Annotated in this window: 53 protein-coding genes (2 of these 53 only partly in view); 43 read left to right on the top strand and 10 right to left on the bottom strand. The window is 69.0% G+C overall.

The window, feature by feature from the left end; genetic code table 11:
• The 13 genes from Ga0609869_RS02680 to Ga0609869_RS02620 all read left to right on the top strand — a co-directional run.
• A protein-coding gene (locus tag Ga0609869_RS02680) for a formate dehydrogenase accessory sulfurtransferase FdhD (protein WP_125408036.1) crosses the window boundary here: on the top strand, positions 1-853 show its 3' portion. 26 nt of this gene lie to the left of the window's left edge; 853 of the gene's 879 nt are visible here — the last part of the coding sequence; its start codon lies off the left edge, out of view; it ends in the stop codon at positions 851-853.
• Positions 846-1,463 (top strand): molybdenum cofactor guanylyltransferase MobA, encoded by a 618-nt coding sequence (gene mobA / locus Ga0609869_RS02675; protein ID WP_245972391.1) that lies wholly within the window; start codon positions 846-848, stop codon positions 1,461-1,463. The genes Ga0609869_RS02680 and mobA overlap by 8 nt, the downstream gene beginning before the upstream one ends.
• Positions 1,460-1,951 carry a molybdopterin-guanine dinucleotide biosynthesis protein B gene (mobB, locus tag Ga0609869_RS02670; RefSeq protein ID WP_125408040.1) on the top strand — a complete coding sequence of 164 codons (492 nt, stop codon included), beginning with the start codon at positions 1,460-1,462 and terminating at the stop codon, positions 1,949-1,951. Before mobA ends, mobB begins: the two co-directional genes overlap by 4 nt.
• Positions 1,948-4,059: a molybdopterin-binding protein gene (locus Ga0609869_RS02665; protein WP_125408042.1), complete on the top strand. Its 2,112-nt coding sequence runs from the start codon at positions 1,948-1,950 to the stop codon at positions 4,057-4,059. Before mobB ends, Ga0609869_RS02665 begins: the two co-directional genes overlap by 4 nt.
• A 448-nt stretch (positions 4,060-4,507) precedes the next feature.
• A complete protein-coding gene (locus tag Ga0609869_RS02660; protein ID WP_125408044.1) occupies positions 4,508-5,758 on the top strand; it encodes a hydroxymethylglutaryl-CoA reductase in 1,251 nt (416 codons plus the stop codon).
• Positions 5,755-6,672, top strand: a complete 918-nt coding sequence (locus Ga0609869_RS02655) for a UbiA family prenyltransferase (protein WP_125408046.1) — start codon at positions 5,755-5,757, stop codon at positions 6,670-6,672. Before Ga0609869_RS02660 ends, Ga0609869_RS02655 begins: the two co-directional genes overlap by 4 nt.
• On the top strand, positions 6,669-9,116 hold the full coding sequence (locus Ga0609869_RS02650) for a PEP/pyruvate-binding domain-containing protein (RefSeq protein WP_125408048.1): 2,448 nt from the start codon (positions 6,669-6,671) through the stop codon (positions 9,114-9,116). The genes Ga0609869_RS02655 and Ga0609869_RS02650 overlap by 4 nt, the downstream gene beginning before the upstream one ends.
• A complete protein-coding gene (locus tag Ga0609869_RS02645) occupies positions 9,109-10,215 on the top strand; it encodes a DUF3419 family protein (protein WP_125408050.1) in 1,107 nt (368 codons plus the stop codon). The genes Ga0609869_RS02650 and Ga0609869_RS02645 overlap by 8 nt, the downstream gene beginning before the upstream one ends.
• Complete coding sequence (locus Ga0609869_RS02640) at positions 10,212-11,534, top strand: diacylglycerol/polyprenol kinase family protein (protein ID WP_125408052.1); 1,323 nt, start codon at positions 10,212-10,214, stop codon at positions 11,532-11,534. The genes Ga0609869_RS02645 and Ga0609869_RS02640 overlap by 4 nt, the downstream gene beginning before the upstream one ends.
• Complete coding sequence (locus tag Ga0609869_RS02635) at positions 11,531-12,382, top strand: hypothetical protein (RefSeq protein WP_125408054.1); 852 nt, start codon at positions 11,531-11,533, stop codon at positions 12,380-12,382. The genes Ga0609869_RS02640 and Ga0609869_RS02635 overlap by 4 nt, the downstream gene beginning before the upstream one ends.
• Positions 12,375-13,796, top strand: a complete 1,422-nt coding sequence (locus Ga0609869_RS02630) for an AMP-binding protein (protein WP_125408056.1) — start codon at positions 12,375-12,377, stop codon at positions 13,794-13,796. The genes Ga0609869_RS02635 and Ga0609869_RS02630 overlap by 8 nt, the downstream gene beginning before the upstream one ends.
• A gap of 52 nt (positions 13,797-13,848) precedes the next feature.
• On the top strand, positions 13,849-14,577 hold the full coding sequence (locus tag Ga0609869_RS02625) for a hypothetical protein (RefSeq protein ID WP_125408058.1): 729 nt from the start codon (positions 13,849-13,851) through the stop codon (positions 14,575-14,577).
• A 3-nt stretch (positions 14,578-14,580) separates the two neighbouring features.
• A complete protein-coding gene (locus Ga0609869_RS02620; protein ID WP_125408060.1) occupies positions 14,581-15,711 on the top strand; it encodes a GSCFA domain-containing protein in 1,131 nt (376 codons plus the stop codon).
• On the opposite strand, the gene Ga0609869_RS02615 is transcribed toward Ga0609869_RS02620, so the two are convergent.
• Positions 15,706-17,034: an aspartate aminotransferase family protein gene (locus tag Ga0609869_RS02615; RefSeq protein ID WP_125408062.1), complete on the bottom strand. Its 1,329-nt coding sequence runs from the start codon at positions 17,032-17,034 to the stop codon at positions 15,706-15,708. The two genes, Ga0609869_RS02620 and Ga0609869_RS02615, sit on opposite strands and share 6 nt — an antisense overlap.
• Positions 17,035-17,167: 133 nt before the next feature.
• On the opposite strand from Ga0609869_RS02615, the gene Ga0609869_RS02610 reads away from it, so the two are divergent.
• From Ga0609869_RS02610 to Ga0609869_RS02595, 4 genes are all read left to right on the top strand, one after another.
• The gene (locus tag Ga0609869_RS02610) at positions 17,168-18,040 is read left to right on the top strand and encodes a MurR/RpiR family transcriptional regulator (RefSeq protein WP_245972392.1); all 873 of its coding nucleotides are present in this window, start codon (positions 17,168-17,170) and stop codon (positions 18,038-18,040) included.
• Between the two features lie 47 nt (positions 18,041-18,087).
• On the top strand, positions 18,088-19,053 hold the full coding sequence (locus Ga0609869_RS02605; RefSeq protein ID WP_125408064.1) for a TAXI family TRAP transporter solute-binding subunit: 966 nt from the start codon (positions 18,088-18,090) through the stop codon (positions 19,051-19,053).
• Between the two features lie 132 nt (positions 19,054-19,185).
• A complete protein-coding gene (locus Ga0609869_RS02600; protein WP_125408066.1) occupies positions 19,186-21,798 on the top strand; it encodes a TRAP transporter permease in 2,613 nt (870 codons plus the stop codon).
• Positions 21,795-22,235 (top strand): universal stress protein, encoded by a 441-nt coding sequence (locus Ga0609869_RS02595; protein WP_125408068.1) that lies wholly within the window; start codon positions 21,795-21,797, stop codon positions 22,233-22,235. The genes Ga0609869_RS02600 and Ga0609869_RS02595 overlap by 4 nt, the downstream gene beginning before the upstream one ends.
• Before the next feature lie 129 nt (positions 22,236-22,364).
• On the opposite strand, the gene Ga0609869_RS02590 is transcribed toward Ga0609869_RS02595, so the two are convergent.
• Positions 22,365-23,270, bottom strand: a complete 906-nt coding sequence (locus tag Ga0609869_RS02590; protein WP_125408070.1) for a DMT family transporter — start codon at positions 23,268-23,270, stop codon at positions 22,365-22,367.
• Positions 23,271-23,312: 42 nt separating this feature from the next.
• Positions 23,313-23,516, bottom strand: a complete 204-nt coding sequence (locus Ga0609869_RS02585; protein WP_125408072.1) for a DUF2061 domain-containing protein — start codon at positions 23,514-23,516, stop codon at positions 23,313-23,315.
• Positions 23,517-23,619: 103 nt separating this feature from the next.
• Between Ga0609869_RS02585 and Ga0609869_RS02580 the strand changes: the two genes are divergently transcribed.
• Entirely contained in the window at positions 23,620-24,480 is an 861-nt protein-coding gene (locus tag Ga0609869_RS02580) for a helix-turn-helix domain-containing protein (protein WP_125408074.1), read from the top strand.
• A 9-nt stretch (positions 24,481-24,489) separates the two neighbouring features.
• On the opposite strand, the gene Ga0609869_RS02575 is transcribed toward Ga0609869_RS02580, so the two are convergent.
• Both Ga0609869_RS02575 and Ga0609869_RS02570 read right to left on the bottom strand, forming a co-directional pair.
• On the bottom strand, positions 24,490-25,533 hold the full coding sequence (locus tag Ga0609869_RS02575; protein WP_125408076.1) for an aldo/keto reductase: 1,044 nt from the start codon (positions 25,531-25,533) through the stop codon (positions 24,490-24,492).
• A 137-nt stretch (positions 25,534-25,670) separates the two neighbouring features.
• Positions 25,671-26,099 (bottom strand): DsrE family protein, encoded by a 429-nt coding sequence (locus tag Ga0609869_RS02570; RefSeq protein ID WP_125408078.1) that lies wholly within the window; start codon positions 26,097-26,099, stop codon positions 25,671-25,673.
• 103 nt (positions 26,100-26,202) lie between these two features.
• Between Ga0609869_RS02570 and Ga0609869_RS02565 the strand changes: the two genes are divergently transcribed.
• The 3 genes from Ga0609869_RS02565 (at position 26,203) to metG (ending at position 29,936) form a co-directional block, all read left to right on the top strand.
• Positions 26,203-26,814 (top strand): ImuA family protein, encoded by a 612-nt coding sequence (locus Ga0609869_RS02565; protein ID WP_125408080.1) that lies wholly within the window; start codon positions 26,203-26,205, stop codon positions 26,812-26,814.
• A 96-nt stretch (positions 26,815-26,910) separates the two neighbouring features.
• Positions 26,911-28,140 carry an MFS transporter gene (locus Ga0609869_RS02560; RefSeq protein WP_125408082.1) on the top strand — a complete coding sequence of 410 codons (1,230 nt, stop codon included), beginning with the start codon at positions 26,911-26,913 and terminating at the stop codon, positions 28,138-28,140.
• Between the two features lie 77 nt (positions 28,141-28,217).
• A complete protein-coding gene (gene metG / locus Ga0609869_RS02555; protein WP_125408084.1) occupies positions 28,218-29,936 on the top strand; it encodes a methionine--tRNA ligase in 1,719 nt (572 codons plus the stop codon).
• A 138-nt stretch (positions 29,937-30,074) separates the two neighbouring features.
• Here the strand turns inward: metG and Ga0609869_RS02550 are convergent, their stop codons facing one another.
• Both Ga0609869_RS02550 and Ga0609869_RS02545 read right to left on the bottom strand, forming a co-directional pair.
• Positions 30,075-30,782, bottom strand: coding sequence for an NUDIX hydrolase (locus tag Ga0609869_RS02550; RefSeq protein ID WP_125408086.1), 708 nt, complete (start codon positions 30,780-30,782; stop codon positions 30,075-30,077).
• Positions 30,743-31,120, bottom strand: a complete 378-nt coding sequence (locus tag Ga0609869_RS02545; RefSeq protein WP_125408088.1) for a DUF983 domain-containing protein — start codon at positions 31,118-31,120, stop codon at positions 30,743-30,745. The genes Ga0609869_RS02550 and Ga0609869_RS02545 overlap by 40 nt, the downstream gene beginning before the upstream one ends.
• Positions 31,121-31,339: 219 nt before the next feature.
• Here Ga0609869_RS02545 and Ga0609869_RS02540 point away from each other — a divergent pair, with 219 nt between their 5' ends.
• From Ga0609869_RS02540 to Ga0609869_RS02525, 4 genes are all read left to right on the top strand, one after another.
• Entirely contained in the window at positions 31,340-32,269 is a 930-nt protein-coding gene (locus tag Ga0609869_RS02540; RefSeq protein ID WP_125408090.1) for an EF-hand domain-containing protein, read from the top strand.
• An 86-nt stretch (positions 32,270-32,355) separates the two neighbouring features.
• Positions 32,356-32,940, top strand: coding sequence for an RNA polymerase sigma factor (locus Ga0609869_RS02535; protein WP_125408092.1), 585 nt, complete (start codon positions 32,356-32,358; stop codon positions 32,938-32,940).
• A complete protein-coding gene (locus tag Ga0609869_RS02530; RefSeq protein ID WP_125408094.1) occupies positions 32,933-33,301 on the top strand; it encodes a dihydroorotate dehydrogenase in 369 nt (122 codons plus the stop codon). The genes Ga0609869_RS02535 and Ga0609869_RS02530 overlap by 8 nt, the downstream gene beginning before the upstream one ends.
• 2 nt (positions 33,302-33,303) lie before the next feature.
• Entirely contained in the window at positions 33,304-33,795 is a 492-nt protein-coding gene (locus Ga0609869_RS02525) for a periplasmic heavy metal sensor (protein WP_125408096.1), read from the top strand.
• Between the two features lie 7 nt (positions 33,796-33,802).
• Here Ga0609869_RS02525 and Ga0609869_RS02520 read toward each other — a convergent pair whose 3' ends face one another.
• Positions 33,803-35,173 (bottom strand): diguanylate cyclase, encoded by a 1,371-nt coding sequence (locus Ga0609869_RS02520; RefSeq protein ID WP_125408098.1) that lies wholly within the window; start codon positions 35,171-35,173, stop codon positions 33,803-33,805.
• A gap of 101 nt (positions 35,174-35,274) precedes the next feature.
• Here Ga0609869_RS02520 and Ga0609869_RS02515 point away from each other — a divergent pair, with 101 nt between their 5' ends.
• The 16 genes from Ga0609869_RS02515 to Ga0609869_RS02440 all read left to right on the top strand — a co-directional run bounded on the left by Ga0609869_RS02515 (position 35,275) and on the right by Ga0609869_RS02440 (position 53,300).
• Positions 35,275-35,553: a DUF3572 domain-containing protein gene (locus Ga0609869_RS02515; RefSeq protein ID WP_125408100.1), complete on the top strand. Its 279-nt coding sequence runs from the start codon at positions 35,275-35,277 to the stop codon at positions 35,551-35,553.
• 14 nt (positions 35,554-35,567) lie between these two features.
• The gene (locus tag Ga0609869_RS02510) at positions 35,568-36,269 is read left to right on the top strand and encodes an HAD family hydrolase (protein ID WP_125408102.1); all 702 of its coding nucleotides are present in this window, start codon (positions 35,568-35,570) and stop codon (positions 36,267-36,269) included.
• Between the two features lie 92 nt (positions 36,270-36,361).
• Positions 36,362-37,918, top strand: a complete 1,557-nt coding sequence (locus Ga0609869_RS02505) for a trimethylamine methyltransferase family protein (RefSeq protein ID WP_125408104.1) — start codon at positions 36,362-36,364, stop codon at positions 37,916-37,918.
• Positions 37,919-38,004: 86 nt separating this feature from the next.
• Complete coding sequence (locus Ga0609869_RS02500; protein ID WP_125408106.1) at positions 38,005-39,777, top strand: DUF4153 domain-containing protein; 1,773 nt, start codon at positions 38,005-38,007, stop codon at positions 39,775-39,777.
• Positions 39,778-39,845: 68 nt separating this feature from the next.
• Positions 39,846-40,421: a heme NO-binding domain-containing protein gene (locus tag Ga0609869_RS02495; RefSeq protein WP_125408108.1), complete on the top strand. Its 576-nt coding sequence runs from the start codon at positions 39,846-39,848 to the stop codon at positions 40,419-40,421.
• Positions 40,418-41,416: a GGDEF domain-containing protein gene (locus Ga0609869_RS02490; protein ID WP_245972394.1), complete on the top strand. Its 999-nt coding sequence runs from the start codon at positions 40,418-40,420 to the stop codon at positions 41,414-41,416. Before Ga0609869_RS02495 ends, Ga0609869_RS02490 begins: the two co-directional genes overlap by 4 nt.
• A gap of 385 nt (positions 41,417-41,801) precedes the next feature.
• Positions 41,802-43,100: a serine/threonine-protein kinase gene (locus tag Ga0609869_RS02485; RefSeq protein ID WP_245972397.1), complete on the top strand. Its 1,299-nt coding sequence runs from the start codon at positions 41,802-41,804 to the stop codon at positions 43,098-43,100.
• A 21-nt stretch (positions 43,101-43,121) separates the two neighbouring features.
• Positions 43,122-44,039 (top strand): FHA domain-containing protein, encoded by a 918-nt coding sequence (locus tag Ga0609869_RS02480; protein WP_125408110.1) that lies wholly within the window; start codon positions 43,122-43,124, stop codon positions 44,037-44,039.
• 61 nt (positions 44,040-44,100) lie between these two features.
• Entirely contained in the window at positions 44,101-44,967 is an 867-nt protein-coding gene (locus Ga0609869_RS02475) for a protein phosphatase 2C domain-containing protein (protein WP_170168863.1), read from the top strand.
• A complete protein-coding gene (locus Ga0609869_RS02470) occupies positions 44,964-46,352 on the top strand; it encodes a P-loop NTPase family protein (RefSeq protein ID WP_125408114.1) in 1,389 nt (462 codons plus the stop codon). The genes Ga0609869_RS02475 and Ga0609869_RS02470 overlap by 4 nt, the downstream gene beginning before the upstream one ends.
• A 305-nt stretch (positions 46,353-46,657) precedes the next feature.
• Entirely contained in the window at positions 46,658-48,622 is a 1,965-nt protein-coding gene (locus tag Ga0609869_RS02465) for a dynamin family protein (RefSeq protein ID WP_170168864.1), read from the top strand.
• Entirely contained in the window at positions 48,619-49,545 is a 927-nt protein-coding gene (locus Ga0609869_RS02460; protein ID WP_245972398.1) for a dynamin family protein, read from the top strand. The genes Ga0609869_RS02465 and Ga0609869_RS02460 overlap by 4 nt, the downstream gene beginning before the upstream one ends.
• Before the next feature lie 80 nt (positions 49,546-49,625).
• Entirely contained in the window at positions 49,626-49,997 is a 372-nt protein-coding gene (locus tag Ga0609869_RS02455) for a hypothetical protein (RefSeq protein ID WP_125408118.1), read from the top strand.
• Positions 49,998-50,028: 31 nt separating this feature from the next.
• Positions 50,029-50,823 carry a hypothetical protein gene (locus tag Ga0609869_RS02450; protein WP_125408120.1) on the top strand — a complete coding sequence of 265 codons (795 nt, stop codon included), beginning with the start codon at positions 50,029-50,031 and terminating at the stop codon, positions 50,821-50,823.
• Positions 50,824-51,004: 181 nt separating this feature from the next.
• Entirely contained in the window at positions 51,005-51,832 is an 828-nt protein-coding gene (locus Ga0609869_RS02445) for an MBL fold metallo-hydrolase (RefSeq protein WP_125408122.1), read from the top strand.
• 49 nt (positions 51,833-51,881) lie between these two features.
• Complete coding sequence (locus tag Ga0609869_RS02440; RefSeq protein ID WP_125408124.1) at positions 51,882-53,300, top strand: FAD-binding oxidoreductase; 1,419 nt, start codon at positions 51,882-51,884, stop codon at positions 53,298-53,300.
• 129 nt (positions 53,301-53,429) lie between these two features.
• Here Ga0609869_RS02440 and Ga0609869_RS02435 read toward each other — a convergent pair whose 3' ends face one another.
• Positions 53,430-53,969, bottom strand: a complete 540-nt coding sequence (locus Ga0609869_RS02435; protein ID WP_125408126.1) for an adenine phosphoribosyltransferase — start codon at positions 53,967-53,969, stop codon at positions 53,430-53,432.
• A 319-nt stretch (positions 53,970-54,288) separates the two neighbouring features.
• Between Ga0609869_RS02435 and Ga0609869_RS02430 the strand changes: the two genes are divergently transcribed.
• Positions 54,289-54,462 carry a hypothetical protein gene (locus tag Ga0609869_RS02430; RefSeq protein WP_170168865.1) on the top strand — a complete coding sequence of 58 codons (174 nt, stop codon included), beginning with the start codon at positions 54,289-54,291 and terminating at the stop codon, positions 54,460-54,462.
• A gap of 13 nt (positions 54,463-54,475) precedes the next feature.
• Here the strand turns inward: Ga0609869_RS02430 and Ga0609869_RS02425 are convergent, their stop codons facing one another.
• Entirely contained in the window at positions 54,476-55,348 is an 873-nt protein-coding gene (locus Ga0609869_RS02425) for an S-methyl-5'-thioadenosine phosphorylase (RefSeq protein ID WP_125408128.1), read from the bottom strand.
• Positions 55,349-55,539: 191 nt separating this feature from the next.
• Here Ga0609869_RS02425 and Ga0609869_RS02420 point away from each other — a divergent pair, with 191 nt between their 5' ends.
• On the top strand, positions 55,540-56,181 hold the beginning of the coding sequence (locus Ga0609869_RS02420; protein ID WP_125408130.1) for a SulP family inorganic anion transporter. 987 nt of this gene lie beyond the right edge of the window; only the first 642 of its 1,629 coding nucleotides appear in the window; it begins with the start codon at positions 55,540-55,542; its stop codon lies off the right edge, out of view.

Here is a 56,181-nt window from a genome sequence, read left to right as displayed (position 1 = left end):
CTTTCCTGACCCGGAGGGCGCGCGCCTGACCCGGGCGGTCACCGGCGTCAACCAGACCGGGGCGGAAACCGAACTTTCCGTCATCGAGGAACGCCCGCTGACCATCTTCCTCAATTCGCAGGAAATCGTTACCGCGATGACGATTGGCGACTACCCCGAATACCTGGCGCTCGGCTTTCTCAGAAACCAGGGGATGCTGCGCGACGATGACGAGGTCACCGGCATCGAGTTCGACGAAGAGGTCGAGGTCGTGGTGGTCCGCACCGCGCGCCAGACCCTCTACGAGGAAAAGATGAGGAAGAAGACCCGCACCTCGGGCTGCGCCGTGGGCACCGTTTTCGGCGACATGATGGAAGGGTTGGAGGGGCTGACCCTTCCCCCGGCCGAATTGCGGACAAGCTGGCTTTACGCGCTGGCGCGGCAGATCAACACCATGCCGTCGCTTTACCTCACGGCCGGGGCGATCCACGGCACGGTGTTGTGCCGCCGCGACGAGCCGCTGGTCTATATGGAGGATGTCGGACGCCACAACGCGGTCGACAAGATCGCGGGCTGGATGTTCCATCACGGCGTGCGGGCCGATGACAAGATCCTCTACACCACCGGGCGGCTCACCTCGGAAATGGTGATCAAGACCGCGTTGATGGGTATCCCGATCCTCGCCTCGCGCTCGGGCTTCACGGCCTGGGGCGTGGACATCGCCCGCCAGGTCGGGCTGACGCTGATCGGGCGGCTCAGGGGGCAGCGCTTCGTCTGCCTGTCGGGGGCGGAACGGGTGATCTACGATGCCGACCTCGCCGCCGTCCCGGCGGAAGAGGCGAAACACAGGCGCAAGGCGGCTGTCGGTGACTGAGCGGCTGCCGGCGGTGATCCTTGCGGGCGGGCGGGCCACCCGGATGGGCGGCGGGGACAAGCCGCTGCTGTCGCTCGGCGGCCAGTCGATCCTTTCGCACGTGATCGCGCGCCTCGCGCCGCAATGCGCGCCGATCGCGCTGAACGCCAATGGCGATGCCACGCGGTTCGCGCATCTCGGCCTGCCGGTGCTGGCCGACACGCTGCCGGACCATCCCGGTCCGCTGGCCGGGGTTCTCGCGGGCCTTGACTGGGCGGCGGCGCAAGGGGCGGCGCAGGTCGTGACCGTGGCGGGCGACACGCCGTTTTTCCCGCCCGACCTGGCCGTTCGGCTGCAGGCGGCGCAAAGCCGCGCAGGGCTGGCCCTTGCGGCGACCGAGGATGCAACCGGCACGCTTCGCCGCCATCCCACCTTCGGCCTCTGGCCCGTCGCGTTGCGTGATGACCTGCGCGCGGCGCTGAAGGGGGGGCTGCGCAAGGTCGTGCTTTGGACCGACGCGCATGGCGCGGGTACCGCCGCGTTCGACGCGCGAGAGGTCGACCCGTTTTTCAACATCAACCGGCCCGAGGATCTCGCCGCCGCCGAGCGCTTGCTGGAGATCGTCGGGTGAGGATCTTCGGCGTCACCGGCTGGAAGAATTCCGGTAAGACCGGGCTTGTGGAACGGTTGGTGACCGAGATCACCGGCCGGGGGCTGTCCGTCTCCACCGTCAAGCATGCCCATCACGCCACCGACATCGACCACCCCGGCCGCGACAGCTATCGCCACCGGCAAGCGGGCGCGGTGCAGGTGCTGGTGGCCTCGCCCGTCCGCTGGGCCCTGATGCACGAGCTGCGCGGCGCACCAGAGCCGCCGCTCGACGACCTTCTGGCCCGCCTCAGCCCGGTCGATCTGGTGCTGATCGAAGGCTACAAGACCGCAACCCACCCCAAGATCGAGGCGCACCGGGCCGAATCCGGCCAGCCGTTGCTGGCGCATGACAACCCCACGATCCGCGCCGTCGCATCGGACACCACCCCCGACGCCCCGGTGCCCGTCCTGCCGCTGGACGACACGGCGGCAATTGCGCAATTCATTCTGGCGGAGGTGGGGCTGTGACGTTCGATACCATCGTGGTGGTGGACTGGTCGGCCGCTGACGACCGAGGTCCGACACCGAAGAAGGACGCGATCTGGGCCGCAGTCCAGCGCAACGGTGCGGCCGCGCCACCGGTTTACCTCCGCAGCCGCACGGCGGCGGAGGACTGGCTGGCTGGGCTCTGCGAGGCCGAACTTGCTGCGGGCCGGCGCCTTCTCCTGGGGTTCGACTTCCCGTTCGGATACCCGGCGGGGTTTGCGGAAAGCGTCGTCAAGGCGACCGATCCCCTGGCCCTTTGGGACTGGTTTGCAGCGGCCCTGCCGCTGGAAGCCAAGGCCGCTGAGCGCTTTCATCTGGCGGCCCGCCTGAACGCCTTGTTTCCCGGCGTCGGGCCGTTCTGGTTCAATGGCCTGCAGGACGATATCCCCCACTTGCCGCGAACGGATATCAGGGAGGGGCATGGCATGGCGGAACGGCGGCTGTGCGAAGAGAGCGCTGCCGGGGCCTTTCCCCTCTGGCAGATGGGCGGCGCGGGGGCGGTCGGCGGGCAGGCGATGACCGGCATGGCGGCGCTGGCGCGGCTTCGGGCGCGATTTCAAGGTCAGGTCGCCGTCTGGCCATTCGAACCGCTCGACGCGCCGATCGCGCTGGTCGAGGTCTGGCCGTCGCTCTTCGCAAGCGACATCGCTGCGGCGCAAGGGCCCGACGAGATCAAGGATGCCGCGCAGGTCCGTGTCCTCGCCGCCCATATCGCGACCGCCCAACGCGACGGGCATCTGGATTGTGCCTTGTCCGACGTGCCCGTCGAGGCGAAGACCGAGGAGGGCTGGATTCTGGGCTTGGGCCAGCCCGACTTCGGTCTTTCCAGCCTCACGCCCCCCCGCCTGAAAGACGACTGCTTCGCCATGCCCCAAGGCGTGGACTGGGTGCCCGTCGATGCCGCGCTGAAGCGCTTGCGCGGCGCGCTGCATCCGATCACCGGGACCGAACGGATTGCCACCGCCAATGCCGCGGGCCGGGTTCTGGCCGCCGCCGCCGTCGCGCAGCGCGCAAACCCGCCCGCGGCGAATTCCGCTGTCGATGGCTATGGCTTTGCCCACGGGTCAACAGGGGCGGGACCGCAACGCATGCCATTGGTGCAGGGGCGCGCGGCGGCAGGGCAGCCCTTCATGGGCACTGTCCCCTCCGGCGCCGCCATCCGCATCCTGACCGGGGCAATCTTGCCAAAAGGGGTCGATGCCGTCGTTCTGGAGGAAGATACCGCGACCGATGGGATCGAGGTCGCCTTTGACGGCCCGATCCGCGCCGGGGCCAACACGCGCCGGGCGGGAGAGGACGTGGCGAAGGGCGATCCTGCCATTGCGTGCGGTCACGTCCTGCGCCCGCCCGACCTTGCATTGCTGACGGCGCTGGGGGTGGCAGAGGTCGAGGTGCATCGCCGCCTGCGTGTGGGTGTCCTTTCGACCGGGGATGAACTCGTCAGCGGCGGCGCATCCCCCACCGGGCCGCACCAGATCTACGACGCCAACCGTCCGATGCTTCTGTCGCTTGCCGAACGCTGGGGCTACCGGCCGGTCGATCTTGGCCACGCCCCGGACGACCCGGTGGAGATTGCGGCGCGGCTGGACAAGGGTGCGCACGAGGCCGATGTCGTCCTGACCTCGGGCGGCGCCTCGGCGGGTGACGAGGACCATGTGTCCCGCGTCCTGCGCGAACAGGGCAGCTTGTCGAGTTGGCGTATCGCGTTGAAACCCGGGCGGCCGCTGGCGCTGGCGCTGTGGCGGGGCATCCCCGTCCTTGGCCTGCCCGGCAACCCGGTCGCCGCGCTGGTCTGCGCGCTTGTGTTCGGGCGGCCGGCGATGTCGATGCTGGCGGGCTCTGGCTGGGCCGAAGTGCAGGGTTTCACGGTTCCCGCCGCCTTCTCCAAGTCGAAAAAGCCGGGCCGGCGGGAATATCTGCGCGCCCGGATCGACGCCGAGGGACGCGCAGATGTCTTTCGCTCGGAAGGGTCGGGCCGGATCAGCGGCTTGTCCTGGGCAACGGGGCTGGTCGAACTGCCCGATGCCGCCGCCGAAATCGCGCCCGGAACACCGGTGCGCTTTCTTCCCTACGCCAGCTTCGGCTTGTGATCCCGCCGGTCAGCCCGCGAACGCCAGACGATACCCGGAGGCGAGCGCCTCGCCTGACGTGGCCCGGTCGTGCGCCCGAACGATGCGGCCGTGCCGGGCCCGCACGGCCGGCGCGGGCCGCGATGATCGTCTGGCCGGGAAAGCCTCTGCCGAGGTTGCGGAATGCGCTTTTTAAAATAACATCTTATCAATGGGTTGCGTGGCTTGTATTTGTTTCGGGACGTTGTCTCTAAATTCGGCGGTTCCCGGACATATCCGGTACGGAGCGCCGAGGCCCGCGCAAATCGGCCTTGCCCTTGAGGCCGGTAAAATCCGGGTCTTGCGGGCACCGTCCATATGGCCGACGTCCCGCGCCTCTTGGCCGCATTTCATGAATGCACCGGTCAAAATCCTGTTAGAAACGTTTAGGTAAGAAGTTGCGTTTCCCAGCCCGGATGATGGCGCCGCCATGATACCGCCCGCGATCAAAGCCGCCCTCGACAAGGCGCGCGCCGCCGCGGCAGCGCCAGCCGCCGCGCCCGAAGGGCCGCGTCCGCCGGTCTTTCGCACGGTGCGCAAGCCCGATGCATCCACGGTTGCCGCCTATTGGGCGCGGCTCTCCCCGGACGGGGCCGCGGACAACCCGCTGCGCGATCCCGTAGGGCTGAGCGACCCCGGCCTTTACGCGCGCAATATCGAAAACCTGATCGGCACCGTCGAAATGCCCGTCGGCATCGCCGGGCCGCTGCGGCTGAACGGGCTGCATGCGCGCGGCGATTTCGCGGTGCCGCTGGCGACGACCGAGGCCGCGCTCGTGGCCTCTTACTCCCGCGGGGCGCAGGCGATCAGCGCGGCCGGCGGCGCCGAGGCGGCGGTGCTGTCCGAGGGTGTGCTGCGCAGCCCCGCCTTCGTCTTCGGCACGATTTTCGACGCGGGCCATTTCGTCGACTGGGTCGCGGCCAACGATGCCGCCCTGCAAAGCGCCGCCGAGGCCACCACGCGCCACGGGCGGCTTGTCTCGCTGGAGCCGGTGATCGACGCCAACGTGGTGTTCTTGCGCTGCCGCTACCTGACGGGCGACGCGGCGGGGCAGAACATGGTGACCATCGCCACCGACGCGCTTTGCCGCCATATCGCGGGCGCCAGCCCGGTGCCGGTCCAGCGCTGGTATGTCGAGGGCAACCATTCCGGCGACAAGAAGGCCTCGTTCCTCGGCGCGGTCACGGGGCGCGGGCGCAAGGTGACGGCCGCCGTCACCCTGCCCGAGACGGTGATCCGCCGGGTGCTGCGTAGCTCGTCCACCGCGATGGCCGATTACGCCCGCGTCGCGGGGCTTGGCGCGGCGCTCTCGGGTCAGGTGGGGATACAGGCCCATTTCGCCAACGCGCTGGCCGCGCTTTACATCGCCACCGGGCAGGACGCCGCCTGCGTCGCCGAAAGCGCCGTGGGCATGACCCGGATCGAGCCTTGCGCGGGCGGCCTGTTCTGTTCCGTGACCCTGCCCAACGTGCTGGTGGGCACCGTGGGCGGCGGCACCGCGCTGCCCGCGCAATCGGCCGCGCTCGACATTCTCGGGCTCAGGGGCGAGGGCCACGCCCCCGCGCTGGCCGAACTCGCGGCGGGCCTGTGCCTGGCCGGCGAGATTTCCATCGTCGCGGCGATCGCCGAGGGCCATTTCGCCCGCGCCCACGAAAGCCTGGCAAGGGGGCCGCGGCCGTGAGCCTGGCCCGCCGCCTCTGGACCTACCAGGCCGAGCGGTTTCCCCTGGTTCGCACCGCGCTTTTGGTGGCGGTGTTCTCGGCGGCCAGCCTCAGCGTTTCGGCCCACCTGGCGGGCCGGGCCCTGCCCGGGCCGGGCGCCTATGCTGCGGGTTTTTTCTGTGCGCTGGTGCTGTTTTTCCAGATGCGCGCCGCCGACGAGGTCAAGGACCACGACGACGATTGCCGCTTCCGCCCCGAACGCCCGATCCCCCGCGGGCTGGTCAGCCTGCGCCTGATCGTCGGCATTGCGCTGGGGCTGGCACCGCTGGCCGCGCTGGCGGCCTGGGCGGTGGGCATGGTGCCGCTGGTGCTGCTCTTGGCCACCTGGGGCTGGCTGGCGCTGATGAGCCTGGAATTCGGGGCGCCTGCGTGGCTGCGGGACCGGATGCTCGTCTACCTCGTCAGCCACATGGCGATCATGCCGCTGATGGATCTGTTCCTGACCAGCCTCGAATGGGCCGGCGCCGGCGGCCCGCACCCGGCGCTGGCGCTGTTTCTGGCGCTGTCCTTCGTCAATGGCTGCGTGCTGGAGATCGGGCGCAAGACCTGGACGCCCGAGAACGAGCGGGCGGGCGTCGAAAGCTATTCGCGCCTCTGGGGGCCGGGCCGGGCCGCGTTTGCCTGGGCCGGCCTGGTGGCCGCGGCGGGCGTTTTGCTGGCGCTCCTGGGCCTTGCGCTGTCGCCCGCGCTGGCCGGGCTTTTCGCGGCGCTGGGCGCGAGCGGTGCCCTGGGGGCGCTCGCGCTGGCCCGGCGGTTCGCCCATGCGCCCATGCCGGGGCTGCAAAAGGCGCTCGATGCCGGGTCGGGCCTGTGGGTGCTGGTCTGCTACGGTGCGGCGGGGGTCTTGCCGATGTTGATCGGGGGCGGGCCGTGATCCTCTGGCCCGACGAGGCGCGCGACCCGGCGGTCGCGGGCGGCAAGGCGGCGGCGCTGGCCCGTCTGTCCGAGGTGGGCTTTGCGGTGCCGCCGTTCTGCGTGCTGCCCGCCGAGGCGATGGACGAGCTGTGCACCGGCACGCTCTCTGAGGCGGCGCTTGGCCACGCGCTGGCAGAGGCGGCGACCCGTCTCGGCCCCGGCAGCTTCGCCGTGCGCTCTTCGGCGCGGGCCGAGGACAGCGAGGCCGACAGCCATGCCGGCCAGTTCGACAGCGTGCTGAACGTGCCCGCCGCGGGCCTGCCGGAGGCCGCGCGCAAGGTGCACGCCTCTGGCGCGGGCGAACGGCTCTCTGCCTATCGCAAGCGGCGCGCGCTGGCGGGCGGCGGGGCGCCGGCGGTGCTGATCCAGCGGATGGTCGCCCCGCGCGCGGCGGGCGTGGCGTTCTCGGTCGATCCGGTCACGGGGCGGCGCAACCGTGCCCTGGTCTCGGCGGTGGCGGGGCTGGCCGACCGGCTTGTCTCGGGCATGGCCGATGGCGAGGGCTGGACGTTTGGCGCAGACGGGCAGGTGGTAGAGGCCCCGGTCGCCCCCACGGTCCTGACCGCGGACGAGGCGCGCGAAGTGGCCGCGCTGGCCCGCGCCGCCGAGGCGCATTTCGGCGCGCCGCAGGACATCGAATGGGCGCTGGACGACAACCGTCTCTGGCTGGTGCAATCCCGGCCCGTCACCACCGCGCTCAGGCCCGTCCCGGTGCCCGACGACACGCTGATGGTGTTTGACAACTCGAACATCGTCGAGAGCTATCCGGGCCTCGTCAGCCCGCTGACCTACAGTTTTGCGCGATATTGCTACGACAGGGTCTATCGCGCCTTCGTCGATCTGCTGGGCGTGCCCGACGCGCAGGTGCGCGCCAACCGGCAGGTCTTCGCCAACATGCTGTCGCGGCTCGACGGGCGGGTCTATTACAACCTCGGTAACTGGTACCGGGCGCTGGCGCTGTTGCCGGGATTTTCGCTGAACCGCGGGTTCATGGATACCATGATGGGTGTCGACGAGCCGCTGCCGGAAGAGATGACCGCGCGGCTGGCCCCGCCGCCGGCCGGGGCATTGGCCCGTCTGGGTGACATGATGCGGCTTGGCCGCGTGGCGGTCGGGCTGGTCTGGTCGGCGCTGACGCTCGGCCGCACCAAGCGGCGCTTCATGGCCCGTCTGGAGGGCGCGCTCGCCGCCGAAGAGGGGCTCGCCGAGGCCAACCTGACCGAACTTGGCGCGCTCTACCGCCGGCTGGAAGGCGACCTGCTCGACCGCTGGGACGCGCCGCTGGTCAACGACTTCCTTTGCATGATCGGCTACGGCGGCTCGCGCGCGCTGATGGGGCGCTGGGCCGGCGAGGCGGGGCTGAGGCTGCACGCCGACCTCTTGATCGGGCAGGGCGGCATCGTCTCGGCCGAGCCGGTGACGCGCATCGCCGCGATGGGTGCGCGGGCGCGGGCGACCGGGCTTGTCGACCGGATCGAGGCCGAGGGGATGGCCGCGGCCGACCCCGAGCTGTCACAGATGATCGCGGCCTATATCGACCGGTTCGGCGACCGCTGCACCGAAGAGCTGAAGCTGGAGAGCCCGACGCTGGTCGACGACCCCGCGCCGCTGATGCGCGCCATCGCCGCCGCCGGGCGCCGCCACGCCGCGCCCCGGCCCGAGCGTCCCGCGCCCGATTGGCAGGGGCTGTTCCCCAACCCGGTGCGCCGGGCCATCGCGCGCCGGTTTGCCCGCTGGGCCCAGGCGCGCGTCCGCGACCGCGAGAATCTCAGATTCGAACGCACGCGCATCTTCGGCACCGCGCGGCGGATCTTCCTCGCCATGGGGCGCGAATTTGCGGCTCTGGGGCATCTGGAGGAGGCGCGCGATATCTTTTTCCTGACCGTCGAGGAGGTTCTGGGCGCCATCGAGGGCAGCGCGCTCAGCTACGATCTGGCGGGGCCGGTGCGCCAGCGCAAGGCCGAGATGGCGGCGGCCGCCACACGGCCCGACCCGCCCGAAAGGGTGCTGCTGCGCGGCGCGGCGGTGGGGCTGGCAGAAGGCCGGCCCGCCCTGGCCGCCGCCCCCGCGCCGGCGGGCGAGACGATGCGCCGGGGCACCGGCGCCTCGGCGGGCACCTTGAGGGCTGTCGCCCGCGTCGTGACCGACCCGCGCGAGGGCGCACTCGGCCCCGGCGAGATCCTGGTCGCGCGCAACACCGATCCGGGCTGGATCGCGCTGTTTGCCAATGCCGGCGGCATCGTGGTCGAGCGCGGATCGCTTTTGTCGCATTCGGCCATCGTGGCGCGCGAACTGGGCCTGCCTTGCGTGGTCGGGCTGAAAGGCGCGACGCGCTGGGTGACCGACGGCGAGACCATCGAGATCGACGGGGCCAGCGGCGAGGTGCGCAAGAGCGATGGCTGAGCCTCCCGCCTCTCCGGTGGCCGGCCGCGCCCGGTTCGACCGCATCCGCTATGCCCAGGTGTGGGAGGATGCCGACCTGCTGTTGCCGGCGCTGGGCGAGGTGCGGGGCGAACGGTTGCTCTCGGTCGCGGCGGCGGGCGACAACGCGCTGGCGATGCTGCTGCTCGATCCGGCCGAGGTGGTGGCGGCGGACCTGTCCGAGGCGCAGCTCAACTGCCTTCGGCTGCGGCTGGCCGCGATCCCGCGCCTCGGCCACACCGATTTCCTGGCGTTGATGGGCGCGCGCGCGGCGCCGCCGCGGGTGCGGGTGGCGCTGATGGAGCGGGCATTGGCCGATGCGCCCGGCGCGCTGCGCGATTTCTGGCTCGACCGCGCGCGCGCGGTCGGGCGCCATGGCGCGGGCGGCGTCGGCAAGTTCGAACGGTACTTTCGCCAGTTCGCCCGCTACGTCCTGCCGCTGGCCCAGCCGCCAGAGATAACCGAGGCGCTGTTCGAGCCCCGCGCGCCGCTCTCGCGCAAGGTCTTTTACGCCGCCAAGTTCGACACCTGGCGCTGGCGGCTGTTGATGCGGGCGTTCTTTTCGCGGCCCGTCATGGCCCGGCTGGGCCGCGACAAGGCGTTTTTTGCCCATGTCGAGGGCAGCGTGGCCGACCATGTCATGGCCCGTGTCCGCCACGCCCTGACCGAGCTCGACCCGGCCGACAACCCGTTTCTGCACTGGATCGTCACCGGCAATCACGGTGCCGCCCTGCCGCTGGCCTGGCGCGCCGAGCACTACGACACCCTGCGCGCGCGCCTGTCGCGGATCCGGCTGTACCACGGCGCGGTCGAGACCGCGCCGGTGGCGGGCGTGGCGGGCGCGAACCTGTCGGATATCTTCGAATACATGTCCGAGGCGGAAACCGCCCAGGCCCTCGCGCGGATCGTGGAACGGGCGCGGCCGGGCGCGCGGCTGGTCTACTGGAACATGATGGCGCCCCGGCGCGGCGCAGAGATCAGGCCTGACCTGCTGGCCCCGCTTCCGGCCGTTGCGATGCCCCTCAAACCCACGGACAAGGCATTCTTCTACGATGATTTCGTGGTGGAGGCGGTCCGATGAACGCGCCCGCGGCACAGATCGCGGCGGGGCTGGCGCTTTTGGCGGGGCTTTTCGCGTTGCTCTTTGCCCTTGGGCGCATCGGCCGGCGCCGGGGCTGGCCGCCCGAGCTGAGCCGCAAGACGATGCACATGGCCACCGGTCTGGGCGCGCTGGCACTGCCTTTCGTGCTGCGGATCGACTGGGCCTTTTACGCGATCCTCGGCATCGCGCTTGCCGGGTTGGGTCTGCTGCGCCTGCCGCGGCTCCGCGCCATGGGCGGGGCGCTGCACGGGGTCGCGCGCGCATCCTATGGCGAGATGTTTTTCGTGCTCTCCATCGGTCTTTTGCACCTCTTCGCGGGGGGGCAGCCGGTGCTCTACGTGCTGCCGCTGGCGATCCTGACGCTGGGCGACGCGGCGGCGGCGCTGGTGGGCGGGGTCTACGGGCGGCGGATGTTCCGCGTCGAAGAGGGCGCCAAGAGCATCGAGGGCAGCGTCGTCTTCTTTCTCGTCTCCGCCAATCTCGCGATGATCTGCCTGTTGCTGCTGACCGACATCGCCAGGGAAAACGTGATCCTGATCGGTCTGATGGCCGCGCTTTTCGGCGCGCTGGTCGAGGCCGATAGCTGGCGCGGCTTCGACAATCTCTTCCTGCCCATCGGCCTGATGATCTTTCTGACCACCGCGCTGGCCGCGCCCGCGGCCGATATCGCCGCGCGGATGGCGCTGTTTCTGGGCGCATGGGCCGGGTTTGCATGGCTGGCGCCGCGGCTGGGCGCCGACGGGCACAGCGTGCGCGTGCATATCGTCGCCGCCTTCCTGATCCTGTCGGCCACCAGCAGCCAGAATGCGGTGCTGCCGCTTGCGGCGCTTTTTGCCCATGCGCTGACGCGGCGGCTGTCGCCCACCGCCGACCGCCACCCCGATCTCGACATGGTCGCGGCGATCGGCCTGCTCAGCATCTTCGCGTTGGCCGCGGGGGCGGGGCTGGGGGTCAACGTGCTGAATTTCTACGCGCTGGCCGCCGGCAGTCTGGCCGCCGCGCTGGTCGCGCTGGCGCTGGAGCCGTTTCCGGCCCTCTGGCGCGCGATTGGGGGTTTTGCAGCCTCGGCGGCGCTGTTTTCGGCCTGGCTGGGCGTGATGGCGCTGAACGGCGCGGGCCCCGGCTGGCATGGCGAGCTTCGGCCCGCGGGACTGGCGCTGTTTCTTTTGGCCACGGTGCTGCCGGCCTACCGGCCGCATCTCTTCCGCCGGCAAAGGGCGTTTCGCCTGCTGGCACTCTGTGCCGGGCCGGCGGCGGCGATTTGCGGGATACTCTATGTCGTCGGAGGCCGGGCATGAGGGAAATACCGTTGGAAACCGAAGGCGCGTCGGCGGTTTTCTACCCTGCGGCGCCGGGCTTTCCGGGGCGCCGCGCGGGCGCGGTGGGCCAGTTCCGCTGTGCCGGCGCCGAGGCTGGCGCGCGGCTGTTGCGCGAGGCCGCGGCGATGGCCCGCGCCGAGGGGCTGGACGATCTGCTGGGCCCGATGGACGGCACCACCTGGGCGCCTTACCGGCTGGTGAGCTGGAGCGACGGCAGCCCGCCCTTTCTGATGGAGCCGTGCTCGGGCCCGCATGACCTCGCGGCGTTCACCGGGGCGGGGTTCGCGCCCGTGATGCGCTACCTCTCGGCGCGGGTCGGCGCGGCCGAGGCCGCGGCGCGCGCGGTGGGGCGCGAGATCGCGGGGCTGGAAGTGGCGGCCTGGGACGGGGCGGCGCCCGAGCGGCTGTTCGGCGAAATCCACGAACTGTCCTGCCGGGCCTTTGCGCGCAATGCGTTTTACACGCCGATTACGCGCGAGGCGTTTCTCGGGCTCTACCTGCCGCTGGTGCCGATGATCGACCGACGGCTGGTCTTTCTCGCCCGCGAGGGGACGACCGGCGCGCTGACGGGGTTCCTCTTCGGCATCCCGGACTATCAGCAGGGGCCGCAGCCCGACCGGGCGATCCTGAAGACCTATGCCAGCCTGCGCTTTGGCGCGGGCCACCTGTTGGCCAAGGCGTTTCACCAGGCCGCGGCCGAGGCGGGGTTCGCGCAGGTGATCCATGCGCTGATGGCCGAGACCAACCTCTCGCGCGACCGCAGCGCGGGCTATGGCGCGGTGCCGTTTCGCCGCTACGCGCTGATGGGGCGCGCGCTCGATGGCTGAGCTGGTATCGGGCTTTCTGGCAATGGCCGGGGCCGCGCCCGCCCGGCCCGCGGTGATCGCGCCGGGCGAGACGCTGAGCTTTGGCGAGTTGCGTGTGCTTGCCGAAGGCTTCGCGGCCCGGCTGGAGGCGGGCGGCGTGCGCCGGGGCGACCGGTTGTTGCTGGCAATGCCGGTGTCGCCCCGCCTTTATGCCGCGCTTGCGGGCGCGTGGCTGGCGGGCGCGGCTGTGGTGTTTCCCGAGCCGACCCTCGGTCTGCGCGGGCTCAGGCACGCGATCGGGGCGACACGGCCGCACGGCCTGATCGCCACCGGGCCTTACCGGGCGCTGCGCGTCTTGCCGGGGCTCTGGGGCCTGCCGGCCTTCGCGCCCGGCCCGGTGGGTGGGGCGCGGACGGTCAAGCCGCCGGCGCCATCGGACACCGCGCTTATCTCGTTCACCACCGGCTCGACCGGCCGGCCCAAGGCGATTGCCCGCAGCCATGGCTTTCTCGCCGCCCAGAACGCGGCGCTGGCGCCGGTTCTCGCCGCGTCCGAGGGCACGCGCGATCTGGTGGGATTTCCCGCCTTCGTGCTGGCGGGGCTCGCCGCCGGGCGGACCTCGGTGCTGCCCGGCCGACCCGTGGCGGGCCGCCGGGCCGACCCCGCGGCGTTGGCGCGCCAAATTGGCGTCAGCGGCGCCACCCGCCTGTTGCTGCCCCCGGCGGCATGCGCGGGGCTGGCGGCAAACGGCCTGCCGGCGCATGTGGCAAAGGTGTTTACCGGCGGCGGCCCGGTCTTTCCCGACCTGATCGACGGCTTGCAGGCGGCGCGCCCGGAGGTCGAGGTCATCGCCGTATACGGCTCGACCGAGGCCGAGCCCGTCGCGGTACTCGATGCGCGCGAGATCGCCGGTGCGGACCGCCGGGCGATGGCGGCGGGCGGGGGGCTGCTGGCGGGGCGGCCCGTGCCCGAGCTGGCGCTGCGGATCGTGGACGACGAAATCCTCGTCGCCGGGCCGCATGTCAACGCGGGTTATCTCGACCCCGCCGACGACACCGCGAACAAGCTGCGCGAGGGCGGGCGCGTCTGGCACCGGACGGGCGATGCCGGACGGCTGGACGGGGCGGGGCGGCTCTGGCTGCTGGGCCGGCTGGCCGACCGGGCCGAGACGCCGCTTGGCCCCCGCTACCCGTTCCAGATCGAACTGCCCGCGCGGGGCTGGCCGGGGGTGCGCGGCGCGGCGCTGTTGGGGGGGCAGGCGCCGGTCTTGTGCCTGGAGGGGGACGCGGCCCGGGCCCGGGATTACCGCACCCGCGCCGCGGCCCTGGGCATCGCCGATGTGCAGCCCGTCCCGGTCATCCCGTTGGACCGCAGGCACGGCTCCAAGCTTGACCGGGCACGGCTGGCCCGACTGGTGCGGCGGCCCCCGCACTGAAGCGCCCGACCCGCTTTGCCGTGGCCGGGATCGGTGCTAAGCACCGGCTGCCATGAAAGACATCCTCATCATCGGCCACAGCCATATCTTCGCGCTGTTTTCAGCGCACCAGACCGGGTTTTACCAGTGGCAGAACGCGCGGCCGCGCTTCGTGCGGCTGCGCACCCGGGCCTATCGCCCCGAACTGGTCGAGGGCCGGCTGAACCCCGCGATCCAGGCCGAGCTGGAGCACGAGAACCTCGCCGCCGTTTTCACGCTGATCGGGGGCAACGTGCATTCGGCGCTGGGGCTGACCAACCACCCGCAACCGTTCGATCTGATCCTGCCCGATGCGCCCGATCTGCCGCTGATCGAAGGGGCCGAGATCCTGCCCTATGCCCTTGTGCAAGAGGTGATCGCGGTGCGGTCCAGGGGGCCGCTCGACATGTTCGATGCGCTGGCCGCCGCCACCGACCTGCCGGTCTGGCAGGTCGAGCCGCCGCCGCCCGTGGCCTCGGAAAAGCATATCCGCCAGAACCCTGCGGAATTCGCCGATGTCATCGCCGAGCGGGGGGTTTCGCCGCCGGCGCTGCGCTACAAGCTGTGGCGGGTGCACACCGCGCTGCTGGCGGCGCGCGGCGCGCGGCACGGGGCGCAGTACCTGCCGGTGCCGCCGGATTTCTGCGACAGCCAGGGCATGTTGCGCCTGCGCGGCTGCGCCGACGATCCGGTTCATGCGGCGGTGTCCTATGGCAAGGCGGTGCTGGCGCAGATCGACGCGCTTGCGGCCGGACTGGAGTAAGCGATGGCCCAAACCCCCTATTCCGACCAGCCAGCCCGCGCGTTCTGGTCCCGTGCGATGGCCCGCACCGCGCCCGAAGAGGTGGACCCGGTCACCGAGGTGCCCTTCACCATCGGCCCCGACGACCGCATCGTGACCGCAGGCAGCTGTTTTGCCGAGCATATCGCCCGGCACCTGCGCGGCGCGGGGTTCAACGCGCTGGTGACCGAGCCGGCCCACCCGATGGTCGGCGATGCCACCGCAAGGCAGTTCAACTACGGCATCTTCACCGCGCGCTACGGCAATATCTACGTGGCGCGCCAGCTTTTGCAGCTGTTGCGCCGGGCCTATGGCCGGTTCCAGCCCGCCGAGGACTGCTGGCCGGGCGAGGGCGCGGCGCTGATCGACCCCTACCGCCCGCGCATCCAGCCCGGCGGTTTTGCCTGCGGGGCAGAGTTCGAGGCCGAGCGGGCAAAGCATTTCGCCGCCGTGCGCGCGGCGTTCGAGACGCTCGACGTCTTCGTTTTCACCCTCGGGCTGACCGAGGCCTGGGTGTCGCGCGCCGACGGGGCGGTTTTCCCGCTCTGCCCCGGCGTGGCGGGGGGCAGCTTTGACCCCGAGCGGCACGAATTCCACAATTTCACGGTCGACGAGATCGTTGCCGACCTTTCCGATTTCATCGCCGAGCTGCGCGCGGTGAATCCCGGCGCGCGCGTGCTGTTCACCGTATCGCCGGTGCCGCTGGCCGCCACCGCCACCAAGGCCCATGTGCTGAGCGCCACGACGCTGTCGAAATCCATCCTGCGGGTGGCCTGTCACCAACTGGCCGCCAGCCACGAGAATGTCGCCTATTTCCCGTCTTACGAGGTGATCGTCGGGCCCCATCACCGGGGGCGCTACATGGCCGACGACCTGCGCTCGGTCACCGAAGAGGGGGTGGCGCACGCGATGCGCCTCTTCTTCCGCCATTTCGCCGGGATCGAACAGCCCGCGCCGCAGGCGGCGGCGCCGGGACGGCCGCGCGATGCCCATCTCGACGCGATGCAAGAGGTGGTCGAGGTCAATTGCGACGAGGCCGAACTCGACGACGCCGCGCCCCGGCCGGACGCGCCGCGGGGCCGGGGGATACTGGACCGGCTGCGCCGTCGGCTATGACGCGGGCAGGGCCTTGGCGAAGGCCGTACTGAGCTTTGCCACGATCTCGTCGATATGGGTGTCTTCCAGGATGAAGGGCGGGGCAAGAAGGACGTGGTCGCCCTGCCGCCCGTCGATGGTGCCGCCCATCGGATAGCAGATCAGCCCCGCCTCGAAAGCGGCCTTCTTCAGCCCCTTGTGCACCGCGCGCTCGGGCGCGAAGGGGCGCTTGGTCTCGCGGTCCTCGACAATCTCCAGCCCGCGAAACAGGCCGCGCCCGCGGATATCGCCGATATGGGGGTGCTGGCCAAAGGCGGCTTCCAGCGCCGATTGCAGACGCGCGCCCATCACGCGCGCGCGGTCGGCGAGGCCCCCTTGGGTGAGCTTTTTCAAAACCGCCAGCGCGGCGGCCGAGGCGACGGGGTGGCCCAGATAGGTATGCCCATGCTGGAAAAAGCCCGACCCGTCTTCGATCGCCGCGTAGATGTCACGCGAGCACAGCATCGCGCCGATGGGCTGATACCCCGCGCCCAGCCCCTTGGCGATGGCGGCGATATCGGGCACCACCCCGTCCTGTTCGCAAGCAAACAGCGTGCCGGTGCGGCCCATGCCGCACATCACCTCATCGAGGATCAGCAGCACGCCATGGGCATCGCATATCTCGCGGATGCGCTTGAAATAGCCCTCGACCGGCGGCACCGCGCCCGCCGTCGCCCCCACCACCGGCTCGGCGACGAAGGCCATCACCGTTTCGGGGCCAAGGCGGTTGATCTCGGCCTCCAGCTCGTTTGCGACACGCTGGCCGTAATCCCATTCGCTTTCGCCCTCTTGCTGGCCGCGATAGGCGTAGCAGGGCGAGATATGGGTGGTCTCGATCATCAGCGGCGCAAAGGGCTCGCGCCGCCACATGTTGCCGCCGGTGGCCAGGGCGCCCAGCGTGTTGCCGTGATAGCTTTGCCGGCGCGCGATCACCCGGTGCCGGGCGGGCTGTCCGATTTCGAGGAAATACTGGCGGGCGAGCTTGAGAGCGGCCTCCATCGCCTCGGACCCGCCCGAGACGAGATAGACGCGGTCGAGCCCTTCGGGCGCATGTTCGATCAGCAGATCGGCAAGGGTCTCGGCGGGTTCGGAGGTGAAAAACCCCGTATGGGCAAAGGCGACCGCGTCGAGCTGGGTCTTGATCGCGTCGGTCACATCGGGGTCGCCATGGCCCAGGCACGACACCGCGGCGCCGCCGGAGCCGTCGAAATATCGTTTTCCGTTCGTGTCGTAGAGATAGACGCCCTGGCCGCGCGCGACCATGGGCGGGGCGGATTTCGTATGCCGGGGAAAGACGTGGGACATGAGGGAAGGGCCTTTTGCGCGGCGGTGGCGCGCTGCGATAGACAGCCGATATTGAAACATACGTTTCAGTAATTGACAACTTTTAAAACGGCTGAAACGCTATGTTTCAGCGATTCTGCCACCCGGGGGGGAAATGCCCGCAGCCGTCTCGATCGAAGACAAGATCGCGGCCGAATACGGCCATCTCAGCGCCAAGCTGCGCGATGCCGCCGATTTCGTGGCCGAGCATCCCTTGGACGTGGCCACCCGGTCGCTGCGGTCGATCTCGGCCTCGTCGGGCCTGTCGCCGGCCACCTTTTCGCGGCTGGCCCGCGCCCTGGGGTTCGACAGCTACGAAGACCTGCGCGAACTGTCGCGCAGGGCGGTCGGGCGCGGTTTCGTGCCGTTTTCCGAAAAGGTGCAGCGGTTGCAGGACGAGGCGGGGCAGGCCCGCCAGCCGCCGTTCCTCGTCCGTCAGACAAGCGCGTGCATCGCCAATCTCGAGGCGATGACCCGGCTGATCGACCCCGCCAGGCTGGAGGCCGCCGTCGATCGGCTGCACCGTGCCGACAACGTGGTGGTCTACGGCGCGCTCGGGTCCACCGGCCTCGTCGAATACATGGCCTACATGGGAAATTACTTTGCCTCCAACTGGTCGATCGCAGGCCGCATGGGGGCCTCGCTGGCCACCGCGATCAGCGATCTTTCCCCGCGCGATTCGCTGATCGTGCTGACCAAGCCGCCCTTCGCGCGCCGCTCGATCCTGGCCGCCGAGATGGCGGCCGAGCGCGGCGCCCATGTGGTGGTTGTCACCGACACCCATGCCTGCCCGGCGCTGCAACATGCCGAGCACGGGTTCATCCTGCCCTCCGACAGCCCGCAGTTCTTCTCGTCCTACGCGGCCAGCCTGGTGTTGGCCGAAACGATCGTCGGGATGCTCGCGGCCCGCGCCGGGCCCGAAGCGAAGGCCCGCATCGAAGCGGTCGAGACCCGAAATCACCGCCTGGAGGAATTCTGGAGCGCGTGATCCCCCGAGACGAAACGCAAACCCAAAACCAGCAGAGGAGTATCTTGATGTTTGCCAAGCTCAAATTCACCGTGGCCGCCGCGGCACTGGGCGCCGTGGCCGCCCCGGCGGTGGCCGAGGAATTCATCACCATCGGCACCGGCGGCGTGACCGGCGTCTACTATCCCACCGGCGGCGCGATCTGCCGGCTGGTGAACAAGGGCCGCAAGGATCACGGCATCCGCTGCTCGGTCGAATCGACGGGCGGCTCGGTCTACAACCTCAACACGATCCGCGCTGGCGAGCTGGAATTCGGCGTGGCCCAGTCCGACTGGCAGTTCCACGCCTATAACGGCAGCTCGCGCTTTGAGGAGGACGGGGCGTTCGAGGGGCTGCGGGCGGTGTTCTCCGTGCATCCCGAACCCTTCACCGTGGTCGCCCGCGCCGATGCGGGCATTTCCGAGTTCGACGAACTCGAAGGCAAGCGAGTGAATATCGGCAATCCCGGTTCGGGTCAGCGCGGCACCATGGAAGTCGTGATGGAGGCCAAGGGCTGGACGATGGACGATTTCGAGCTCGCCACCGAACTCAAGGCCGCCGAACAATCCGCCGCGCTTTGCGACAACCAGATCGACGCGATGGTCTACACCGTCGGCCACCCCTCGGGCTCGATCCAGGAGGCGACGACCTCGTGCGAGTCGGTGGTGGTGAGCGTCAACGGGCCGGCGATCGACGAACTGATCGCCGAGCATCCCTACTACCGCAAGGCCACAATTCCGGGTGGCATGTATCGCGGAACCGACGAGGATGTGTCGACCTTCGGCGTTGGCGCGACCTTCGTCACCTCGACCGACGTCTCGGAAGAAGCGGTCTATCAGGTGGTCAAGGCGGTCTTCGATAATTTCGACGATTTCACGAACCTGCACCCGGCCTTCGCCAACCTCAAGCCCGAAGAGATGATCAAGGACGGGCTTTCGGCGCCGCTGCATGACGGTGCCGCGAAGTACTATCGCGAAATGGGCTGGATCGAATAACCTCATCGGTCATACTGACCCGGCGGGGCGCGCGCCTGTTCATGCGCGCCCCGCTCCCCTGAAAGGCGCAAGAATGGCGTCACGGGAACAAAAAGGCCGCGCCATGTGCATGGTCCAACCGGGAGCGTGGGAATGACCGACCAGACGTCGAAGGGCCGTGCCCTTTCCGAGGAAGAACTGCAAGAACTCGTCGCCGCCTCGGATTCGGGTGCGCGCGAACCGGGCGGCAAGGTGGGGCTGTTCCTGGCCTCGCTCGCGGTTATCTGGTCGCTTTTTCAGGTGCTTCTCGCTTCGCCCCTGGCCAATGTCTTGCTGCCGGGCGACATCATCAACAATTCGCGCCAGATCCATCTGGCCTTCGCGATTTTCCTGGCGTTCACGGCCTACCCGGCCTTCAAGTGGAGTTCGCGCCGACAGGTGCCGGTGACCGACTGGATCATGGCCGCCGCCGGCGCCTTCATAGCCATGTACGGTTATTTCTTCTACGAAAAGATCGTGCAGTCCGGCGGGCTGGCCGACAACGTGGACAAGTGGTTCGCGCTCGCCGGCCTGTTGCTGCTCTTCGAGGCGGCGCGCCGCGCGCTCGGGCCGGCGATGGCGGTCATAGCCACGATATTTCTGGTCTACGTCTTCTTCGGCGCGCAGCCCTGGGTGCCGGACGTGATCCGCTGGAAAGGCGCCAGTTTGCAAAAGGCGATGAGCCACATGTGGATCACCTCGGAAGGCGTGTTCGGCATCGCGCTGGGGGTATCGACCAAGTTCGTGTTCCTCTTCGTCCTGTTCGGTGCGCTGCTGGAGAAGGCCGGCGCCGGCAACTACTTCATCAAGATGGCCTTCGGCGCGCTGGGGCACCTGCGGGGCGGCCCGGCCAAGGCCGCGGTCGTGGGCTCGGCCGCCACCGGCCTGATCTCGGGCTCGTCCATCGCCAATGTCGTGACCACTGGCACCTTCACCATCCCGCTGATGAAACGTGTGGGATTCACCTCTGAACAGGCCGGCTCGGTCGAGGTGGCCTCATCGGTCAACGGCCAGATCATGCCGCCGGTGATGGGCGCCGCGGCCTTTCTGATGGTCGAATACGTGGGCATCTCCTACGTCGAGGTCATCACCCATGCCTTTCTGCCGGCGGTGATCTCGTACATCGCGCTGGTCTATATCGTCCATCTCGAGGCGGTGAAGCGCAACATGCCGACGCTGGGCGACCGGGTGGTCTCGGTTGGCCGAACCGTGGGGGGCATGTTCGCCTTCTTCGTCGGCTTCGCCGCGCTCTGCTATTTCGTGCAATACCCGGTCGGCTGGATCGCGGCAGCCGTGCCCGATGGCGCTGGCTGGGCGCTGGCCGGCCTTGTCTTCGTGGCCTACGTCGTGCTGCTGGCGCTGGCCGCCACGGTGCCCGACCTCAAACCCGACGACCCCAATGCCGAAGAGGTCACCCTGCCGGTCGTGTCGGAAATCTACAAATCCGGCCTCTACTTCCTGCTGCCGATCATCGTGCTGGTCTATTTCCTGATGATCGAGCAGAAATCGCCCGGCCTCTCGGCCTTCTGGGCGACGATGCTGCTGTTTGCGATCCTGATCACCCAGCGACCGCTCAAGGCGCTGTTCCGGGGCGGGCGCGGCGTGGCCACGGCTGCCGTCGCGGGCGGGCTCGACCTGATTACGGGCCTGATCGCCGGCGCACGCAACATGATCGGCATCGGCCTGGCCACGGCCACTGCGGGTGTCATCGTGGGCACCGTCACGCTGACCGGCATCGGCCAGGTGATGTCGAACCTCGTCGAGGTGGTCTCGGGCGGCAACCTGATCCTGATGCTCATCTTCGTCGGAATCCTGTCGTTGATCCTTGGCATGGGGCTGCCCACCACGGCCAACTACATCGTCGTCAGTTCGCTGATGGCGGGCGTGGTGGTGGAACTCGGCGCCCAATCGGGCCTGATCGTGCCGTTGATCGCCGTGCATCTCTTCGTCTTCTACTTCGGCATCATGGCGGATGTGACGCCACCTGTCGGGCTGGCCTCCTTCGCGGCGGCGGCGGTGTCGGGGGGCGATGCGATCCGCACCGGCTTCACCGCGTTCTTCTACTCGCTTCGCACCGTGGCGCTGCCCTTCGTCTTCATCTTCAACACCGATCTGTTGCTGATCGACGTGGGATGGGTGCAGGGCATCATCGTCTTCATCGTGGCGACCATCGCGATCCTGGTCTTTACCGCCGGGACCATGGGCTATTTCCTGACCCGCAACCGCATCTACGAAAGCGTCGCGCTGATCGCGATCGCCTTCATCCTGTTCCGGCCCGATTACGTGATGAACAAGCTGCAACCGCCCTTCGCCGATCTGCCGCCGGCGCAGCTTGAACAGGTGCTTGCCGAGGCCGATCCGGGCGAAACCCTGCGCCTGCGCGTTTCGGGACCCGATTTCGTCACGCTCGAGCCGAAGGAGACAACGCTCGTCGTCACCGTCGGCGACGAAGAGGGCGGCGCGGCGCGGCTCGACGCGACCGGGCTGATGCTGCTCGAAGAGGATGGCGTGGTGAAACTCGAAGAGCCGATGTTCGGCTCGCCCTTCTCGGAAACCCTGCAAAGCTTCGACTTCTACGGCGACACGCCGGTGACGCTGACGGCGCTGCGCGCGCCGCAGGCGCAATGGCCGCAGGAGTTGGTCTTCATCCCCGCGCTGCTGCTCTTGGGCGGCGTGGCCTATCTGCAAAACGCCCGCGTCGGGCGCCAGGGAGCGCAACCCGCATGATCACCTCCATCCTCTGCGCCATCGATGTCAGCCAGCCCGAGCACGACCGAGAGGTGCTGCGCGTCGCCGCCAGGCTTGCGGCGATGGACAAGGCCCGGCTCGATGTCATCACCGTGGTTCCCGATTTCGGGATGAGCGTGGTCGGCGCCTATTTCGACAAGGAATTCCACGACAAGGCCGTGGAAAAGGCCAAGGCGATCCTGAACGATTTCGTCACCGACGTGATCGGCGCGGAGGGCAACAAGGGCGTGCGCCACATCATCGCCACCGGCAAGGCCTACGAGGAGATCCTCCACGCCGCGCGCGAGGCGGGTTCGGACCTGATCGTGATCGGCTCGCACAAGCCCGAACTGCGCGACTACCTGCTCGGCCCCAACGCCGCGCGGGTGGTGCGCCATTGCAATTGCTCGGTCTACGTGGTGCGGCAGAACGCATAGGCGCCGCCGCGCTCTTGGCGCGCGCAGCGCCATTTGGGTATTTGTGCCAAGAAGAAGGGGCAGGGCGCTCCCTTGCCCTTCTTCTTGGTCAAAATACCCATGGCCGTCGGCAGGCATGGGGCGCGCCGGTCAGAGTGCTAGGATCAGGATAAGGATAGAAAGACTCAACAGTCCCATCGCCACGAGTTCTCGTCCGGTGGTGGTTTCGCGGAACCAGAAGGTCGCGGCGAGGAAGCTGAAGATCAGCTCCACCTGGCCCAGTGCCTTCACATAGGCCGCCTTTTGCAGTGTGAAGGCTGTAAACCAGCCGAGCGAGCCCAGCATCGAGGTCAGGCCCACCAGCCCCGCGATGCGCCAATGCACGAACACGCGCGCGATCTCGCCCGGCTCGCGCCATTTCAGCCACGCCAGCATGGCCAGGCTCTGCGCGGCGGTCACGACCGCGAGCGTCAGCGCGGCCCGGAAGAACGGATCGCCCGGCCCCAATGCCAGCGAGGCGCCGCGATAGCCGGTGGCCGAGACCGCGAAGAGCACGCCGGAGGCCAGGCCCAGCCCGGCGGCGGGGTTGAAAAAGCGCGACAGCCCCGCCGGCCCGCCGGGCACGCGCACGTCCGAAAGCAGCAGTACTGCGACGAAGCCGATCAGGATCGCCACGAGCCCCGCGGGCGAGACCGCCTCGCCCAGCACCAGGAACCCCATGAGGGCGGTTTGCAGCACCTCGGTCTTCTTGAAGGTGATGCCCACCGCGAAATTGCGGCGCGAAAACAGGGCGACGACGCACATGGTGGCGACGATCTGCGCCAGCCCGCCGGCCAGCGCGAAGGCCCAGAAGCGGCCCGGAACTGCCGGCCAGGCCTGGCCCGTCGACATGCCGTAACCCGCCGCGATCAGCGCCACCAGCGGCGCGGAGTAGATGAACCGCGCGAAGGTGGCGCCGCCGGTGGACAGCCGCGTCGCCTTCAGGTGCTTTTGCAGCATGAAACGCAGGTTCTGCACGAACGCGGCGAAGAGGGTGATGGGGATCCACGCGGCCATGGCATGACATGCCAGCGCCGCAAGCGGTTGTCGAGCCTGCCGCTATTGGCGCCGGCCCCAGCCGATGCGCGCCCAGAGCCGCTCGTAAAACAGGTAACAGACGAAGCCCACGACGGTGTTGGCCAGTGCCATCGTGCCGCCCATCGCTGCCGAGCCGGTCAGTGCGAGCCCGACCAGCGCCATCGACAGCAGGCCGATCGCGTTCCAAAGAACGGCTTTGATCAGCGTGCGTCGCGGGGTTTCCATGGGGCCTCCGGTGAAGGGTTCTTCGCATGTGTAGCCACGGCCCCGCATGCCGGCCATTCGGAATATGGTTAACATTTTTGACAGAGTGTGAGAAAAATCACGGATGAGCGATTTCATCGACAAGCGTCGGCGCGCCGTCCTCTTCCGTGATCGGCTGGCTGCGGCGATGGCGGGCGCAGGGCTGAGCCAGAGCGCGCTGGCCCGGGCCATCGGCGTCGACAGGTCCACCGTCTCGCAGCTGCTCGCCGAGGGCACGGCGCGGTTGCCCAACGCGCATCTGGTGGGTGCCTCGGCCGCCGCCCTGGGCGTCTCGTCGGACTGGCTGTTGGGGCTGAGCGACCGGCCCGAAAGCGCGGCCGACCTGCTGGCGATCTCATTGTCGATGCCCGAGGCGCCGCGGGCGCTGGTTGACGAACAGGTGCTGGCCTGGCACCGCGAGGCGGCGGGTTACAAGATCCGACATGTGCCCGCCAGCCTGCCCGACATGCTCAAGACCCGGGCGATGCTGGAATGGGAATACGCCGCGCACCTGGGCCGCACCGCCGAGCAGGCCATCGGTGCCTCGCAGGACCGGCTGGCCTGGATGCGCGGGCTGCGATCGGATTACGAGATCGCGCTACCTCGCCACGAGATGGAGAGCTTTGCCCGCGCCGAGGGCTATTACGCCGGGCTGCCGGCCGAACTGCGCAGGGACCAGATCGACCGGCTGTTGAATCTGCACGCGCAGCTTTACCCGACGTTGCGGCTGACGCTTTTCGATGCGCGAGAGGTGTATTCGGCGCCGCTGACCGTGTTCGGCCCGCTTCTGGCCGCGCTTTACGTCGGCCATTACTACCTTGCGTTCCGCGACAGCGAACGTGTGCGTCTTTTCACCCGGCATTTCGACGCGCTGGTGCGCGCGGCCCAAGTCAGCGACCGGGCGCTGCCCGATTTCCTGCACGGGCTGCGCGCGGGCGTGGCCTGAGCGTCGGCCTCAGAACGGCATCGGGTGCGCCTTGTGGGCGGCGGCGATGTCGGTCAGCACCGCGTCGGACAGCGTCACATCCGCAGCGCCGAGTGCCGTGTCGAGCTGCGCCGTCGAGGTCGCCCCGACGATCGGGATCGTCGGGAAGGGGCGCGCGGCGACGAAGGCGATGGCCATCTGCACCGGGTCGAGCCCGTGATCGTTTGCGATGCCCAGATAGGCCGAGACCGCCTCCCACACCCGCGGCGTGATGCGGCCGTTGAGGTCGGGCTGTCGTTCGCGCCGCGTGCCGTCGGGGGTGACGTCGCCGGCATATTTACCGCTTAGCAGGCCGGCGGCCAGCGGCGTGTAGGCCAGAAGCGTGACATCCTCGTTCGCACCGAGCTCGGCCAAATCGGTATCGAAAAGCCGGCAAAGCAGCGAATATTCGTTCTGGATCGACTGGACGCGCGGCAGCCCTTTCTGCTCGGCCAGCCGCAGCCATTGGGCGGTGCCCCAGGCGGTTTCGTTGGACAGGCCGAAATGGCGGATCTTGCCCTCGGCCACCAGCGCCTTGAGCGTCTCGAGCGATTCTTCCATATGGCCCAGCGTCTGGGCGCGGTCCTGTTTCGAGGGGTCGTAGCCCCAGTTCTGGCGGAAATGGTAGGAGCCGCGGTTAGGCCAGTGAAACTGGTAGAGGTCGATCACGTCGGTCTTGAGCCGCCTCAGAGAGGCTTCGACCGCCTCGCGGATGCTCTCGGGGCTGATCCCGCGGCCCTCGCGCACGAAGCCGCCATTGGGCCCGGCGACCTTGGTGGCCAGGATCCACTCGTCGCGGCGCCCGGTCTTGGCGAACCATTCGCCGATGATCTCTTCGGTGCGGCCCACGGTCTCGGCCTTGACCGGCGCCACCGGGTACATCTCGGCGGTGTCCATGAAGTTGATCCCGCGATCGAGCGCCATGTCGATCTGGGCATGGCCCTCGTCCATCGTGTTCTGGCTGCCCCAGGTCATTGTGCCGAGGCAGAGCGCCGAGACCTGAAGGTCGGTCCGGCCGAGTGTCACGCGTTTCATTTGGTCCCCCGATCTTGGTCAGGGGCAGAGTTATCGGAGCGCGCGGTCAGGGCAACCCCCCTGCGCGGGATTCGGCATGGATTTTCCAGCGGTTCCAGTCCCCCTGCCCGAAAGCGGGGCAGTTGCCGCGCCTCTGCTCAGGGCCGGACGTAGGCGAAACCCTGTTCCTGCAACTCGACCAGGCGCACCACGCCCGAAGGCACGACGCCGGCCTCGTCCATCAGCACCACATCCTGGCCCTGCTTGGCGCTCATCTTGCGCAGGGTGTTGCCGCAGGCCGAGAAGGTGAGCCCCTCGATCTCCAGCCCCATGGTCGAGATGCGATCGGCGACCGGGCTCTTGCCCGGCACCAGCATGAGCAGGCCCGGCCCGTAGGCCACCACCTCGACGATCACCTCGTCGCCCTGCTCGTGGTAGTATTTGGTCAGGTTGGCGACGTTGTTCAGCGCCATGTTCATCACCTGGGGGTCGTTCTGGTTGACATGGACGGCGATGCGATGGGTCTCGGCCCAGCCGGCCGAGGCAGCGGCGATGCCGACAAGCGCGGCCAATGCGAGTGATTTCATTTGATGGTCCTCCCTGTTCGTCCGGCGAGCTTAGCAGAAACCGCGGCAGGTCCAGCGGGAAATGCACTTTCGGAACATTTGGTGAACATATAGAATGGCTGCCATGACTGCCCCGCTGCTGAACCGCGCCTCCCACCGCCCGCGCCCCGGCCTGACCGTGCTGGGCGAGCTGGCCTTTGGGCTGGCCCGCGCGCACGAATTGTGCGGCCCCGCCCGGCGCAGCCTGGCCTTGATCGTGGCCGGCGCGCTGAGCGGCCCGGTGATCTGGATCGCGCCGGCCTGGGGGGGCGACCGGATCTATCCCGATGCCGCACAGCGTTTTCTCGCGCCGGGGCGGTTGATCCTGGTGCGGCCCACGCGGGCCGAAGACCTGCTCTGGTCGGCGGAAGAGGCGCTGCGCGCGGGCGCGGTGCCGCTGGTGGTGGCGGACCTGCCCGAGCCGCCCGGCCTGACCTCCGTGCGCCGGCTGCACCTGGCCGCAGAAACCGGGGGTGAGGGCCGCGGCGCCGCGCCCCTGGGGCTGATCCTGACCCCCGGCGCGGGCGGCGCACCGGGGGTGGAAAGCCGCTGGCACATGGCCCCGCGCCACGCCCCGGGGCGCAGCGCCTGGCACCTGGAACGCCGCCGTGCCCGCACCGCGCCGCCGCGCGCCTGGACGCTGGAAGACCGCGCCGGGCGGCTGTCGCTCGCCTCGGCGGCACCGGAACGGGCCTGACGCGCCGCCCGTTCCGGTGCGGTGGCCAGGAAACGCCGGCGCGATGTCGCAAATCGCCCTGCACCCCGCTGCGCACCCGGCTAGCAAAAACGCGCCATGCGCCTGATCGTCTCTTTCGCCGCCCTGTTCCTGTCGGTCGTCCTGCTCCAGCTTTCCTCGGGCGGGGTGGGCCCGCTCGACGCGCTTTCGGGGCTGGCGCTGGGATTTTCCACAGCCCAGGTCGGCCTTCTGGGCTCGTCCCATTTCGTGGGCTTCTTCATCGGCTGCTGGTGGGCGCCGCGGCTGATGGGCACGGTCGGCCACACCCGCGCCTTCGCCGCCTTCACCGCCGCCGGCGCGATGGGGCTGATGGCGCACATGATGCTGGTCGACCCGCTGGCCTGGGCGCTGATGCGCGTGGCCACGGGGATCTGCGTTGCCGGCTGCTACACGGTGATCGAGGCGTGGTTGCAGGCCAAGCTGACCAACGAGACGCGCGGGCGGGCGATGGGGGTCTACCGGATCATCGACATGGGCGCCTCGCTGGTGGCGCAACTGCTGATCGGGGTGCTGACGCCGGCCGCCTATGTTTCCTACAACCTCCTGGCCATCATCTGCTGCGCCGCGCTGCTGCCGCTCACGCTCTCCACGCTCAGCCCGCCCAAGACGCCCGCCGTCCTCCGGCTGCGCCCCGGCCTTGCCATCGCCCGCTCACCGCTCGCCGCGGCGGGGGTGATGGTGGCGGGGCTCTCGGCCGCGGCGTTCCGCATGGTGGGCCCGGTCTACGGGCAGGAGGTCGGCCTTGCCCCCGACCAGATCGGCCTGTTTCTGGCCGCCTTCGTGCTTGGGGGCGCTCTGGCGCAATACCCGGTGGGCTGGCTGGCCGACCGGATCGACCGGCGCCGGGTGCTGATCGGTCTTTCCGCCGCCTCGGTCGGCGCGTGCGCCGTGACGGTGACGACGACCGGCGGCGGCCCGCTGGGCGTTTTCGCCGCGGCGGCGCTGTTCGGGGCGTCCACCTTTCCGATCTACTCGGTATCGGCCGCCCATGCCCATGACTGGGCCGAAAGCGACGAGCGGGTGGAACTGTCCGCCGCGCTGATGTTCTTCTTCGCGCTGGGGGCGATCGCCTCGCCGCTGGTGGCCTCGGCGCTGGTCGCGGGGTACGGCCCCGAGGCGCTGTTCCTGCTGATCGCGGCCGGCCATGCGGCGCTGCTGCTCTTCGGCCTCACGCGGATGCGCGCCCGTCCGGGCCGGGGCCCGCGCACGCCCTATGTCTGGACGCCGCGCACCTCGTTCCTGATCGGCCGGCTGACCCGCGCCCGCCGCGACCGCGACGCACCCTGAGCCTGCGCCCTCTGGCCCTTCCCGCGCCACGGCGTTAAACGGGGCCCACGCAACGGGAGCAAAGGCAGACCCGCACCATGGCACGCATCCTGATCACCTCGGCGCTACCTTACATCAACGGCATCAAGCACCTGGGCAACCTGGTGGGCTCGCAACTTCCGGCCGATCTCTATGCCCGATACATGCGCGCCCGCGGCCACGAGGTGATGTTCATCTGCGCCACCGACGAACACGGCACACCGGCGGAGCTTGCCGCCGCCAAGACCGGCGAGGACGTGGCCGATTACTGCGCCCGGATGCACGGCGTGCAGGCCGCTCTGGCCGATGGCTTTCGCCTCTCGTTCGACCATTACGGGCGGTCCTCGTCGCAGCGCAACCACACCCTCACCCAGCACCTCGCCGGCAAGCTGGCCGAGAACGGCCTCATCGAGGAAGTGACCGAGAAACAGGTCTATTCCCGGGCCGACGGCCGCTTCCTGCCCGACCGCTATATCGAGGGCACCTGCCCCAATTGCGGATACGAAAAGGCCCGGGGCGACCAGTGCGAGAACTGCACCAAGCAACTCGACCCGACCGACCTGATCGACCCGCGTTCGGCGATCTCCGGCTCGACCGACCTGGAGGTGCGCGAGACCAAGCATCTCTACCTGCGCCAGTCGGCCCTGAAAGACGAGATCGATGCCTGGATCGACAGCCAGAAGGATTGGCCGGTGCTGACCACCTCGATCGCCAAGAAATGGCTGCATGACGGCGACGGGCTGAAGGACCGGGGCATCACCCGCGACCTGAACTGGGGCATTCCGGTGAAGAGGGGCGGCGACGACTGGCCGGGCATGGAGGGCAAGGTATTCTACGTCTGGTTCGATGCGCCCATCGAATATATCGCCGCCACCGCCGAATGGGCCGACGCCAACGGCAGGCCCGATGCCGACTGGCAACGCTGGTGGCGCACCGACAAGGGCGCCGGCGATGTGCGCTATGTCCAGTTCATGGGCAAGGACAACGTGCCGTTCCACACGCTTTCCTTCCCTGCCACGCTGATGGGCTCGCGCGAGCCCTGGAAGCTCGTGGATTACATCAAGTCGTTCAATTACCTCAATTACGACGGCGGCCAGTTCTCGACCTCGCAAGGGCGCGGCGTGTTCATGGACCAGGCGCTGGACATCCTGCCGGCCGACTACTGGCGCTGGTGGCTGCTGTCGCACGCGCCGGAAAGCTCTGACAGCGAATTCACCTGGGAAAACTTCCAGGCCGGCGTCAACAAGGACCTTGCCGATGTGCTGGGCAATTTCGTCAGCCGCGTCACCAAGTTCTGCCGCTCCAAGTTCGCAGAAGAGGTGCCGGCGGGCGGCACTATGGGCCCCGCGGAAGAGGCCCTGATGTCCGAGCTTGCCGGGCGCGTTGCCGCCTACGAGGCCCATATGGAGGCCATCGACATCCGCAAGGCGGCAAGCGAGCTGCGCGCGATCTGGGTTGCGGGCAACGAATACCTGCAAGCGGCCGCGCCCTGGGCCGCCTTCAAGACCGACCCCGACCGCGCCGCCGCGAGCATCCGCCTGTCGCTCAACCTGATCCGGCTTTACGCCGTTCTGTCGCGGCCCTTCATACCCGATGCCGCCGCCGCGATGCTGGCCGGGATGCAGACCGGCGACGACGCCTGGCCGGGCGACATGGCAACCGCCCTCGACACGCTGAAGCCGGGGCATGCCTTTACCGTGCCCGACATGCTGTTTCGCAAGATCACCGACGAAGAGCGCGAGGGTTGGCACGCGGATTTTGCAGGCGAGCGCGGCTGAGCCTGACCTTACGCCGCACCCGGCCGGGCCGGTGCGATGGGGGTATTTTTTCCAAGAAGAAGCGAAAGGGTCTTCTTCTTGGCAAAAATACCCAAGGCCCCACGCTGCCGCCCCACGGTGATGCCGGTGACGGGCGCCTCAGCGCAGACGCAGGAATTCCGAGCGCTCGGTCCTGTTGCGGAAGAATGGCACGCTGGCGGGCGGCAGGCCGGATTTCAACAGCCCCGCCACCTCGGCCAGCACGACCTCGGTGATGAAGGGCAGATCGAAGCGCCGGGCCTCGGCCAGCGGCACCCATTGCAGGTGCGAGAGTTCGTCCTCGGCGGCGGAGAAATCGTCTAGGTCGCCGCTGACGGCGCCGGCTTCGACCAGGAAAAACCGCGCATCGAAGCGGCGCGGCCGGCCCGGAGGCGTGATCGCGCGGAAGACGAAATGGAACCCCTCTGCCGAGGGCAGATGGCCGGAAGAGGCAAAGCCGCGCCAGCCCGGGGGCGCCGCGTCGGGCCAGGGGCCGGGCGTGCCGAGGATGAGGCCGGTTTCCTCCCAAAGCTCGCGGATCGCCGCGGCGACCAGTGCCGGGCCGCGCGCCGGGTCGCATTCCGCCGCCAGACGCGCGGCGCAGGCGGATCCGATGGGGCAGGCCATGGGCACGCCGGCATCGGCCGCGTCGACCGCGCCGCCGGGAAAGACGAACTTGTTGGGCATGAAGGCCGCCGTCGCCCCGCGCTGCCCCATCAGCACGGCGGGCCGCGCTGCCGCGTCGCGCAGGACGATCACCGTGGCGGCGTCGCGGATCGGCGCCCCGTTCACGACGGCCGCCCGAACCCGTGCATCCGTTTCGCCCATTGCAGCGCCACCATCAGACCCTTCAGCCTGGGCAGAAGGTAGAGCGAGAGCGCCACGCAGCCAACCGAGAAGACCGAGGCCAGCACCATAGGTTCGGGGCGGTAGGTGACGAAGGCCCACAGGATCAGCGGCGCCATCAGATGGCCCACGATCAGGATGGTCAGGTAGGCCGGCCCGTCATCGGCCCGATGGTGGTGCAGCTCCTCGCCGCAGACCGGGCAATGATCACGCACGTTCAGGTAGCCGTTGAGCATTGGCCCGGCGCCGCAATTCGGGCAGCGCCGGCACCACCCGCGCAGCAGCGCGGCACGGAGGGGCCGTTCCTGCAATGTGTCCATGGGGGTCTCCCTGTCGTCTTGCCGCGCGCGCCGCCACCTGGGGCCTTCCGAGTATGTCGGTTCTGTCCGGGGGTTCTTCCAGTTGGCGTGCCGCTCGTGCGGCGCGATGTCGCGCGCGGCCGGATTTTCCGCGACGGAAAACCCGAGACTGCCCGTTAGACGATCATAACGCAAGCCGCAGCGCGGCGTTCACGCGTTTCGAAAAACAGGAGAGACGAGATGACTGGATTGCTTCGACTGACCGCGGCCTCGGCGCTTGTGCTGATGCTTCCGGGGCTGGCTGCTGCGCAGGGCAGCTGGATGCAGCGCGGGATCGCCGGCATCGACACCGACGGCGACGGGCGGATTTCCCAAGCGGAATTCGCCGTGCCGGCGGCGGCCGCCTTCGACCGGCTCGACGCCGACAATGACGGCAAGCTGACCGAGGACGAGGCCAACGCCCGGCGGCGCGGGGCGCTGCCCTTTGCGACGCTTGATGCCGATGGCGACGGCGCTTTGTCGGCCGAAGAGTTCAAGGCCGGAGCCGAGGCCCGGTTTGCCACGGCCGATGCCGACGGCGACGGCTACGTGACCGGGGCCGAGGCGCGCGGTCTGCGCCGTGGCGCCTGGGCCGCTGGGGCCGCGCCGGGGGTTGTCAAGGCCTCGGGCTGGGACGACGGCCGGGGCAGGTACCAGGGCCGCGGCGACCAGGGCTGTATGGGCCCGCAGGGGCAGGGTCGCGGCATGATGCACGGGCACGGCATGATGCAAGGGCACGGCATGATGCGTGGCGACATGCAAGGCTACGGCATGACGCGTGGCGACATGCAGGGCCGAGGCGGCCAGATGGGCCAGGGCGGCCAGATGGGCCGAGGCGGTATGATGGGCCAGGCTGGGCCCATGGGTCAGGGCGGCTTTTTCGGCGACCCGGGGCTTAGCGACGAACAGCGCCAGGCGCGGGCCGAGCGCATGGTCGAATGGCTGGACACCGATGGCGACGGGCTGTTGAGCGTCGAGGAGATGACGACGCGCCCCGGGCCCGGGCGTCTTTTCGACCGCGCCGATGCCGATGGCGACGGGTCGCTCTCGAAGGACGAGTTCGACGCGGCGATGGAGCGGTTCGGCAACCGTGCCGGGCCGATGCGCAATGGTGCGCCGAGCGACCGGTAAGCCTTGGGTGCCGCGCCCTGCCGGCGAGGTTCGGCAGGGTGCGGGCGATGGACGCCCGGCCCTGCAAAGAGTAAGCCCGCGACAGGATGGTCATGGCCAAGGACGTTGTCGAAGCTGCTTCGGACGAGGCGCTGCTCGTCGCCTACGGGCGGGGCGAGCGTGCGGCGGCGCAGGCCCTGACCGCGCGGCTGGCGCCGATGGCGCTGCGGGTTGCGGCGCGAATGCTGGGCGATCCGGCCGAGGCCGAGGACGTCACGCAGGAGGCGATGCTGAGGCTCTGGCGCGCCGCGCCGGGGTGGCGGACGGGCGAGGCGCGGATCTCGACCTGGCTGTACCGGGTGGTGTCGAACCTGTGCATCGACCGGCTGCGAAAGGCGCGCGCACAAGCGCTGGACGCGGTGCCCGAGCCCGCGGACGGCGCGCCCGGCGCCGAGGCACGGATGCAGCAAGCGGCGCGCACCCGGGCGCTGGAGGCCGCCTTGATGCGGCTGCCCGAGCGGCAGCGCCAAGCGGTGGTGCTGCGCCATCTCGAAGGGTTGTCGAACCCCGAGATCGCGGACGTGATGGAGATCGGCACCGAGGCGGTGGAAAGCCTGACCGCGCGGGGCAAGAGGGCGCTGGCGGCCGACCTGGCCGGGCGGCGCAGTGAATTGGGGTATGACGATGACTGACGATCCGAGCCTTGAGAGCGACCTGGACCGGATGTTCCGCGCCGCCCGCGCGGACGCGCCGGAGCCCTCTGCGGCGCTGATGGCGCGCATTCTCGCCGATGCCGAGGCCGAGAGGCCGCGCGCGCGGCAGGTGGTGCCCCGGCGCCGGCGCCGGCTGAGGTCGGCCGCGATGTCGGCGCTTGCCGGGCTCGGCGGGTGGCCGGCCCTGGGCGGGCTCGCCACGGCGGGGCTGGCCGGGCTCTGGATCGGCTACAGCGCCCCGGCCGAACTGGAAACGCTGACCGCGGGCTGGCTGGGCACCCAGGGTTATGACCTCGTCGACCTGGTGCCGACGGCCGATCTTTACCTGCAGGAGGGCTGAGCATGGCGCAGGGCGATAGCGAGACGCCGAAGAAGGGCTGGCCCTGGGGCCGCATCGCGCTGGGCATCAGCCTTGCGCTGAACCTGATGGTCGCAGGCATCGTTCTGGGCGGTTTGCTGAGCCACCGGCACGATTTCGGCCATGACCGGCGTGGCGACCGTTTTGCCGAGGTCGGCCCCTATTCGCGGGCGCTCGATGACGAAGACCGCGCGGCCCTGCGCCAGGAGTTGCGAAGGTCATGGCCGCAAGGGCGCCAAAACCGCCAGGCAGTGCGCGCGGGCTTTGACGAAGTGCTGTCGGCGCTCCGGTCCGAGCCGTTCGAGGTGGGCCGGGTCGAGGCGGTGCTCACGTCGCAAAGCGAGCGGATTTCCGATCATTTGACGATCACGCGGGGGCTGTTGCTGGACCGTATGGCGCAGATGAGCCCCGACGAGCGGGCCGCCTTTGCCGACCGGTTGGAACAGGTGCTGCGCCGGGGCCCGCCGCGGCGGTGAACCGGGTCTAGTCGGTGGCCGGGCCGTCAACACGGTCGCGCCCGGCGGACTTGGCCCGGTAGAGCGCGGCATCGGCGGCCTCGATCAGCGCGGAGACGGTGCCGGCCTCGGCGCCGCCCATCGCAACGCCGATGCTGGCGCTGACCTGCAGGTCGCCGCCGCCCGGCAGGGCCACCGGCGCCGCACCGATCACCCGCCGCAGCCGCTCGGCAGCGGCGCAGGCGGCGGTCGCGTCGGTGTCGGGCAGGGCGACCAGGAATTCCTCTCCGCCGAACCGCGCCACCAGGTCGACCGCGCGCAGGTTGTCGCGCAACCGCTGCGCCACCGCCACGAGCACCGCGTCGCCGGCGGCATGGCCATGCCGGTCGTTGACCGCCTTGAACCTGTCGAGATCGAGCAGCAGCACGGCAAACCGGCGCCCGGTCCGGTCCGCGCGCTCGGCGATGCGGGCGAGGTGGGGCAACGCGTAGCGGCGGTTGAAGAGCCCTGTCAGCGGATCGGTGGCGGCCATCCGCAGACCGTCGCGCAGGGTGTCGCGCAGCCGGTCGGCCTGGCGCTTGCGGGCCATCTGGGCCTTCAGCCTCAGCGCCAGTTCGGCACCGTCCAGCGGCGCGGTCATCAGGTCGTTGGCGCCCAGGTCCAGCGCCATCGCCGCGGTCTCGCGCGCCGTGGGCGGCAGCACGATCAGCACCGCCGCGTGGCGCGTTTCGCTGCGCGAACGCAGCTCGGTCAGCAGGCGCAGGCCGCCGCCGGGTCCGCCAAGGTCGCCCTCGATCACGAAGAGATCGGGCACCGCGTGGCCCGGGTCGGGGCTGAGCGCCTCGGCCCGTGTCATCGGCACGATCCGGTCGGTCAGCCGCCCGGCCAGCGCCGCCTGCCACCCCGCGGCGGTTTCGGCCCGCGCGGCCACCAACGCGATGCGGCCCGGCGGGGCAAAGCCCTGCGCGGGCTCGGAAAAGCCCAACAGCCGCTCGGTGCCGTCGCGCAGCGCCAGCTCTTGCGCGGTTTCGCGGGCGCGCAGCAGGCTGCGGACCCGCGCCAGCAGGATCAACTCGTCCAGCGGGCGCGAAAGAAAGTCGTCAGCCCCCGCCGCCAGCGCCCTGAGCCGCGATCGGGCATCGGTGGCGGCGGTCACGATGATGATCGGAATTTCCGCTGTTGCCGGATCGGCGCGCAGCCGTTCGCAGACGCTGATGCCATCAAGGTCGGGCATCATCATGTCGAGCAGGATCAGATCGGGCGCCTCGCGCCGGGCGATGTCCAGCGCGGCCCGCCCGCCCGCGGCCTGCAAGACATCGTAATGCGCGTCGGCGAGGTGCACCTTCATCATGATTCGGTTTGTGGCCAGGTCGTCCACCACCAGGATGCGTCCAGGCATTTGCCTGTCTCCCCGCGCCATAGGTCGCGATTGCGTTCGCGTTCATTTCTGGACAGGATTTGTTAACAGAGTGTTTCAGCGGCTCGGATCGAGGGGCGAGGATGCGGCAGGACGAGGCGGAAACCATCGCGCTGAGGGCGCTTGGCTGGCTGGCGGGCAACGAAGAGCTGCTGCCGGTCTTTCTGGGGGCGACCGGGGCGGGGGCCGAGGATTTGCGCGCCCGCGCGGCCGAGCCCGCGTTCCTGGCCTCGGTGCTGGATTTCATCCTGATGGACGATGCCTGGGTCATCGCCTTCGCCGACGGCGAAGGGCTGTCCGGCGCGGCGGCGATGCAGGCCCGCGCGGCGCTGCCCGGCGGCGCCGTCATGCACTGGACCTGAGCGAAGAGGCGAAGATGAGCCGGATCACCGCCGTGCTGTTCGACAAGGACGGCACGCTTTTCGATTTCAACGCGACATGGGGGGCCTGGGCGCAAGGCTTTCTCAGCGAGCTGGCCGAGGGTGAGCCGGCGCGCGCGGCGTCGTTGGGCCGGGCGGTGGGGTTCGATATGCAAACCGGACGCTACCACCCAGACAGCCCGGTCATTGCCGGCACACCCGAGGTGGCGGTCGAGCTTTTGTTGCCCCACCTGCCGGGCATGTCCCCGGCGGGGCTGGCCGCGCGGATGAACTCCGCCGCCGCGCGCGCGCCGCTTTGCGAGGCGGTGCCGCTGGCCCCGCTGCTCGACGCGCTGGCGGGGCGGGGCCTGGCCCTCGGGGTGGCCACCAACGATGCCGAGGCGGTAGCGCGCGCGCATCTGGCCGCGGCGGGCGTCGCCGGACGGTTCGATTTCATCGCCGGCTGCGATAGCGGCCACGGCGCCAAGCCTGCGCCGGGGCCGCTCTTGGCCTTTGCCGCGGCGGTGGGGCGGGCGCCGGCCGAGGTGGTGATGGTGGGCGACAGCCGCCACGATCTGGCCGCGGGGCGCGCTGCGGGCATGGCCACGCTGGGCGTGCTGACCGGCCCGGCCGAGGCCGCGGACCTTGCCGACCTCGCCGATGCGGTGGTGCCCGATATCGGCCACCTGCCGGCCTTTCTCGCGCGCCGCGCCGCCTGAGACCCGGCAAAAACGACGCATATGGTCGCATTCGGGCCGGAAGCGGCGCGCCGCCTTCGTGTCTGGTGAGGGGACATCCGAGGGAGGTCTCCATGCAAGACGCAGGCCAACGGCGGCGCAGGGCCGGCGGGCGGGCGGGGCGGGCGCAGCGGACGGGCGGGGCGGTGCTGGCCCAGAGCCCCTGGCGCATCCCGCTCAACACCGACCGGCCGACAGAGCCGCTGGACGAGGCAGGCGTCGGGGCCGTCCATGACGGTGCGATGCGCATCCTCGAAGAGATCGGCATCGCGTTTCTCCACCCCGGGGCGCGGGAGGTGCTGAAAAAGGCCGGCTGTTCTGTAACGGACGAAACCGTCCGCATGGGGCGCGACTTCGTCATGGAGATGGTCGCAAAGGCGCCGGCAAGCTTCACCATCACGCCGCGCAACCGCGACCGCCAGGTGACAATCGGCGGTCGGAACATGGTCTTCGTCAACGTCTCGTCGCCGCCGAGTTACTGGGACATCACCACCGGCAAGGTGCCCGGCACCCGCGCGCGGTGCCGCGATCTGCTAAAGCTCACGCAGTCCTTCAACTGCATCCATATCGCCGGGGGCTACCCGGTCGAGCCGGTGGATGTGCACCCCTCGGTGCGCCATCTCGACATTCTCTATGACAAGCTGACGCTGACCGACAAGGTGCCCCATGCCTACAGCCTGGGGGCCGAGCGGGTCGAGGACGTGATGGAGATGGTGCGAATCGCGGCCGGGCGCAGCCGCGAGGCGTTCGCGGCGACGCCGCACATGTATACCAACATCAACTCGACCTCGCCGCTCAAGCACGACTACCCGATGCTGGACGGCTGGATGCGCTGCGCCCGCGCCGGGCAGGCGCTGGTGGTCACGCCGTTCACGCTGGCCGGGGCGATGGCGCCGGTCACGATGGCAGGCGCGGTGGCGCTGTCGCTGGCCGAGGCGCTGTCGGCGGTGGCGCTGGCGCAGGCGATCCGCCCAGGCGCGCCCTGCGCCTTCGGCACCTTCACCTCCAACGTCGACATGAAATCGGGCGCGCCGGCCTTCGGCACGCCGGAATACATGCGCGCCACGCAGATGGCTGGGCAGATGGCGCGGTTTTACGGGTTGCCGCTGCGCGCCTCGGGCTCCTGCGCGGCCAACGTGCCCGACGGGCAGGCGATGTGGGAAACCTCCAACGCGCTGTGGTCGGCGGTGCAGGCCGGTGCCAACATGGTCTATCACGCCGCCGGCTGGCTGGAGGGCGGGCTGATCGCCAGCCCCGAGAAATTCGTGATGGATTGCGAGATCATCCAGCAGATCCAGCGCTATTTCGAGCCCGAGATATGCGCGACCACGCCCGACGACATCGCCGTCGATGCGATTGCAGAGGTGGGCGGCGGCGGGCATTACTTCGGCATCCCCCATACCGAGGCGCGCTTTGCCACCGCGTTCTACCAGCCTTTCCTCAGCGACTGGACCAATTACGAGGCGTGGACGCAGAAAGGCGCGGTCTGGACGCCGGAACGCGCACATGCCCTCTTTCGCCGAATCGTCGACGGCTTCGAGGCGCCGCCGATGGACGACGGCATCCGCGAGGAACTGGAAGCGTTCGTCGCCCGCCGCAAGGCCGAGGGCGGCGCGCCCACGGATTTCTGATCCGCCCCCTAGAGCGTCGTCGGCGCGCAGGTTAAGCTCGGCCCAATCGCCGGAAACCGGCGCGAGGCAGGAAAAGGCGCAGGCACATGCAACTGGAATCGCCATTCTGGGCCCGGGCGGGGCTCGGGCTTCTGGGGTTTCTGGCCGGGGCGGCCGCGTGGCTGCTGGCCGAAGTGTTGCCCGAGCAATGGGCCGACGCGCCGCGGCAACTGCTGTTTGTCGGCGGGCTGGGCTTTGCCTTCTTCGTGCCGGCGTTGGCGCTCTCGGGGCCTTTGCCGATGGTCAGGGCGCTCTTGGCCTCGGCGGGTCTGGCGTTGCCGCTGGCAGGGCTCTTGACCTCGGCGAGCGAGCGGTTCGAGACCGTCTCGGCCTATCTCGACACGGGTCATCCGGTCTTCATCTTCGCGCTTCTGGTCTTCCTGCCGCTGCCCTTCCTGATCGCGGCGCTCGGCCCCGGCACGCGCTGGTCGCATTACCCGACGCTGTTCCACCAATCCTGGATGATCGTCGTGCGCTTCGCCGCGGCGTGGCTGTTCGTCGGGCTGGTCTGGGCGGTGCTTTTCCTGTCCAACGCGCTGTTCGAACTGGTGGGCATCGACATCATCGAACGACTTCTGGACCGCGAGGAGGTGCCCTATCTGCTGAGCGGCTTGACGCTGGGGCTGGCACTGGCCGTGGTCAACGAGCTGTCGGGCTATGTCTCGCCCTATCTCATCCTGCGGCTTCTGCGGCTGTTGCTGCCGGTGGTGCTGGTGGTGGTCGCGGTGTTTCTCGGCGCGCTGCCGCTCAGGGGCCTGTCGGATCTTTTTGGCAGCCTCTCTGCGGCGGCGGTGCTGTTGGCGATGGCGGCGGGTGCGGCGACGCTGGTCTCGACCGCGCTCGATGCGCGCGACGACCGGCAGGTGCGCAACCGCGTGATGCGCTGGGCCTGTCAGGCGCTGGCGCTGCTCTTGCCGGCGCTGGCGGCGCTGGCCGGCTATGCGGTCTGGCTGAGGGTCGCGCAATACGGGCTGAGCCCGGACCGGCTGGGCGCGGCGGCTCTGTCGGTGCTGGCGCTGGGTTATGGGCTGGCCTATGCCGGTGCGGTGCTGCTGCGGCGCAATTGGGCCGGGCGCATCCGCCGGGCCAACGTCGTGATGGCGCTGGCGGGCCTGGCCGCGGGCCTGGCCTGGTTCACGCCGGTTTTCGACGTTCAGCGCATTTCTGTGGCAAACCAGATCGCCCGGCTGGAGGCTGGCGCGGTGTCGGCCGAGGATATCGACCTCTGGTCGATGGGGCGCGAGTGGGGCCGCGCGGGGCGTGCGGGGCTTGACCGGATCGCGGCGATGACCGACCACCCCGAGGCCGCGGATCTGGCCGCGCGGCTGGCCGATCTCGACGAGGCCGAAACCCGTTATGCCTTCGAACGCCGGGGCGAGGTGGACGATGCCGCGGCGTTGGCCGCGCGGATCGCCGAGCGCCTGCCGGTGCGTCCCGAGGGCGCGGCGTTGCCCGAGGGGCTGCTGGACAGCCTGCGCCTGTGGGAGCTGGAACAGATTTCCCAAAGCTGCACCCGGCGCACGCCCGCCGGCAATCCGGGTTGCGTGATGCTGATGGCCGAGCTGTCGGGCGCGCGGGCGGGCACCGAGGCGGTGCTGGCAGCCTTTACCGGGCGCGGCGGTCTGATGTTGCGCGGATATTTCGCCACCGAAGACGGCGCCGGCTACGCCTTCCGCGCACCCGAGATCCTGAAGGACGGCGCCATCTACACCAATCCCGGCGCGGTGATCGACGCGATTCTGGCCGGCGAGGTGACGTTGCACCCGGTGCCGCTGAACGCATTGTCGGTGGAGGGCGGCGAGGTGTTTTTCGGCCGCTGAACGGCTTGGCGATTTGTTAACGGTCGCGGCCCTAGGCTCGTCCCGAGAATTTTCACGGGACGGGTGGGATGCACGGGCTGATCAACCGGTCGATCCAATGTTTTGTTCAGGATACCTACGGCGCGCCGGCCTGGCGCAGGGTGGCCGAGGCCGCGGGTGTGGGGCCGGAGGGGTTCGAGGCGCTGTTGAGCTATGAAGACGCGCTGACCGAGCGCGTGCTCGACGCGCTGCAGGCGTATCTCGACAAGCCGCGCGACATGGTGCTGGAGGATCTGGGCACCTACCTCGTTTCACATCCCACGCGCGAGGGGCTGCGCCGGTTGTTGCGCTTTGGCGGCGAGACGTTTCTAGAGTTTCTGCATTCGCTCGACGATCTGGCGGGCCGCGCGCGGCTGGCCGTGCCCGAGCTCGATCTGCCCGAATTGACGCTGGTGGCCCACGACGGTGGGCGCTTCACGCTGGTCAGCGCCTGGCACATGCCCTGGGCGGCGCCATTGGTGATGGGCGTGCTCAGGGCGATGGCGGACGATTACGGCGCGCTTGTCTTGCTGGAGCCCGAGACGGGGGCGCCCGAACACATCATGATTACCCTGCTCGACTCGCGCTTTGCCGAGGGGCGGGCCTTTGCGCTGGGGCGGGCGTGAGGGTGCCCGCTAGCGACGGCCGGGTGATCGGCCTCTCGGGCCGGGCGCTCGACCGGCTGATGCCGATGCACCTGTGGCTCAACCCCGCGGGGCGGATCGTCCATGCCGGGCGCAAGGTGCGCAAACTTGGCGGCGGCGCGCTGGCCGGACGCCCGATGGAGGAGGTGCTGGAGGTGCGCAAGCCGCGCCCGGTGCGGAGCTTGGCAGAGCTGCTGCTGCTTGACGGGCAGCGGCTGGAGGTGCGCCTCACCGCGGCGCCCGACCTGCGGTTCAAGGGGCAGGCGGTGTCGCTGCCGGCCGGCGGCGGTGCCGTGCTGGACCTGTCGCTGGGCCTTTCGGTGGTCGAGGCGGTCAGCCGATTCGACCTGACGCTTCAGGATTTCGCCCCCACCGACCTGGCCGTAGAGATGCTTTATCTGGTCGAGGCCAAGACGGCGGTGATGGAGGAATACAAGCGCCTCAACCGCCGCCTGAACGGCGCGCGCATCGACGCCGAAGAACGCGCGGTCACCGACACGCTGACCGGCCTGCGCAACCGTCGCGCCATGGACGGTGCGCTCGCGCAGATGGTGGCGGCGGCCCGGCCCTTCGGGCTGATGCATCTCGATCTGGACCACTTCAAGCAGGTCAACGACTCGCTGGGCCATGCCGCGGGCGACCATGTCCTGCAGGAGGTCGGGCGCATCCTGCTGGAGGAAACCCGCACCGCTGACACCGTGTCGCGGGTGGGGGGCGACGAGTTCCTGGTGCTCTTCGACGGGCTGGCCGATGCCGCGCGGCTGACCGCAATCGCCCGGCGGATCATCGCCCGGCTGGAGCGGCCCATGCCCTTTGACGGGACGTTGTGCCGCGTGTCGGCCAGCATCGGGGCCACCTTGTCGATCTTTTACGACCGCCCCGATGCCGAACGGGTCCTGCGCGATGCCGATGCCGCGCTTTACGCGTCCAAGCACAAGGGCCGTGCAGAGGTCAGCCTGGCCCGCGGCGGCAACTGAGCGCCGCGCGGGGTCTGCGCCCTCTTTTCGCCATCGTGGGGCAGGGGGCGCGGGCGCAATGGCGACCGGGCGCGGCACCGTTGGCAATGCCCGCCCGGGGCGCTTTGCCCGGCCAGCGCCGACGCGCGCATCCAGCCGCTTTCGCCAGCATTTTCATGTGATTAACCGCATCCCGCGGCCCGGCCTGCCGGGGCCGCCACCCCGTCTGCATTCCAACATTTCCCGAATGACACCATGATTTGGCCACAGTCTTTCACGACGTTTGTCCGCAGGCGGCATCCCATTCGGAGTGCCGAGCCATCTGGGGACTGAAAACGTGGAACCGACGACCGAGGCAAGCCTGCAAGGGGATAATGCACCTGCCGAGAGCTTTTCTGAAGAGCTCGTGCCCGGGACGTATCTGTTCCACGGGCAGTACCGAATCGAGCGGTTTCTGAACTCCGGCGGCTTTGCGCTGACCTATCTCGCGCGCGACAGCCTCAACCGGATCGTGGTCATCAAGGAATGCTTTCCGGCCACGCTTTGCGGCCGGCGCGACGATGTGGTCTGCGCCCGGTCTCAGACGCGGCAGGACGAATTCCGCGCGGTTGTCAGGCTCTTCGTCAACGAGGCGCGGCGGCTGGCCCGGCTCGACCACGAGGGCGTCGTCGGGGTGCACCAGGTCTTTGAGGATAACGGCACCGCCTACATGGCGCTCGACTACATCGAGGGGCTCGACCTCAACGACCTGATCGAGGCCAGCGATGACGTACTGGCGCCGCTTGAGGTGCAGACATTGCTCATGCGCCTGCTCGACGCGGTGGCCTTTATCCACGACCAGAACCTGCTGCACCGCGATATCGCCCCCGACAACATCCTGATCGACCCGCAGGGCAACCCGGTGCTGATCGATTTCGGCGCCGCGCGCGAAAGTGCCAGCCGCGCCAGCCGCGTGCTGTCGTCGCTGCATGTGGTCAAGGACGGCTATTCGCCCCAGGAATTCTACATCGCGGGCGCCGATCAGGGGCCGTCGGGCGACCTCTACTCGCTGGCCGCCACCTTTTATCACCTGATCACCGGCGATCCGCCGCCCAACAGCCAACTGCGCCTGGCCGCGCTCGCCGCAAACGAGCCCGACCCGCTGCGCCCGCTGGCGGGCAACTACGCCGCCTATAACCTCGATTTCCTGGCCGCCATCGACAAGGCTCTGGCGGTCAAGCCGGCCAACCGGCCGCAAAGCGCGCGGGAATGGCTGTCGGCGATCGACCCGCGGCAACGGGAAAAGATCGTCGCCGCACGGGCCCGGCACGACAAGGAAATGGCCAAAGCGATCTCGGAACTCGTGCAAGAGACAAACCGAGCAGTGGCCGAGGCGCAGAGGCTTGAGGCGGCCCGCGCCCGGCAGGCGGCGGCGAAAACCGCCAAGCCGCAGAAACGCAAGAAGGTCTTCTTCGAATGGCAACTCGAAGAGGATTGCGACGAAGACCTCGCCGGCATTGCCGGCCGCGGATCGGCTGATGGAACCGGCATGCCGGCCATGATGCGCAATGGCGATGCGAGGAAGGGTCCCGAGGTGGTGCTGCTGCCGCCCGACGGAGCCCAGGACGATGCCGGCGCCGCCGTTGGCGCGCGCCGCGGGCCGATCAGCCTTCTGCTGGCCGGTCTGGGTTTGAATTTCAGGGCCGGCAACTGGCTACGGACATAACCGAGGAAAAAGGATAGGGACATGAAGCTCTTTCGACAGAGCGCCGCGCAGCGCGACCGGGCCAAGGAGCAGGAGGACGACCTGCGCATGTCCACGCCGGAGGCCGAGACCGACGATTCCGACTACGGCGACCGTTTCGCGTGGCGGTTCGAGCCCGAGCCGCAAGAGGATGAACCGGAGCCCGAGCAGATGCCCGACATGGTCGCGCCCCGGCCGCGTGGCGGCGACCGTTTCGCCGCGGCCGAGCAGCCCTTTCAGAGTGCGATGTCGCGAAGCGAGCGCCGCGTCGATCACGAGGCTCACGGCGAATTGGCCGGGCTGCGTCAGAGCCTGACCGCGCCCGATGCCGAGAGCCTGCGCCAGCGCGCGCCCCGCACCGTCGCCGAGCCGGACGAGCCGATGGCCGGCGATGCGCCGCTCGATATCCCGACCCCGCTCACCGGCCGCGCCGACCGCCGCGGTGGCCGGGTCAAGACCCGGCTGCTGGGGTTCGACCACCAGAATGGCGACCAGGCCGACCCTTTCGCCGCCAAGGACGCCGCCGACCGTTCGGCCGATGCGCGATTCCCGGTTGGCTGGCTGGTCGTGATGAAAGGGCCGGGGCGCGGCGCCTCGTTCACCCTTTACAGCGGTGTGTCGCAGATCGGGCGTGGCGAGGATCAGGCCGTGCGCCTCGATTTCGGCGACGACACCATCTCGCGCAGCAACCACGCGCTTTTGGCCTATGACAGCGAACAGCGGAAGTTTTTCCTGGGCCATGGCGGCAAGGTAAACATCGTGCGTCTCAACGATCGTCCGGTGCTGAGCACCGAGGAAATTTCCGGTAATGATTTGATCCGCATCGGCGAAACCACACTTCGTTTCGTCGCGTTCTGCGGGTCCGACTTCGATTGGGCCGCAGAGTCGGCCGAGCCCGCTGATGACGCGCTTTTGTCCTGACATCCGCTTTGATGTCGCGTCCGCCGTAAGCCAGGGCCGGCGAGACAATCAGGAGGACGCTTTGCTCGTCGATGCGCCGATCGGGGCCGATGTGGGCTTTGCGGTGCTGGCCGACGGCATGGGCGGCCACGCGGCGGGCGAATTCGCCAGCAAGATCGCCGTGACCGAGGTGCTGAGCGAGCTCAAGTTCCGCAGCACGAACGTCGCGAGCTTCCGCCGTCAGGCGCCGGCGGCGCTGCGCGCGGCTGCGCTGTCGGCCAACGCGTGCATTGCGCGGCAAGTGCGCGAACATGCCGGGATGCGCGGCATGGGCACAACGCTGGTGGCGCTGGCGCTGATGCGCGACCGGGCATTCTGGGTGTCGGTCGGCGACTCGCCGCTCTACCTGTTTCGCGCGGGACAGTTGACGCGCCTGAACGAGGTACATTCGCTGGCGCCCCAGATCGACCTGATGGTGAGAACGGGGCAGATGACAGAAGCCGCCGGGCGCTGGCACCCCGACCGCGACTGCCTGACCTCGGTCGTGGGCGGCGGCAATATCGAACGGATGGACCTGCCGACGACCCCGCTGCAACTGACCGACGGCGATATCCTGCTGGTGGCCAGCGACGGGATAGAAACGCTGACCCGCCGCCAGTTGCAGAGTTTCCTGCGCAGTCATGCGCATATGGACAGCGCCGAGATCGCGCATCGTCTGCTGCTCGCCGTCGAATCCCTCGACGATCCCGAACAGGACAATGTCGCGCTTTCGGTGATCCGGGTGCTTGCGCCGCGCCACATGTGCCTGGCCGATGCCGGGCCACGCAACGCCGCGGCCGCCCCGGTCGAGGCGCGGTCGCTCGAACTGATGGTCGCCCGCTGGTTCCAGCGGCTCGGCGCGCTGTTCCGGCCCCGGCGCCTGTCCTCTGCACGCGGAGATCCGCGATGACCTTTCCGCCGCGCCCCGACATGGTTCTAAGCGCATTGGAGGCGGCGCTCGATACCGGCCGCCTGCCACCCGCGGCGCGCGAGGGCGCCAGGCGCCTGGTGCGACGGCTGTCCAACCCGGTTCGGGTGGCGCTGATCGGCCTGCCCGGGTCGGGCAAGTCGCAGCTTTTGAACATGCTGGCCGGGCGCGAGGTGATCCCGCCCGGCAAGGCCCATCCGACCCTCAGGCTCAAGCGCGGGCCCAAGATCGTCTCGCACCTGCATTTCCAAGGCGGCCGGATCGAGACCCGCGAGGGCCTGGCGCCCACCGACATGTTGCAGTTTCGACCGGCGCGGGTCGAGATCGAGGCGCCCCTGCCCGTGCTCGACCGGGTGAGCCTGTGCGAGATCGTCGCCGATGCCTCGATCGAGGGACAGCGCGCGGCGATCGTCGAGGCGATCGAAAACGCCGACATGATCCTCTGGTGCTCGCAGGACTTCTCCGACCCCGAGCCGGTCTTGTGGAATCTGGTCCCCGAGGCGCTCAGGAACCATTCCTTCCTCGTGCTCACCAAGGCCGACTTGCTGCAACGGCGCGGCGCGCTGCGCAGCCGGCTGGCCGAACTGGCCGAGCTGGTCGGCGAAAGCTTTCACAGCGTCTACCCGGTGGCGACAGAGCACGCGCTGGCCGCGCTGGCCAGGGGCGCACAGGACCAGACCGGGTTCACCGGCAGCGGCGGGAGGGCGCTGGTCAAGGCGATCTACAAACATGTCGACCAGGGCCGGCAAGCCGACCTGGACACGGCGCTGCTGTTTCTCAGCCGGCACGCCCCGACCGACGGCGTAGCCAAGGACGGGGCCGCAGCCGCTGTACCGGGCATGGCCGATGCCGGTCTGTCCCCGACACCTGTCGCCGAGGCGCCCGAGCCGGAGCTGCCGCCCGCGCCCGCGCTTGAAGAGCCTGTCGCCGAAGAGCCCATCGCACGCGAACCCGTACCGGCCCAACCGGAACCGGCGCGCGACGAGGACTGGCCCGGGGCCGAGGCGGGCGACAGCGCACCCGTCCCCGACGACGGGGCGCCGGAAGACCTGCCTGCCCAACCCGAGATCACGCCGCAGGTGCGTACCGAGGCACTGGCCATTCTCGCCGAGGGCGCGGCGGCGCTGCCCGGCCCCTCGGACAACCCCGACAAGGCCGAGGCCGTGCAGGTGCTGGAAAGCTGCACCGAGACGCTGGATCGGCTGACCATGCTTTGCGCCGAGGCCGAACTCGACGACTGCCCCTTTGCCGAGGATGTCGAGGAAGCTGCCGAGATGGCGCTCTTGCTGCAAGTCGAGGGCAGCGTCGGTGCCGCGGCCGATGCGGTGACGCTGCTTTTGCAGCTTCGCCGGGGCCTCGCTGCCTGACAAAGGCCGTCGGTTTCGGCGTATTTTCCTAGCGAACGCCCCAAAATGGACACTTTGAGAGAGATAATCGACGTAATGGAAACCGGCAGAAGGCCGCCCCTGTAAAGACGCATCCCGGGCCCATTTGGGGTCCGGTCGGGTCCGGTCAGTATGCCCGATGCATTTGAAGGACAGTCATGAACGATCAAAGCGGACTTTTCGCTGGTCAGCGCGCTCCCGCGCATTGTCCCCACGCCGAATTGCTTCGGAGCGGAACCGAAGCTTTCGATGGTTACATCAATAAGACGCAAGAACTTAGAGGCGCTTTGAGCGCCCTGTCGCGCAGTGGCGACGACTCGACACGCAAGGGCGCCGAGCGGCTGGAACGGCAGATCGACCATATCGAGCCCAGCGTGACGATGATCGGCCAGGTCAAGGCCGGCAAGACGTCGCTGGTCAACGCGATGGTCGGCTGGCCGGGCCTGTTGCCGGCAGACGTGAACCCGTGGACTTCGGTCGTTACGTCGCTGCACATCAACCCGCCGCAGATGGAAGAGCCGATCAACGCGCGCTTCCGGTTTTTCGACAGGTACGATTGGGACCGGCTGATCCGCAACGGCGGGCGCATCGGCGAATTGGCCAGCCGCGCCGGCGCCGACGAGGAAATGGCCAAGGTGCGCGACCAGATCGAGCGGATGCGCGAAAAGTCGAGCAGCCGGCTGGGCCGCCGCTTTGAGCTGCTGATGGGCCAGGAACACGCGTTTCAAAGCTTCGACGAGGAACTGATCGCCCGCTATGTCTGCCTCGGCGACGATTTCGGCGAGGCCGACCCCGGCGCCGATATGCAGGGCCGTTTCGCCGACATCACCAAGACGGCCGATCTTTACCTGCACCGGCCCGAGATTCCGCTGCCGCTGTGCATCCGCGACACGCCCGGTGTGAACGACACCTTCCTGATGCGCGAGCAGATCACGATACACGCGATCCGCGACAGCCGGCTTTGCGTGCTGGTGCTCTCGGCCCATCAGGCGCTGTCGACCGTCGACATGGCGCTGATCCGGCTGATCTCGAACATCAAATCGCGCGACCTGATCATCTTCGTCAACCGCATCGACGAGCTTTCCGACCCGGTCAGCCAGGTGCCCGAAATCCGCGACAGCATCCAGCGCACCCTGCAAAAACATAACGGCCCGGCCGACGCGCAGATCATCTTTGGCAGCGCCTATTGGGGGCTGCACGCACTGACCGGCCGCGTCGAGCAGATGGCCGAGGCCAGCAGCGAGACGCTGTTGAAATGGGTCGAAGAAAACCTCGAGGAACAAGACGTCGAAGAGGACCCGCATGGCGCGGTCTGGTCGATGTCCGGCGTCCCGGCGCTTTACCGGGCGCTGGCCGAGCGGATCACCGAAGGCGCCGGGCAGGAGGCCGTCAACCGGCTGGCCGCCAAGGTCGGCAACCTTGCGCGCGGTGTCCGGGCCTCGGCCCATTCGGGAGGCGCGCCAAACACCGACCGCCGCCCGCTGCAGATGGAACGTCCGGCCCTGATCGCCGAGTTCGAGGCGATCCGCTCCGCGCGGCGCCGCGCCATGGACGAGGCCTTCGCCGCGCAACTCGACCTTTACAACGTGCGGCTCGACCGGTCGCATCGCAGTTTCCTCGACCGGGCCACGACCGCCCTGATCGAGCATCTGCAAAAGAACGGCGAGCGCGCGGTCTGGACCTACGACCCGACCGGTCTGAGGATGCTTCTGCGGTCGGCCTACAAGGCCTTCGGCTCCAAGGTGATGGGCGCAACGAAAAAGGTGCTGGCCGACACTGCCGCCGATATCGACGCGCTTTACGTCAAGGCGCTGGACCTCGACGCGGCGCTTGGGATCGAGCCGCCGACGCCGGCGCGCGTGCCGCCGCCCGTGGTGATCGGCCAGACCATCGCGCTCGATATTCGCGGCACCTGGTGGCGCAACTGGTGGCAGCGCCGGCGCGGCTACAGCGCCTTCGCCGAAAGCTTTCAGGAGATGATCAGGGCAGAGACCGACCCGATCGTGAGCGACCTCAAAGGGGCACAGGCCCAGCTGATCCGCGAAGAGGCCGTCGAGACCCTCGACGAATTCATTGCCGAGCATCGAGAGTTGATGCTCGCCCGGACCGGCCAGCAGGCGAAGACAGACCGCGCGGCGCCCTTGTTGCTGAGCAACCCGATCCTGACCGACACTCTTGCGTCCGTCTCGGCCACCGTCGAGCGGGTGAGCCGCGGCGTGACCGCGGGCCAGACCAAGGAGGATGCAGCTTGACCCACGATCAAGCCCGTATCGGCGATCCGTTCGGCGTCGCCGCCAGGAAACCCACCATCGCCATCATGGGCGAGTTCAGCGCCGGCAAGAGCACGCTGTCGAACCTGCTGATCGGGGCCTCGCCACTGCCGGTCAAGGTCACGGCGACGCAATTGCCCCCGGTCCGGATGTCCTACGGCACCGAACCCGCCTTTCGTGAGGATTTCGCGCGCGCACGCACGCCGCTCGATCTCGACCGCATCGCCGAGATCGAGCCAAGCGAGACACGGCTGATCCAGCTCTACCGCGAGGCGGATATCCTCGATCTGTGCCATCTCATCGACATGCCCGGCATTTCCGACCCGAACATGTCGCTCGACCAGTGGCAGGACGTGCTGGATGAGGCCGACGGGGTGATCTGGTGCACCCATGCCACCCAGGCCTGGCGCCAGAGCGAAGCGGCGGTCTGGGGCAGCATGGACCCGGAGCTTTTTGACAAGAGCCTGCTGCTGGTCACGCGCTTCGACAAGCTGTTGAACGAGCATGACCAGGCCCGCGTGATGTCGCGGGTTCGCCACGAGACCGAGGGCCTGTTCTCCGATTGCCTGCCGGTGTCGCTGACCCGCGCCATGGCGGGCCGCGAGGACGAGGCCGAATGGATGGAAAGCGGCGCCGAGGCGTTCAGCGAGCGGTTCGTCGATCTGCTCAACAGCCTGTCCGGGCTTGCCGCGCCTGCCAGCGCGCCCCGTCGCGCCGCGGCGCGTCCCGACGCGGACTCGGACGACCAAAGGCCGGCCACCGGCAGCGTTCAGCCCAAGCGCGTTCAGCCCCGCCGGGTCGCCCGCGACGGCGCCCGCCCGGTGCGGCCCGAACGCCCGACACAAGCCCCGGCCGCCGCAAGAATCGGCACGGCGTTCGACACCGGCGGCTCGGACGGATTCTGAGGCCGGCCAAGGACGAATTCGTCCGGGCACGGCTGCGGAAAAGCCGTGCAACCGCGCGTCGCGCCCGGTAAGATCGGCCGATGGATATCGCCGAGCAGATTCAAGAGCTTCGAGAAGACATTCCAACCTGCCGAACGGTCGCGCTGATCGACCTGTCGGTTCGGCTGGTGCTGTGTGCCAGCTCCGGCGACCGGCTGCCGCAAGAGGCGCTCGATGCGCTTTGTGCGCGGGCCAAGGCGCTTTTGGATGGCGATGCCGCGGTCGCGTTCGCCAGCGCGGGGACGGCGGGACCCGAAGAAGGCATGGTCTTGTGCAACGGCGAATTGCAGGTATTCCTTCGGTCGACGGCGGCACCGCACGAGGCGCTGTGCTGTGTCTGTGCGGCCGATATCGACTACGAGCCGGTGCTCGATCGGCTGCGCCGGGGGCTGACGGAGATCGCCGAGGCATAGGCGCGGCGGGCAAGGGCGAGGACGTGCAGGCGTGAACGACACCGAACGGCTCAGGCAGAAGCTGACGCAGCTGAAATCGGCCGAGGACGAGCCCGCGGGCGACCTCTCCGAGGGGCTGGCCCGGCTCGCCCCGATCCTGGCCGAGATCGATGACACCGTGCTGCCCCGCGAACTGGTCTTTGCCAACGACCGGGGCGAACGGGTCGGGCTGGTCGTGTCCGGCCGGCGCCTGCTGCGCGTCAGCCAGATCCATCCCCGGTCCTTGGCGACGCAGTTCGGCGCGCTGGCCGGCCGGTCCTTGAGCGAAGAGGCCACCCACGAATTCGGCTTGCTCAAACGCCTGCTGACGGCGCTGCTGGACGAGGTCGAGACACTGGAGATCAGCGCCGGGCGCCCCGAGCCGGGTACGGCGGCCGATATCGGCTGCACCACCGACACGCTGATGCGTCTGTTCGGGGCAGATGAAACGGCAGAACTGGACGACGAGTCCTCGGCCGTGGCGCCGCCGGCGCTGGACGGGCCGCTCGCAGAGGTGGCCGCCATCGCGCTCGCCGGTCTGGTTTGGCAGGGCGAAGAGATGATCGACCGCCGCGGCTCGCCCGAGACGCTGGAGTTGCTGGACCGAGTTGCCGAAACCGATGCATTGGCCGCTGCGGTGCCGCCGACCCAGGCCACGCGTTGCATCGTTCTGCGTCTTCCTTCGCCCGCGGGCCGGGCGCTGGCCCAGGTGACGCTGCGCGGCCATCGGGGCCTCTTCCTGCTGCGTTCGGCCGATGCCTTCCGGGTTATGCGGCTGATCCGCCCGGCGCTGTTGCGCGCGGGCTGAAGCCGCGGCCAACGGCGCCGACAGGGCCGGTCTGCCGGCACCGCGCAGGGCACGGTCGCGGTGATGGTGTCCACCCACTACCCGAACCGTCGAGGGTAAGCCGAAGGCCGGTCGCCTGCCGGAACAGGCCCGTGACAGCGCCCGCCGCTGCGCTATTCTTGAAATCAGGAGGTGCCCGACCATGACCCGCCTGATCGTCCTCGTCCTTGCGCTCTTCGCCCTTCCCGCCGCGGCGCAGGACCGCCGGCCCAGCCATTGCATCGCGCTGGCCGACGCCGCGCCGGGGCTGGAATACGTCCAGCTTGCCAGCTATGGCGCGCCCCTGCTCGACCACACGGTGCGCATCAATTACATCAGCCACGCCACCTTCCTGATCGAAACTCCGGGCGGGCTGACCGCAGCGACCGATTTCACCGGCTTTCTGGGGGCGGCACGCCTGACACCGGACGTGGTGACGATGAACAACGCCCACGAGACCCATTTCACCGCCTTCCCCGACCCGGCGATCCCCAATGTCCTGCAAGGCTGGGCCGACCGCGAGGGCACCCCCGCCGACCACCACCTCGACCTCGGCGAGATGCTGATCCGCAACGTGCCGACCGATGTGCGCGGCTACGACCGCGCCACGGTGCGCAAGAACGGCAATTCGATTTTCGTGTTCGAGGTGGCCGGGCTTTGCATCGGGCATCTGGGCCACCTGCATCACGAGCCCGACCCGGCGCAGTACGCGGCGCTGGGCCGGCTCGACGTGGTGATGGCCCCGGTCGATGGCGGCATGACGCTGGATCTGCCGACGATGATCCGCGTGCTCACGCGGCTGCGCAGCTCGGTGGTGATCCCGATGCACTGGTTCGGCAACTATTCGCTGGAACGCTTCCTCGTCGGCATCGGAGAAGAGTTCGACGTCACCCGCCCCGGCAAGGGGTTTCTCGAGGTGTCGCTGCGCGCGTTGCCCGCGCGGCCCACGGTCGTGGTGCTGGAGCCCACCATGCTGCGCGACCCAGAGTGACTTGCGCGGCGTTGCGGCCCATGGTTCACCGGGGCCGAAAGGATCGCCGATGCTGAGCCCCGTGACCCCCGAATTGGAACGCCGCCTGCGCGCGGCGCTGCCCGAGGCGGCATTCCGCGACCTCGCGCCCGCCTACCTCGAAGAGCCGCGCGGGCGCTATACGGGGCAGGGCGGGTTGCTGATCGCCCCGGAAACGACCGACCAGGTGGCCGCCACCGTGCGCGCCTGCGCCGAGGCCCGGGTGGGGATCGTGCCCTATGGCGGCGGCACCGGCCTTGTCGGCGGACAGATCATGCCCGACGGCCCGGCGCCGGTCATTCTGTCGCTGGAACGGATGCGCAAGCTCCGCGCGGTCTACCCGTCGGAAAACGTACTGGTGGCCGAGGCCGGCGCGATCCTGGCCGATGTTCAGGCCGCCGCCGATGCCGCCGACCGCCTGTTCCCGCTCTCGCTCGCCTCGGAAGGCTCGGCGCGGATCGGCGGGCTCTTGGCCACCAATGCCGGCGGGGTCAACGTGCTGCGCTACGGCAATGCCCGCGATCTGTGCCTCGGCATCGAGGCGGTGCTGCCCGACGGCTCGGTTCTGAACGGGCTCAAGCGGCTGCGCAAGGACAATACCGGCTATGACCTGCGCCACCTTCTGATCGGGGCCGAGGGGACGCTGGGCATCATCACCGCCGCCGCGCTCAAGCTCAGCCCGCGCCCGGCGCAGACCGGCGCCGCGCTCTTCGCGGTGCCGGGTCCCGAGGCCGCGCTCGATCTGCTGGCCATGACCGGCGCGCGCATCGGTGACGGTGTCTCGGCCTTCGAACTGATGCATCGCACCGGGCTCGATTTCCTGGCCGAAACCCTGCCCGACATCCGCCGCCCCTTCGACGACCCGCCCGACTGGATGGTGCTGATCGACCTCGGTCTCGGCGTCGCGCAGGACCCGGCCGAGGCGCTCGAGGGGCTTTTCGTCGAGGCCCACGCGGCGGGGCTCGCCCCCGACGGGCTGATCGCCCAGTCGCAGGCGCAGCGTGCCGAGTTCTGGACGGTGCGCGAAAGCATTCCGCTGGCCAACCGCCGGATCGGCGCGATCTCGTCGCACGACATTTCGGTGCCGCTCTCGGCGATCCCCGCCTTCATCGCCCGCGGCGGCCCGGCGCTGGCCGAGATCGGCGATTTCCGGATCAACTGCTTCGGCCATCTGGGCGACGGCAACCTGCATTACAACGTCTTCCCGCAGCCGGGCAAAACCCGCGCCGACTACGAACACCTCCGCCCGGCGATCAAGACCTGCATCTACGACCTGGTGCACGGGATGGGCGGCTCGGTCAGTGCCGAACACGGGGTGGGGCGGCTCAAGGTGGACGACCTCGAACGCTATGGCGACCCGGCAAAGCTGGCCGCGATGCGCGCGATCAAGGCGGCGCTCGACCCGGTTGGCATCATGAACCCCGGCGCGGTGCTGCGCGCGTCAGGCTGAGGGCGGTTCGGGCTGCACGGGCAGGACCATCGGGTATTTGGGCCAAGAAGAAGCCAGGGGCAGCGTGCTGCCTTTCCCCTTCTTCTTGGTGAAAATACCCCGAATGCGCGCGTCAGCGCGCCCGCGCCATCAGGCGCCGGCGAATTCGCAGAGCGCGTGCACGTCGATGCCCATCTCATCGAGCTTTGTTCGTCCGCCGAGATCGGGCAGGTCGACGATGAAGGCGCAGCCGATCACCTCGGCGCCGAGGCGTTCGCACAGCTTGATGCCGGCGGCCGCGGTGCCGCCGGTGGCCAGCAGGTCGTCGACGATCAGCACATTGTCGCCGGGGCTGAGCGCATCGTCGTGGATCTCGACCACCGCCTCGCCGTATTCGAGCTTATATTCCTCGGCGATGGTCGCCGCGGGCAGCTTGCCCTTCTTGCGCACCGGCACGAAGCCCTTGGAAAGCTGGTGCGCGATGGCGCCGCCAAGGATGAAGCCGCGCGCCTCGAGCCCGACGACCTTGTCGATCTGCTGGCCGGCATAGGGGTGCAGCATCTGGTCGATGGCCATGCGAAAGCCCCGCGGGTCGGCAAACAGCGTGGTCACGTCGCGGAACATGATCCCCTCATGGGGGAAATCGACGATGGTGCGGATGTAATCCTTGACGGTCTGGGTACGGGGCATCGGCGGTCTCTCTGGCTGGTCACACCGGCCCGTCATGGCCGATGGCGCCGGGCCTGACAAGGGCCCCCGATGCCGCAAGCGGGGCCTAGCCCCTGCTCGTTTTTGCCTGACGGAACAGGCGGTAATACCTGGACGCGATCCATTTGAGATGCGGCTTGCGCCAGTCCATCCGATCCTTGATCAGCATTGCCTGTGCGGATTGGAGCAACATTTCCGGTTTCCTTTCTGTTATTGTTGCCGCATAAAAAGCCTATCTGCGGTATATGTCGTGTATATACATTGTATCGCGGATTGTCAAGGTTTCAGGGGTTGCGCGATCGTGAACAAGAAGTCGTCAGCCAAAGGCGGCAAGAAGAACAGCCAGCTCGTTCTGAGGCTGGACAAGGGCGAACGCGACGCGTTTGTCGAGCTCTGCAAGGAGCTCGACACCAGCGCGGCGCGGGAAATCCGCGGTTTCATCCGCAAGTTCATGAAAGAAAACGGGGAAAGCTAGCCCCCGCGGCCGGTCAGTCGCCCAGCACCCGGCCCGCTACCGCGTGCAGCTTGGCCAAGAGTGCCGCGTCGCGCTTTTCGGGGGCGGTCAGGATGGCGTATTCCAGCGCCCGGTCGCAGCCCTTGTCGCAGGGGCTGTGGGCGCCCAGCAGCGCGGGCAGGCGTGCGACCATCGCGCGGGCCTTGTCGGCATTGCCCATCAGCGTCTTGACGATGTCGCCCACATCCACCGCGTCGTGGTCCGGGTGCCAGCAGTCGTAATCGGTGACCATGGCGACCGAGGCGTAGCAAAGCTCGGCCTCGCGGGCGAGCTTGGCCTCGGGCATGTTGGTCATGCCGATCACGTCGCAGCCCCAGTTTTCCCGGTAGAGTTTCGACTCGGCCAGCGACGAGAATTGCGGGCCTTCCATCGCCAGGTAGGTGCCGCCCTCGTGCACGTTGATCCCCTCGTCGCGGGCCGCCGACAGGCAGGCCCCGGCCAGCCGGCCGCAGGTGGGGTGGGCGACGCTGACATGGGCCACGCAGCCCGCGCCGAAAAAGCTTTTCTCGCGGGCGAATGTGCGGTCGATGAACTGGTCGACGATGACGAAATCGCCCGGCGCCATCTCTTCGCGGAACGAGCCGCAGGCCGAGACCGAGACCACGTCGGTGACCCCCAGCCGTTTCAGCGCGTCGATATTGGCGCGGTAGGGCACTGTCGAGGGCGACAGCACGTGGCCGCGGCCATGACGCGGCAGGAAGGCCATCTTTGTGCCGTCCAGCCGTCCGGTCAGTATCTCGTCCGAAGGCGTGCCCCAGGGGCTGTCGACCGCCTGCCAGCGCGCGTCCTCCAGCCCGTCGATATCGTAGACGCCCGAGCCGCCGATCACCCCGATCATCCGTTCCATTCCGCATCAATCCTTTACCAAGACGTGTTGCTCCCCGTTTTTACGGACCGGGGCGGAAAAGAAAACCCGCGCCGCTGCCGCAGCGGGTCGGGTGCGTCACAATCGGGCCTTTTCGCCGAGAGGGCGGTTTCGCCCGGTGCGCGATTGCGCTATCAGCCGCGGGTAACCCGACCCAGCCTTAGGATCTATACATGCCCCGATCGCTTCTCGCGGCGTTCGCCGAACGGTATTCGCTGCCCGAGCTTGGCCGTGCCTCCGACCACCTGACGCCGGCCGTCCTTAAAATCGAGGTGCTGGCCGGTCTCACCGTCGCGCTGGCGCTGGTGCCCGAGGCGGTGGCCTTTGCCTTCGTCGCCGGCGTGCACCCGCTGGTCGGCCTTTACGCGGCCTTCATGGTGGGGCTGATCACCGCGCTGATCGGCGGGCGGCCGGGGATGATCTCGGGGGCGACCGGGGCGCTGGCGGTGGTGATGGTGGCGTTGGTGGCCGATCACGGCGTCGAATACCTGTTTGCCACCGTGGTGCTGATGGGCGTTTTGCAGATGCTGGCCGGTCTCTTCAAACTGGGCAAGTTCATCCGGCTGGTGCCGCACCCGGTGATGCTGGGCTTCGTGAATGGCCTTGCGATCGTGATCTTCCTCGCGCAGTTGGCGCAGTTCAAGGTGCCGGGCACGGTCACGATGTCGGCCCATGGGGCGCCGGGCGGCGAGTGGATGACCGGCTGGCCGCTGGCGCTTATGCTGGGGCTGGTGGCGCTGACCATGGCGATCATCTGGGCCACGCCCAAGCTGACGCGGGCGATCCCGGCGCCGCTGGCGGGCATCGGCATCGTC

The organism is Rhodovulum iodosum, from assembly GCF_041020385.1.
Classification (GTDB): Bacteria; Pseudomonadota; Alphaproteobacteria; order Rhodobacterales; family Rhodobacteraceae; genus Rhodovulum; species Rhodovulum iodosum.
Note: the sequence above shows the minus strand (reverse complement) of the source record. Positions and strands in the feature narration are given on the sequence as shown.

Bases quoted from the DNA above. Each gene is read 5' to 3' on its own strand.
- Ga0609869_RS02660 (WP_125408044.1), top strand. From the start codon at position 4,508: ATGATACCGCCCGCGATCAAAGCCGCCCTCGACAAGGCGCGCGCCGCC.
- Ga0609869_RS02645 (WP_125408050.1), top strand. From the start codon at position 9,109: ATGGCTGAGCCTCCCGCCTCTCCGGTGGCCGGCCGCGCCCGGTTCGAC.
- Ga0609869_RS02640 (WP_125408052.1), top strand. From the start codon at position 10,212: ATGAACGCGCCCGCGGCACAGATCGCGGCGGGGCTGGCGCTTTTGGCG.
- Ga0609869_RS02635 (WP_125408054.1), top strand. From the start codon at position 11,531: ATGAGGGAAATACCGTTGGAAACCGAAGGCGCGTCGGCGGTTTTCTAC.
- Ga0609869_RS02630 (WP_125408056.1), top strand. From the start codon at position 12,375: ATGGCTGAGCTGGTATCGGGCTTTCTGGCAATGGCCGGGGCCGCGCCC.
- Ga0609869_RS02625 (WP_125408058.1), top strand. From the start codon at position 13,849: ATGAAAGACATCCTCATCATCGGCCACAGCCATATCTTCGCGCTGTTT.
- Ga0609869_RS02620 (WP_125408060.1), top strand. From the start codon at position 14,581: ATGGCCCAAACCCCCTATTCCGACCAGCCAGCCCGCGCGTTCTGGTCC.
- Ga0609869_RS02615 (WP_125408062.1), bottom strand. From the start codon at position 17,034: ATGTCCCACGTCTTTCCCCGGCATACGAAATCCGCCCCGCCCATGGTC.
- Ga0609869_RS02610 (WP_245972392.1), top strand. From the start codon at position 17,168: ATGCCCGCAGCCGTCTCGATCGAAGACAAGATCGCGGCCGAATACGGC.
- Ga0609869_RS02605 (WP_125408064.1), top strand. From the start codon at position 18,088: ATGTTTGCCAAGCTCAAATTCACCGTGGCCGCCGCGGCACTGGGCGCC.
- Ga0609869_RS02600 (WP_125408066.1), top strand. From the start codon at position 19,186: ATGACCGACCAGACGTCGAAGGGCCGTGCCCTTTCCGAGGAAGAACTG.
- Ga0609869_RS02595 (WP_125408068.1), top strand. From the start codon at position 21,795: ATGATCACCTCCATCCTCTGCGCCATCGATGTCAGCCAGCCCGAGCAC.
- Ga0609869_RS02590 (WP_125408070.1), bottom strand. From the start codon at position 23,270: ATGGCCGCGTGGATCCCCATCACCCTCTTCGCCGCGTTCGTGCAGAAC.
- Ga0609869_RS02585 (WP_125408072.1), bottom strand. From the start codon at position 23,516: ATGGAAACCCCGCGACGCACGCTGATCAAAGCCGTTCTTTGGAACGCG.
- Ga0609869_RS02580 (WP_125408074.1), top strand. From the start codon at position 23,620: ATGAGCGATTTCATCGACAAGCGTCGGCGCGCCGTCCTCTTCCGTGAT.
- Ga0609869_RS02575 (WP_125408076.1), bottom strand. From the start codon at position 25,533: ATGAAACGCGTGACACTCGGCCGGACCGACCTTCAGGTCTCGGCGCTC.
- Ga0609869_RS02570 (WP_125408078.1), bottom strand. From the start codon at position 26,099: ATGAAATCACTCGCATTGGCCGCGCTTGTCGGCATCGCCGCTGCCTCG.
- Ga0609869_RS02565 (WP_125408080.1), top strand. From the start codon at position 26,203: ATGACTGCCCCGCTGCTGAACCGCGCCTCCCACCGCCCGCGCCCCGGC.
- Ga0609869_RS02560 (WP_125408082.1), top strand. From the start codon at position 26,911: ATGCGCCTGATCGTCTCTTTCGCCGCCCTGTTCCTGTCGGTCGTCCTG.
- metG (WP_125408084.1), top strand. From the start codon at position 28,218: ATGGCACGCATCCTGATCACCTCGGCGCTACCTTACATCAACGGCATC.
- Ga0609869_RS02550 (WP_125408086.1), bottom strand. From the start codon at position 30,782: ATGGGCGAAACGGATGCACGGGTTCGGGCGGCCGTCGTGAACGGGGCG.
- Ga0609869_RS02545 (WP_125408088.1), bottom strand. From the start codon at position 31,120: ATGGACACATTGCAGGAACGGCCCCTCCGTGCCGCGCTGCTGCGCGGG.
- Ga0609869_RS02540 (WP_125408090.1), top strand. From the start codon at position 31,340: ATGACTGGATTGCTTCGACTGACCGCGGCCTCGGCGCTTGTGCTGATG.
- Ga0609869_RS02535 (WP_125408092.1), top strand. From the start codon at position 32,356: ATGGTCATGGCCAAGGACGTTGTCGAAGCTGCTTCGGACGAGGCGCTG.
- Ga0609869_RS02530 (WP_125408094.1), top strand. From the start codon at position 32,933: ATGACTGACGATCCGAGCCTTGAGAGCGACCTGGACCGGATGTTCCGC.
- Ga0609869_RS02525 (WP_125408096.1), top strand. From the start codon at position 33,304: ATGGCGCAGGGCGATAGCGAGACGCCGAAGAAGGGCTGGCCCTGGGGC.
- Ga0609869_RS02520 (WP_125408098.1), bottom strand. From the start codon at position 35,173: ATGCCTGGACGCATCCTGGTGGTGGACGACCTGGCCACAAACCGAATC.
- Ga0609869_RS02515 (WP_125408100.1), top strand. From the start codon at position 35,275: ATGCGGCAGGACGAGGCGGAAACCATCGCGCTGAGGGCGCTTGGCTGG.
- Ga0609869_RS02510 (WP_125408102.1), top strand. From the start codon at position 35,568: ATGAGCCGGATCACCGCCGTGCTGTTCGACAAGGACGGCACGCTTTTC.
- Ga0609869_RS02505 (WP_125408104.1), top strand. From the start codon at position 36,362: ATGCAAGACGCAGGCCAACGGCGGCGCAGGGCCGGCGGGCGGGCGGGG.
- Ga0609869_RS02500 (WP_125408106.1), top strand. From the start codon at position 38,005: ATGCAACTGGAATCGCCATTCTGGGCCCGGGCGGGGCTCGGGCTTCTG.
- Ga0609869_RS02495 (WP_125408108.1), top strand. From the start codon at position 39,846: ATGCACGGGCTGATCAACCGGTCGATCCAATGTTTTGTTCAGGATACC.
- Ga0609869_RS02480 (WP_125408110.1), top strand. From the start codon at position 43,122: ATGAAGCTCTTTCGACAGAGCGCCGCGCAGCGCGACCGGGCCAAGGAG.
- Ga0609869_RS02470 (WP_125408114.1), top strand. From the start codon at position 44,964: ATGACCTTTCCGCCGCGCCCCGACATGGTTCTAAGCGCATTGGAGGCG.
- Ga0609869_RS02455 (WP_125408118.1), top strand. From the start codon at position 49,626: ATGGATATCGCCGAGCAGATTCAAGAGCTTCGAGAAGACATTCCAACC.
- Ga0609869_RS02445 (WP_125408122.1), top strand. From the start codon at position 51,005: ATGACCCGCCTGATCGTCCTCGTCCTTGCGCTCTTCGCCCTTCCCGCC.
- Ga0609869_RS02440 (WP_125408124.1), top strand. From the start codon at position 51,882: ATGCTGAGCCCCGTGACCCCCGAATTGGAACGCCGCCTGCGCGCGGCG.
- Ga0609869_RS02435 (WP_125408126.1), bottom strand. From the start codon at position 53,969: ATGCCCCGTACCCAGACCGTCAAGGATTACATCCGCACCATCGTCGAT.
- Ga0609869_RS02425 (WP_125408128.1), bottom strand. From the start codon at position 55,348: ATGGAACGGATGATCGGGGTGATCGGCGGCTCGGGCGTCTACGATATC.